The sequence below is a fragment of the Prosthecobacter sp. genome (genome assembly GCF_044232965.1).
In the GTDB taxonomy this organism is placed as follows: Bacteria; Verrucomicrobiota; Verrucomicrobiia; order Verrucomicrobiales; family Verrucomicrobiaceae; genus Prosthecobacter.
Genome location: NZ_JBIIKX010000017.1, coordinates 57,462 through 99,802 on the forward strand (window position 1 = coordinate 57,462; position 42,341 = coordinate 99,802).

Consider the following 42,341-nt stretch of genomic DNA (forward strand, 5'->3'; position numbering starts at 1 on the left):
AGATTTGGTATGAGCCACGGGCGATGCGTTTGCGCTCCGCCAGCGTGTAGCGGTCCCCAAAGGCGCAGCGCAGGTTGTCCAGGGCGGTCTTGCGCCCACGCGTGTCGGCAAGGTAAGCGATGGTGCCAAAGCTGCGTGACAATCCCAGGATGAAACTTCGCGGCAGACGCGGCAGGAGCCATGCGGTGGACTCGATCAGGGCGGTTTCAAAGAAATAGCGGAGCTTCTTCAAGTGGCGTTTGGTGTTTGGGAAAATCGCGTTACGATGGCGCATGGCATCGCCCAACCTCAACAACATTCTCAAGCGACTCCTCAAGCAGCCGACCGCTCCGTTTCATGAATACCATGTCCGTGCCGAGATCGAGGCCCTGCTGAAAGACTGCCGCCATGTGAAGTTGAAGCGCGACAAGTTTGGCAACCTGCTGGCCACCTACAAAAACGGCAAGTCGAAGAGCAAACCCACCTGGGTGCTGGCCGCGCACATGGACCACCCCGCCTTCGTCAAGCCGCCCGGCAGCACGAAGCGTGACGAGTGGGACTTCCTCGGCGGTGTTTCAGCCGAAGTGCTGCAAGCAGGCGTGAAGCGCGGCTTGCGCAAGGCCAAGGGCCAGATCGCGACGTGGAATTTCCCAGTGAACGTCACCAACAGCCGCATCGAGGCCACGGCTTGCGACGATTTGGTCGGCTGCGCCGCCATCGTGATGACTTTCCTCGAACTCGCCAGCCTGAACATTCAAACGACGGTGCATGCGGTCTTCACGCGTGCGGAAGAGGTGGGCTGGCTCGGTGCCTGGCATCTCGCGCAGAACTGGCCCTTTGGCGAAGACAGCGTGTTTCTCTCTCTCGAAACCAGCCGTCCGGTGAATGGCGCGGTCATGGGCGGTGGCCCCATTATTCGTGTGGGGGATCGTCTTTCCATCTTCGACAGCGAAGCCGTGTCCGTTTTGATGACCACGGCGAAGGAGCAGGGCATCCGCGTGCAGCGCTGCCTGCTCGACGCCGGAGCCTGCGAGGCCACGGCCACACAGGCGGCGGGCATTCGCAGCGCAGGCATCTCCATTCCGCTCGGCAACTACCACAACATCAACGACGCCCGCCAGATCGCCCCTGAGTTCGTCATGATGGACGATTTGAAGTCTCTTATTAACCTTCTCAAGGCCCTCGTCGCCACCAAGCACGACGGCATCGGCGAGCGCACCATCCGCGAACGCGTGGAACTGCGCATGGCCGAGCATGCGGAGCATCTGAAGGCGGGAACGAAGCTGTTTAAGTAGGCGTCAAGAAGGTCAAGGAATGGTCAAGAGGTCAAGTGCGTGCCGTCTTGACGATCTTGACCGCGAAGCGAGTCTTGACGGCGAAGCCACCTTGACCGCGCTGCTACCCTCGCCTTCTTCCGCGCCCCTATGTCCAGCGAGCAGCGCAAAGCCTTTCCTTTTTCCGAATTTGAACCGAAGTGGCAGGATGTGTGGGAGGCGAAGAAGGCCTTCCGCACGCCGAACCCCGGTGATGCTGATTTCGATGCCTCGAAGCCGAAGTATTTCGTGCTCGACATGTTTCCGTATCCGAGTGGCGCGGGTTTGCACGTCGGCCATCCCGAGGGCTACACCGCCACGGACATCATCGGCCGCTTCAAGAAGATGTCCGGCTTCAATGTGCTGCACCCGATGGGCTGGGACGCCTTTGGCCTGCCTGCCGAGCAATACGCCATCAAAACCGGCCAGCATCCGCGTGCGACGACGGAAAAGAACATCGAAGGCTTCCGCGGCCAGTTGAAACGCCTTGGCTTCGCCTACGACTGGGATCGCGAGGTGAACACCACCGACCCCGGCTACTTCAAATGGACGCAGTGGATCTTCCTGAAGCTCTACAACTCGTATGTGAACGACGAGGGCAAAGCCCGCCCCATCGCTGAACTCGAAGCGCAGGGACTGAGCCGCGAGGAGATTGATCATCGCCGTCTCGCCTATGTCTCGTCCGCGCCGGTGAACTGGTGCCCGGAACTCGGCACGGTGCTCGCCAATGAAGAAGTCGTGGATGGAAAAAGCGAAGTCGGCGGTTTCCCCGTCGAACGCCGCCCCATGCGTCAGTGGATGCTGCGCATCACCGCCTTTGCGCAGCGTTTGATCGACGAACTCGATGGTCTCGACTGGCCGGAGGGCATCCGCATGCTCCAGCGCAACTGGATTGGCCGCAGCGAAGGTGCTGAGGTGAAATTCAAAGTCGCTGGCATCGACGAGACGATCACTGTCTTCACAACGCGGCCCGACACGCTGTTTGGAGCCACTTACATGGTGCTCGCGCCCGAACATCGCCTCGTCGATGAAATCGTCACCGAGGAACAGCTCGCCGCCGTCGAGGAGTATCGCGAGAAGACCGCCCGCAAGAGCGATCTGGAGCGCACGGAACTCGCCAAGGAGAAATCCGGCGTCTTCACCGGCGCTTTCGCCATCAATCCGGTCAACGAGGAGAAGATCCCGATCTGGATCGCCGACTATGTGCTCCAAGGCTACGGCACCGGAGCCATCATGGCCGTGCCTGCGCATGATGAGCGTGACTTTGAGTTCGCGAAGAAGTTCAATTTGCCGATCAACCAAGTCGTGCAGCCGCCCGAAGGCAAAGACTGGCAAGGCTTCACCGACAACGGCACAGCGATCAACAGCGGCTTCCTTGACGGCTTGACCACTCTTGACGCGAAGCACCGCATCGCTTCCTGGCTCGAAGAAAAAGGCCTCGGCAAAGGCACGGTGAACTTCAAGCTGCGCGACTGGCTTTTCAGCCGCCAACGCTACTGGGGTGAGCCGTTCCCGCTGGTGTGGGAAGATGGCAAGCATCGCAGCATTCCTGAAAGCGAGCTGCCGTTGCTGCCACCGACGCTGGAAGACTTCAAACCGACCGGCACGCCCGAACCACCGCTGTCGAAAGCCACGGATTGGGTGCGCTACTCCGCCACCGCCACGCGTGAACTCAACACGATGCCGCAGTGGGCGGGGTCGTGCTGGTATTACCTGCGTTACTGCGATGCGCAGAACAGCGAGCGCTTTGTCGGTGAGGCAGCGGAGAAATACTGGATGGGCGGCGGCAAGCCCGGCGGCGTCGATTTGTATGTCGGCGGCACCGAACACGCCGTGCTGCATCTGCTTTACGCCCGCTTCTGGCACAAGGTGCTGTTTGATCTCGGCTACGTCAGCACGCCGGAGCCGTTCCAGCGTCTGGTGAACCAGGGGCTGATCATGGGCGAGGACGGCCAGAAGATGTCGAAGTCACGCGGCAACGTGGTGAACCCCGACGACGTCGTGGCCGAGTATGGTGCCGATGCGCTGCGCCTGTATGAGATGTTCATGGGCCCGCTGGAGCAGGTGAAGCCCTGGAGCATGAAGGGCGTCGAGGGCGTGTATCGCTTCCTCGCCCGCGTGTGGCGTCTCGTCATGGAAGTCGATGACGAAGGCGTCTGGAGTGTGTCATCGGCATTGCAAGACGTGCCCGCGAACAAGCAGCTCACCAAAGCGCTGCATGAGACGATCAAGAAGGCTGGGGAAGACATCGAAAAGCTCAGCTTCAACACCGCGATCAGCCAGATGATGGTTTGCACCAACGCCTTCACCGGCGCGGAAGTGAAGCCCGCTGCGGCCATCATTACATTCCTGAAAGTTCTCAGCCCCTTCGCTCCGCATCTCGCAGACGAGTTGAACGCCCGCATCGCCAGCAAGTTCCCCGCCTTGGCCCATCCCGGCCTGCTCAGCGACGCTATCTGGCCGACCTACGATCCCGCCGCGCTCATCGAAGACGAAGTCGAAGTCGTCTTCCAAGTAAACGGAAAGCTCCGCGACAAAGCCCGCGTGCCGATTCAGGCCACGAAGGAGGAAATCGAAAAGATCGCTCTCGCCAGCGCCCGCGTGCAGGAGTTCATGGAAGGCAAGCCGCCGAAGAAGATCATCGTGGTGCCGGGCAAGTTGGTGAACATCGTGGTTTAGGAGCGGCGACGAGTCGTCGCCATTGAAATTCTTTTTGGCGACGAGTCGTCGCCACTCCATGGTGGCGCATGCGCATCGCCATCCTGCACTACTCCAAACCGCCCGTGATCGGCGGCGTGGAGCGGGTCATCGGTGAGCAGGCCACTGCGTTGCGGAGACTGGGCCATGAGGTGAAACTATGGAGTGCCGACGAGTCGTCGGCCTTCCGAAAATGGCTAGGCGACGACTCATCGCCACTCCATGGGCCGTTTCTCCACCCGATGCGGCCTATTGAGAGGCACCGGCACATCCTGCCGCACTGGCAACAGGATGGTGTCTGGTGCTTCATCACCTGGCGGCTGGCGGATTCTCTGCCGCAGGAGTTCATTGAGACATGGAAAAGCGAGCGAGACGATTGGTTGCTGAAGCACCCGAAACCCTGGAATCCAGAAACGGAGGCTCAATACCACAGCCACTTTTCCGATGCCTACCTCGAACATCTCGACATCGGTTTAGGCTCCTGCGTTTTGAAGCAAACCGACTGTGCTGAGGCGGTCGAGCAGGCGCTGTGCTATTTCGACGGCCAGCGCTACACACTCAAATCCTTCGTCGTCATGCCCAATCATGTGCATGTGCTTGTGCGGCTGCATGACGGCTGGCCGCTTGAACGAGTGATCCAAAATTGGAAAGAGCGCTCGGCGAAGGGCATCAATTCAGCGCTCGGCTCAACCGGACAGGTTTGGCAGAAAGGCTATTTCGACCGCCTTATCCGCAGCGCGGAGCACTGGGAGTTCGTGGATGACTACATCCGGCACAACCCAGAGAATGCTAAGTTGAGGAGCGGTTTTCGCATATGGAGCGTCGACGAGTCGTCGGCCTACAAGTTTGGAGAGGCGACGAGTCGTCGCCCCTCCATAGTTATCGTTCACAATGTCTTCACCATGCCCTTCGACCTCGCCTGGACCGAAGAACTCATAGCGCTGACGCAGTCACGGCCTGATATCCGCTGGATCAATTGGGTTCATGACGTGCGCTGGGCTGAACAGGTGCCGCAGGCCGTGCATGTGGCTGTTTCGGAGCATCGGCGGCAAGAATACGCGAAAGTGACGAAGGAGCCGATTCATGTCATTCCTAACGGTGTGGATGCGGCGGCTGTTTTGGGCCTCACGGAGCGTGTTTCGACATTGAAACTCGAAAACACCGGTCTCGTGCTGCTTCAACCGACACGCTTCGTGCGCCGCAAAAACATCGAACTTGGTCTGCGGGTGCTCGCGGAGTTGCTAGAGGCGGTTTACGTCGTCACCGCAGCTCCAGACCCGCATCAGAGCGATGGAACGATCTATTTCGAGGAACTCAGTGTACTCGCGGAATCGCTTGGAGTTCGAGATCGCGTGGTGTTTCTCGGCGAATCGGGCACTTTGAGTGACGATGACGTGCGCAGCCTCTACCAGATGGCGGATGCATTGTTTTTCCCGAGCACGGCGGAGGGTTATGGGCTGCCACTGATCGAGGCGGCGCTGCATGGCTTGCCGGTCTTCTGTTCGGACATCCCGGCGCATCGGGAGGTGGCGGTAAGTGCCACGTTTTTCAATCTGGACGAGCCCGCAGGGCAGATCGCGGCGAAAATTCGTGAGAATACCGCCGTGCAGGCGCGCCAAGGGCGCCGGGGACTCATGCGGCGGCTGTCCTGGGAGAGAATCGTGCGGGAACGGCTGGAACCGTTGCTTTTGGGCGAGAGCACGCCATGAGTGGCCGAGATGACCCGACATTCGAACAAGTCCGAAATCCAGGCCGCCATCCAGGCCCGGCATCAAAACATCTTCGCCTTCCTGGGTGCGCATGAGGTGGGAGGCGGGAAGCAGGTGGTGCGGACCGTGCAGCCCTACGCCGCTGTGGTGGATGTCATCGTGAACGGCCAGCGATACGAGACGCAAAAACTGCACGAAGACGGCTACTATGAAGCGGTGACGCCCACCGGCCTGTATGAGATCGACATCACCGACCACGAGGGGCTGACGCAGCGGATCGTTGATCCGTACTCGTTTGGCCTGCTGCTGGGCGAGCAGGACGTTTATTTCTTCCGTGAAGGCTCGCACCAGCGACTGTGGGAAATGCTTGGGGCGCGGATGAAGACCGTCGATGGTGTGGAAGGCTGTCAGTTCGCCGTCTGGGCACCGAACGCGCAGCGCGTGAGCGTCGTGGGGGACTGGAACCGCTGGGATGGCCGTGTGCATGTGATGCGGAACCGTATCGAGGCCGGCGTTTGGGAGATTTTCATTCCCGGCCTGCTGGAGAACGCACACTACAAGTTTGAGCTGATCGACAAACACGGTCACATGCGGTTGAAGAGCGATCCGATGGCGAATTACGGCCAGCATGGCTCGCAAACGGCCAGCCTGACCTTTGACATGGAGCGCTACGGCTGGGCGGACAACGAATGGATGCAACGCCGTCCCTCGAACGATCTCTACCACGCGCCCATGAGCATCTACGAGGTACATCCCGGCTCATGGAAGCGGAACGCGAACGATGGCGGCCGCTGGCTGACGTATCGCGAGCTGGCGGATGATTTGATCCCGTATGTGAAGGGCCTGGGCTTCACGCACATCGAGCTGATGGGCATCGCCGAGCATCCCTTTGACGGCTCCTGGGGCTATCAGGTGACGGGTTACTACGCCCCTACGAGCCGTTTCGGAAATCCTGACGAGTTTCGTGAGTTTGTGGACCGCTGCCATCAAAACGGCATCGGCGTGATCCTCGACTGGGTGCCCGGCCACTTCCCGAAGGACGATCACGGCCTCGCGAAGTTCGACGGCACCGCCTTGTATGAACACGAGGACCCGCGTCTTGGCGAGCACATGGACTGGGGCACGCTGATCTTCAATTACGGACGCAACGAGGTGAAGAACTTCCTCGTTAGCAACGCGCTTTACTGGCTGGAGCAGTTCCACATCGACGGCCTGCGCGTGGATGCCGTGGCGTCGATGCTGTATCTCGATTACTCGCGCAACGCGGGCGAGTGGGTGCCTAATCACCTCGGCGGGCGCGAAAACCTCGCCGCCATCGCCTTCATGCGGGATCTCAACCAGGTGTGCTACGAGTTGCATCCCGGCACCACCATCATTGCGGAGGAAAGCACGGCCTGGCCGGGCGTGTCACGCCCGGTGAGCAGCGGGGGCCTCGGTTTCGGCTTCAAATGGAACATGGGCTGGATGAATGACAGCCTGCACTACATGTCGGAAGATCCGGTGCATCGGAAGTATCATCACGGCGAGGCCACGTTCTCGATGATTTACGCCTACGACGAGAATTTCATCCTCGTGCTCAGTCACGACGAGGTGGTGCATGGCAAAGGCAGCCTCATCAACAAGATGCCCGGCGACCGCTGGCAGAAGTTTGCGAACCTGCGCATGTTCCTGGCGTGGATGTGGATGCATCCCGGCAAGAAACTGCTCTTCATGGGCTGCGAGTTCGGCCAGTGGAACGAATGGAAGCATGACGCCAGCCTCGACTGGCACCTTTTCCTTGGCGAGGAGCACAGCGGCCTGCAAAAGCTCGTTAAAGACCTCAATCACCTCTACACCACGCGCCCCTCGCTCCACACGAAGGACCACGAGGCCGGCGGCTTCTATTGGCTCGACGCGAACGACGCTGAGAACAGCATCTTCGCCTTTGCCCGCAGCTCACCCGATGGCGACAAGGTCTATGTGCTCGTCAATGCCACGCCCGTGCCGCGCAAAGCCTACCGCGTGGGTGTTTCTGAAGCAGGCAGCTATCGCGAACTGCTCAACAGCGACGCGGCGATCTATGCGGGCACCGGCCTGAGCGCCGGAGCAGGATTCCAGGCGCAGGAGAAGGCCCATCAAGGCCAGCCTTGGAGTGTGGTTGTCGATCTGCCGCCGCTCGGGGTTCTGGTTCTGGGAAGATGAGAGCGCGGGAAGAATCCGAGTGATGGGCAGGCTGGCGCAATAGCGGCAGGGCTGAGAGCGTTCATGCTGTCCCTATGAAATTACTCACCCTCGCTTCCACCCTTCTTGCCGCCGCCGCGCTTTGCGCCGCAGACGCCCCCAAGTCGCTTTATGACATTCCGTTGAAGAACATCGACGGCAAAGACACCTCCCTGAAGGATTACCAGGGCAAGGTGATGCTCATCGTGAACGTGGCCTCGAAATGCGGCAAGACGCCGCAATACACGCAGCTTGAAGCTCTCAATCAGGAGTTCCAGAAGGACGGGTTGGCCGTGCTGGGCTTTCCCTGCAATGACTTCGGCAAGCAGGAGCCAGGAACCAATGAGGAAATCAAAGAATTCTGCTCCGTGAAGTACAAGGTGACCTTCCCGATGTTCGACAAGGTTGTCGTCAAAGGCCCGGAGCAGCATCCGCTCTATCAGGTGCTCAGCGGCCCGCAGTCGCCGTTCCCCGGCGATGTGAAGTGGAACTTCGGCAAGTTCCTCGTCAGCCGTGACGGCAAGATCCTGAAGCGTTTCGAGCCCGGCGTGAAGCCGGACGCGCCTGAAGTGGTGGAGGCAATCAAAGCAGCGCTCGCGGCGAAATAATCGTTCTCTGAAGTTCCAAACAAAGCGGCGATGGCTCTGGGAGTCATCGCCGCTTTTTTGTGCCGAATGGGAATGACTCAGGCCGAGGTGCTGCGTGCCTGGGGACGGGGCTGGGTGGCATCATTGCCGCCTTCGCGCGGCGCAGGGTTTCTGGGCGGGCCTTCGCCGCCAGGGCCGGGACGCACTTCGATGCGGAGGCCGCTTCCAGCGCCGTCCATCAAGCGCAGCTTGTCGCGGAATTCTTCTGGCACGGCTTTGCGTTCTTCGTCCGTGTTCACCGGCCAGCTCTGCTCCTTGCCGTTGGTGGGGCGGACGGTGAAGGTGGTTTTACCGTCCTCGCGCTTGATGGAGTATTCGCCGGCGTCATCGCGGCGGGTCACGTTCATCGCCTCGTGGGACTCGCTGAAGTTGAAGCGCTGAACGTTGCCATCACGCGGGCCGGGGCCGGGCTGGCGCTCTGTGTTTCCCCGGCGCGGCTGGTGGTCAGGCATGTTGAACATCGGTGCCTGGGGCATGGGCGTGCTTTTGTCTCCCTTCATCCAATTTTGCAGACGCTCCTGGTATTCGCGCATCTCGTTTTGGAAGCGCTCCATCTGCTCGCGCTGTTCGCCGCCCATGTCACGCAGGCCGCGCTGCATCTGCTCCATCTCACGCCCACCAAAGGGCATGCCCATCTGCGGCCAGCCGCCGAAGCCGTAAGGCTGGCGGCGTTCGTTTACGGTCACCATGCGCTCACCGAGCGTGATGGGCATCTGCGTTTCCTTGCCGCCGGTGATGACGGTGAGCTGGGCGATCTCGCCTTTCTTCTTGGAGCGCACCAGGGCCATGAGCTGCTCCATGTTCACGAGCCGCTGGTCTTCGAACTTCACCAGGATGTCATGGGTCTTCAATCCGGCGGCCTGGGCCGGTGATTCGGGCATCACTTCATCAACCATGAGGCCGAAGCCTTCCGGCAGGGAGAATTGGGAACGCAGCTCGGCAGGCACCTCACGCGTGAGCACGCCGATATAGGCCACGGGCTTCTTTTCCTCTGCGAGTGAGTTGGGGTTGCGCGTCGGCTGTGGTTTGACCTCGGCAGGAGCCGCCTCGGTGGGTTTGGGCGCGTTTTTTTCCTCCGGCTGCTGCGCTTGCAGCGGTGCCGCGCCCAGGCAGGCAATGAGGAAGCTGTGTTTGAGTTTCATGATCGGGTGGGGTTCAGGTTGGGGGGAAATCATTGGAAGGAAACCGGCAGCACGAGCTTCTGCTGGCGCGGGTATTCCACGGTCATCTGCGCTCCATCGCGTGGGTCGATCCAGGTCTGTCGCTCGCGTGAAATGACGGTCATGTGCTGTTCTGGCAGACGCTCGGCGCTGTAATGAATGCCGTCGTTTTGCACGTCCTCCCACTCGCGGATGGTGGCGACGGGCAGCACAGCGGGAGTCGTGGCCAGCGTGGTGTTCGAGATGGGTTGCGGAAGGAAGCTCATCACCGCCACGGCAGCGGCAGCTCCCATGGCGGCCCAGCTTGCGGAGGCGAACCAGCGCGGCAGGGGGCGAGGCGTGCGGCGGGTACTCAGCCAGCTCATGTCGAGCTTCAGTTCTTCATCGACTCGCTGCGCGAGGGCAGGGGAGGCTGCGGCTGGCGCAAGGCCGCGCAGCAGGTTTTCGAGGTGGGTGTCATTGGGGTCGTGGTTCATGGCAGGGCCTCCTGGGGGGATGAAAAGGGCAGGATGTTGGGAGCGGAGGGGCTGGTTTCGCCGAGCAGATCGGCTTTGAGCGGGGCGAGCTTTCGCTGCATGGCCTGCAAGGCGTAACGGTAGCGGCCGGCGATGGTGTTGATGGATTCGCCGGTCATGGCGGCGATTTCGTTGAAGGTGAGGTCACCCCAAAGCTTAAGCGTCACGACCTCGCGCTGCTCCTGCGGCAGGGCTTGCAGCGCTTGTTGCACGATCTCGGCGATTTCTTGCTGCCCTGGCTGGGGATCAAAGGAAGGGGCGTTTTCACCGGCGACGGCGATGTCGGACTTTGCCTCGCGATTCAAACGGCGGTTGTCCGAGCGGCGCTGGTCGAGGGCGATGGTGCGGACGGCGGCGTAGAGCAGCGGGATGTGGTTGTTGTCGCCTTCAGGAAAACGCCGCCACCAGCGTACGAAGGCCATTTGGACGACATCCTCGGCATCGGACTTCGAATCGACGAGCTGACGCGCATACAGCACGAGCTGCGGGGCGAGCTGCTCAAAGGTTCGTTTCCAGTCAAAAGAGGGTTCCATGCGGTGCTGGTGTTCGACCAGCCTAACGCCTCCGGGTTCGCCTTTTGTGTGCGTTATCGCAAAAATCAGGCTTGCTGTGTCGCTCCCGGTGGCGATTTGCCCCACTTCAGGCCGTAGCCGATGAACAGACCGCCGACGATGAACATGAAGGTGGAGAAGAACTGACCCTTCGTCAGGCCCAGGATCATGGACGATCCGCTGTCCGGCTGCCGCACAAACTCCAGCGCGATGCGGGCGATGGCGTAAAGGATGAAGAACAGCCCCGTGACGATGCCTTGGCGCAACCGCGGGAAGCGGAGGCGGATGAAGATCAAAATCGCGCTGAGGATGAGTCCTTCGCCCAGCGCCTCATAAAGCTGCGAGGGATGACGAGGGTGCAGCACGGCCTCCAGTTCGGCCCGCCCGCCGCGAAATTTCTCAAAGTGGGCGATGATGTCCGGGCTGTGCTGCAAACCCTCGGGAATCAGCCCCGGCTGGCCGCCTTGGCGGTAAAAGTCCTCATGCATCATCTCCGTGGGAAATTTCACCGCCCACGGCACATTCGTCACACGACCAAACAGCTCCCCATTGATGAAATTCGCGATGCGACCCAGGAACACACCCAGCGGTGCGCCGCAGACGATCGAGTCGCCGATGCCCGCCCAGGAAATCTTGTGCTTCCAGGCATACCAGCCGCAAAACAGCGTGGTGCCAGCGATGCCGCCATGACTCGCCATGCCACCTTGGTTGAGCAGGAAGAAAATCCACGGCGCGTGGATGAACTCGTCAAAGTTATACAGCAGCAGGTAGCCAAGCCGCCCGCCGAGCACGAGGCCGAAGATCGACACCATCGTGATGAAGTCTGCCACCGCCTCCTCCTTGATCTCCGACAGCCCCCGCCGCGCCAGGAAGCGCATCACGAGGTAGGTCAGGTAGAAACCCAGCACATACGACAGCCCGTACCAATGCACGGCGATCTTCTCCGTGAATTTGAGCAGGTGCGGGCTGAGATCGTGCAGGTAGTAAGCGAAAATCATGGTCGATGAAGCCGTCATGATGGCGAGTCAGTTCGGTTTCGCGACGGGAAAAGTGTGACGTGCCGCGCCCTTCTCAAGATTGACTTGCGATGGGCTCCGCTCTAATCCAGCGCACCTATGAAACACATGTTTTACCTGATGGTGATCGGTTTGGGACTCGCTTTGACCGCAGGTGCGCATGCCGCTCCGAAGCTCTCTGGCTCGGTCCCGTATCAGTTCGGCGCTGGCAACACCACCGTCACGATTGGCTGCGACGCCATCACCAACAGCAGCAGCGAAAACGCCACCGGCACCATCCAGGTGCAGTTGTGGGCGCTCAAAGAAAAATACGTCAGCAGTCGGATCAGCGGGCATGTCATCGCCAGCTTCAAACTCGACGGGTTGGAGGGCGGCAATCAGTACAAAGGTCTCAAGAAGACCCTGAAGACGACCATGCCAGCCCAGCGGGGCAGTTACTTCCTCTGCCTCACCGTGACTGAGTACCGTGAAGGCGGCTACGTCATCACCGACTTCCGCAATTACACCAACGCCGTCATGCTTGGCCCGCTCAAGACCTTTACCCTGCTCGGTCCCTGGAGCTGGCAGACGAATCCTGAGGCAGGCACGATCAGCATGAAGGTGAAAAAGATCAGCCACACCCGCAGCGGCGGCACCGGTTCCCTCAAGCTCAGCGTCTGGGCCACCACCAAGCCCGGCTTCTCCAACAAAACCGGCGGCACCTACTATGAGATGGGCAGCGTGGTCAAAAAGGCTCTCCAAGCCGGCTACAACTACAGCGACGTGGAAAACACCGCCAAGTACAAGCGCCCGCCCTCCGGCACCTATTACCTCTGGCTCGTGCTCTTGGAGTTCAACGGCAAAGAGTATGTCACCATGGCCACCCTCGGCTCTGAGAAGCCCTACACCTTCAAGTAAGCTCCCGGAAGGCGTGGCAAGCAACGACGTACAGGGGCACCGAGATTGCGAGTGAGAGCTAAGTCTAGGGGGCGTGCCATGTGGCGGCGGTTCGTTGCCACTCCTTGACAGTTCCTCCGATTTCCCTCGTCTCAAGGCGTGCCCAAAACATTGAGGCGTTCCTCATCACTGAGCTTGCGCATCGACGCCACCTCGTGGTGGAAGGCTTCGAGATTGCCATGATGTTGCTTCAGCAGTCGTTCAAAGCCGGGAACGAGCGTGTAGTAGGTGGCGATGGTGTTGAGGCGGGCGTTGTTCCATGAACTCAGTCCGTTTTGGCTCCGCACCTTGGTCTGCGGGCCTTGGGCCCCGGCGCGGCGCAGCATGTTTTCGAACACGCGCTGTTTGGCGAGGCGCTCGGTCTCGATGCTGCGGTAAGTGTAGGAATAGACCTGTTTGAGTTTCTCACGCGTGTCCAGCAGCAAGCGGACGGTCTTGCGGCTGCGCTGCAAGCCGGCCTCGTAGGCGCGCAGGCCGGCGAGGTCATTCTTCGAGCGCAGCCAACGGCGCACACCGTCCTCGGCGTTGGCGGTGGCGAAGGCCTCGTTGAAGTCGGTGTCGCCAGGAATGAAGGCCTTGGCGTGGGTCAGCTCGTGGAAGATGAGCTCGGCCAGCTCGTGGTCACTGCGGTGCAGAAAGGTGTTCAGCACCGGGTCTTTGAAGTAGCCGAGTGTGGAGTAGGCCTCGACACCGCCGACGAAGACATCGAGTCCCTGCTGGCGCAGGCGCTGGCCTTCCTTCCGCGCGTCTTGTTCCGCGAAGAAGCCGCGATACTTCAAATTTCCGACGAAGGGATACCACCAACGCTTCGCCTCGATGGAAAACTCCGGTGCGGCAAAGACCACCCACACGACGTAGGGCCGTTTCAGGTCGCAGTATTTGCCGAAGCTCTTGGTGGGCAGCCGCAGATCACTGGCGGCAAAGGCGCGCAACTCCTCGATGAGCCGCAGTCGCTGCTTCACGCGGTCTGCCACGCTGGCATCGGCCAGGACCTTGGCATTGGGCCGTGATTTGCGCCAGATTTCCATCTGCCCGCCCACAGCCTGGGTGTAGAAGCTGACGGTGCCGCACGAGCACACCAGCAGGGCCGGGAGGAGCGCGAACCAGTTGCGTGCGATCATCATCGCTCCAGTTTAGCGGGCCATTCCCAACCGCAAACCGCAATGTCCTTCATCCACGACGATTTCCTGCTCAGCACCAAGGCCGCCAGCCGCCTTTACCACACCTTTGCCAAAGATGAGCCGATCCTGGACTATCACAATCATCTGCCGCCGAAGGACATCGCGCAGAACCGTCAGTTCAAGAACCTGTTCGAGATCTGGCTTGAGGGCGACCACTACAAATGGCGCGCACTCCGCTGCAACGGTGTGCCGGAGGAGTTCATCACTGGCAAGGCCAGTCCGCGTGACAAGTTCATGGCCTGGGCCAAAACCGTGCCGCACACCCTGCGCAATCCGCTCTACCACTGGACGCACCTCGAGCTGAAGCGCTACTTTGGCATCGACACGCTGCTCAACGAAGAGACCGCTCCTGCGATCTGGGAGCAGACCGAGGCCGCGCTGGCAAAGCCGGAGATGAGCACGCGCGGCATCCTGCGCTCGCAGAAGGTGAAGGCGCTCTGCACCACAGACGATCCCATCGACGATCTCGCGTGGCACAAGAAGTGCGCTGCTGACGGTTTTGAGGTGGGCGTCTATCCGACCTTCCGCCCGGACAAGGCGCTGGCCGTGCATCAGCCCGAGGCCTGGAACGCGTGGTGTGACAGGCTCAGCGCTGCCAGCGGCATCGAGGTGAAGAATTACGATTCGCTGCTCCGTGCCTTGGAAAAACGTCATGATTATTTCCATGAGATCGGTTGTCGGCTTTCGGATCACGGCTTGAACACTGCGCACAGCCGCTTCGTCCCCGAAATCCGTGCGGAAAACATCTTCAGCAAGGCACGGCGTGGCAAGGCTGCCACCGAGCAGGAGCACGACGAGTTTGCCAGCAACCTCATGCTGCATGTTGGACGCCTGAACGCCGCCAAAGGCTGGACCATGCAGCTTCACCTCGGCCCGGTGCGCAACAACAACAGCCGCCTGGCCCGCGAAATCGGCGCGGATGTGGGCTGTGATAGCATCGGCGACTGGCCTCAGGCGGAGCCGCTCTCCCGTTTCCTCGACCGTCTCGACACCGAGAACGCGCTGCCGAAAACCGTGCTCTACAACGTCAACCCGACCGCCAACTACGTCTTCGGCACCATGGCGGGGAATTTTGCCGACGGCACCACGCCGGGGAAGGTGCAGTTTGGCTCGGGCTGGTGGTTCGTCGATCAGAAGGAAGGCATGGAGTGGCAGATCAACGCCTTGAGCAATCTCGGCCTGCTGAGCCGCTTCATCGGCATGCTCACCGACAGCCGTAGCTTCATGAGCTTCCCCCGCCACGAGTACTTCCGCCGCACGCTCTGCAACCTGCTGGGCAGCGACATCGAGGCCGGTCTCATCCCGAACGACGACGCGCTTTTGGGCAGCATGGTGAAGAATATCTGCTACGCGAACGCCAAGGCCTATCTTGGGCTCAAGGTGGCCTGATGCCGACTGGGCATCAGACCTTCGTCTTGCTGAAGCTATATCAAGCCTGCTTGGAAGCCGCTTTCTGCGGCTCCCGGAAGAAGATCATGAACAACACCAGCACCCCCACGGCGATCCAGGCTGGAGTGGCCCAGATGGCGGACCAGTCGTGCGTGATGTCGCCTTTCGGCGTGGCGAGTTTGTGCTGATCCATGAAGTAACCGGCCAGGTAAGTGCCGACGAGTGATCCAAAGCCCCAAAGGATGATGGCGATCAGGCCCTGAGCCGCGCCACGAATACGTTCATTCGCCTCGTCATCGACATAAAGCTGTCCGGCGATGAACAGGAAGTCGTAGCAGATGCCGTGTAGCAGGATGGCACCGAAGATGAGCACGGTGCCGGTGCTGGCGGCGCTGGCGCTGAGCATGAAGTAGCGTGCCGCCCAGGCCAGGATGCCGAGGAAGATGGTTTTCTTGTAGCCGAGCTTCTTGAGCATCAGCGGCAGCAGCACGAGGAAAACGATGTCGGAGACCTGCGCCAGCGTCATCTTCTGCGCCATGTCTGCCCACTTCAATTGGGTGAGGTAGGTGCCCATGTTCACGAAGTAGAAGTACAGCGGGATGCAGATGAGGAACATGCACAGGATGAAGATGGCAAAGGTGGGCTTCTTCAGCAGCGCCAGCGCATCGAGGCCGAGAACCTCGCTCAGCGGCACGTTCTGGCCTTTTTTCTTCGGCGGTGTGTGTGGCAGTGTCAGTGCGAAGAGGCCGAAGACCATCGAGGTGCCGCCTGCGAGGTAGTATTGCAGCGGCGACTGCTCGCCCTTCAACTGGCTGAGCACCACACCGCCCGCGATCCAGCCCACGGCGGAGAAAATCTTTACGAAGGGGAAATCCTTCTTCGCATCGGCCAGATGGGTCATGGAGATCGAGTTCCCCAGCGCGAGCGTTGGCGCGTAGAGCGTGCAGTAGAGGATGAGCGTGGGATAGACGCTGCCGAAGGTCTTCAACTGCGGGATGAAGAGCATCACCAGGCCACCGGCGATGCCGAGCACCGCGATGATTTTCTCCGAGGCAAAGAAGCGATCTGCGATCAAGCCGACGATGAAGGGCGAGAGAATCGCACCCCAGGCGAAGGCGCCATAAGACGCGCCGATTTCAGTGCCGGTGAAGTTCAGCGTGCCGAGATACGCTCCCAGCGTCATGTACCAACTGCTCCAGATGAAGTACTGGAGAAACATGAAAGTCGAGAGCTTGAACTTGAGCTGTGTTTGCATGGCGGCGGTGTTGAGTTGCGGTTTGAAGTCGGGAATCGTGAGGGGATCATTTCATGCCATCGGCGGCACCCCATGGTTCTAAGAGCCGGAGATTACGGGATTTTAAGCCGACGTAGCAATCGGGAAGATCGAAATGCTGCAGCACCTGCGGAAGCATGAAGGCGGTGGGCCACTGCTGGTCATCGTGAACGGCCAGCTCATGAAAGGAGCTGAGCGCATGCTTCAGCGTGACCTGTTTGACCTCGCGGCTGAGCAAGGCGGCAAAAGCGGCGGGCAGAGCGCCCCAGCCTTGACCGGCGATGTGAATCTCCGTGTGACCGGCAGCGGCAAGAAGCTGGATGACACGCAGCACATCGAAAGTGCGCTGGCCGAGCAGCGGGCGGTCGAGCATCTGGCTGTAGGCGGCGTAGAAGTAGTGGCTGCCGTAGCGGCCGTTGAATTGGTTCGCACCGCAGGTGTCGGGCTGCGAGTCGCCGATGCCGCGCACATCGCAGGCAAAGAAGGCCGCGTCAGGCGAGGCGGCGATGAGTTCTTGCACGAACGGATCACCGCGCAGCTCGGCATCGGCAGAGCGATGCGAGATGTAGAGCACGGCTTTGCTCAAGCCGCGTGGCAGGCGCGAGGTGAGCGCTTCATCGCTCAAACGAGTGACCACCGCATGAATCAGCGGCTCCGTTTCGACCGCGTAGGTGCAGTAAGCCTTGGTCGGATATTTGCGCGCACCCACGCTGCGCAGGATGCGGTAGTCAGGCGGTGTGTTCGCCAGCGCTGGCAGTTTCAATGTTTCACGCACTGTTTTCTGCAAGGCTTCAGCGGTGAGGTGTTTGCGTTTGGCCGCCAGATTGTCCGCTTTTTCCCGCGTGAACGACATCAGCGTGCGCGAACCGGCTTCGGCCACCTGACCGCGTGGCGTGCAGAGCAGGTCCGCGTCTTTTTCGACCGTGATCGTGGGCTCGGCGGCTGCGGCGGGAATGCCGGTGACTTTGCCGAAGAAGCGATACATCGCCTCGCGGTTCGACTGCGTGTAGCCGTGCGGATCAGGGCCGATGTGGAGCTGGATGTTCTCCGGCTTGCCGAGCAACGTGTAGAGCTTCTTGAGGCGTTCGTAAGTCTCCGTGGAGCCGCGTGCGTCGAAGTAATCCTTCTCCTGCGCCATGATGATGACCGGTTTCGGAGCCATGGCGGCCAGGAAATCGCAGTGATCAAGATCATGCGCCAAAACACGCGGCGGGCACTGCTCCATGTCCTGCGGCAGTTCGTTTTCGGCATCGCGGCGGAAGGTGGTGATGAAGCAGGACGGTGCCCCCATCGTGAAACGCGGCTCCATGCCGCAGAGCCAGGTCGTTTGCGTGCCACCGCCGGAGTTTCCGGTCACGCCGAGGTGCTTGGGGTCGATTTCTTGGCGCGTGAGCAGGTAATCGAGTGCCCGCATGGCATCCCACACGAACCAAGTGCCAAGAAACTCGCCGATCAGCGCCTGCGGTCCGCCCATCTGATTGTGCTCGGACGTTCCACCGCCGAGACGAGAGCCAAGCTTCTCGTTCAAATACTGAAACCGCTCGCCCTGTCCGGCGGGATCAATGATGAAACAGGCCTGGCCTTGCCGCGCGAGTCCTTGGGCGAAGCTTTGATAAGCCTCCGCTGCCTTGCCATTGAGCGAGTGCCCGCAAACACCGATCACACCGGGGACGGGGCCTTTGCGTTCTGTTGGCAGGTAGAGATTGCCGGTGACGAGAAAGTTCGGACGGCTCTCAAAGACGATGTTTTCGATGCGGTAACCATCGCGCTCCAAGGTCTTCGTTACTTTGGCGTTCAGCGGCGTTTTTTCCGGTAGAGGGCCAAAACACTGACGGATGCGCTCTTGAACCGACTTCACGTAAGCCTCGGCATCGGCTTTTGTTTTCAAAGCGTCGCGCCGGGCATTGCCACGAGCTTCAGCGGCACGGACTTCGGCCACCAGCCATTCCTGCATCATGCGGGGGAAGCGATTCAAGGCTGGAACGGCTGCCGCTGGAGTTGTGGCCGCAGTTTGCGCCAGCGCGGTGCTCGTGCTGGCGAAAAGCGACTGCATCACGGGCCAGCTCAGGAGGCCCAGGCAGGTGGTTTGAAGGAATTCACGACGGCGGGGCAGGGGGGAGGAGTCCATGAGTGAGTGGCGTGAATTCGAGCGTGATCAATATCGGAAACGATCTGCGTTTCTTTCCCATGCACACGCCTGCTTCTCCGAATCGTCGTCAATTTCTTCGCACTGCTGTTCCTTTCATCGTTTCCGCCGCCACTTTGGGACGTGCAGGGGCGGTATCGCCGAATGGAAAAATCCGCATCGCCTGCATCGGTGTGGGTGGCCAGGGCACGAGCAACCTGCGTGCGCTGATGGGCGATGAGCGCGTGCAGATCGTCGCCGTGTGTGATGCGGATGCGCAGCATGCCGAGGCGGCGGCAAAGCTCGCCGGATTGTCGAAGGGCGATGTGTACCGCGATTTTCGCGAGGTGCTGGCCCGTAGCGATGTGGACGCGGTCATGAATGCCACGCCGGACCACTGGCACTCGAATGTGGCCATCGCTGCCGCGAAAGCGGGCAAGGATTTGTATTCGGAGAAGCCGCTGGGCGCGAGCATCGTCGAAGGCCGCGCCATCTGCCGTGCGGTGGAGGAAAACAAGCGCGTGCTGCAATGCGGCACCTGGCGGCGCTCGGGTATGAAGGTGCGCATGGCCTGTGAGCGTGTGCGCAACGGCTACATCGGTGAATTGAAGGAGATCGAGATCGGTGTGCCGGGCAAGTTTGCCATCCGTGGTGGTGTCACCGGCCTGGAGGCGACGCAACCGGTGCCTGCGCACTTCGATTACGCCATGTGGCTTGGCCCGGCGGCGGAGAAGCCTTACACAGCGGCCCGTTGCCATTTCAACTTCCGCTGGATCGAGGAATACGCGCCCGGCTACATCACTGACTGGGGCGCGCACTTCCTCGATGTGGCACAATGGGGCGCGGGCATGGATGAAACGACGCCGACCGAAGTCAGCGCCACCGAGGTGAAGCGCCGCGACACGGGCATCTACGATGCCGCCGAGAGCTTTCGCATCGAATACCGCTACGCCAACGGCGTGCGTGTGGTCATGCTCAGCACGGACGACAAGACGAAGTGGGGCACCAAGTTCATCGGCAGCGAAGGCTGGATCTACACCGAAGCGGAGGTGCTCAAGGCCAGCTCGGACGACATCCTGCGCGTGAAGCTCAAGGACAGTGACGTGAAGCTCTACGAATCGAAGCATCATCACCGCAACTTCATCGACGCCGTGCTTTCTCGTGGCCGCACCGCCGCCACGGCGGAGATCGCCCAGCGTGCCGCCACCACCTGCCACATCGGTGCGATTTCGGCGGTCCTGAACCGTCCGCTGAAGTTTGATCCGAAGGCCGAACGGTTTGAAGGCGACGAGCAGGCCAATCAGATGCTGCTACGGCCCATGCGCGAGGCTTGGAAGATCGCGTGATCGCAGCCACGGCTTGCGTCGCACTTCGGCCTGTTTCATAGACAGGGAGTGAAAGCCCATCTTCCGAATCATCCCACGCAGCTTTATTTCATCCGCCACGGCGAGGTGGAGGAGAAGTATCACAAGGTCTTCGGCGGATCGCGCATCGACATGGCGCTGTCGCCTTTGGGCCAAAGACAGGGCGAGGCGGTGGCGAATTGGTTGAAGGACACGAAGATCGACAAGATCTATGCGAGCCCGATGCTGCGGGTGCAGCAGACGCTGGCACCTTCGGCGAAACAGCGTGGTCTGGAGCCGGAGATGATGCCGGGGCTGCGTGAGATCGACTTTGGCGACTGGACGGGGCACCGCTGGGATGAGGTGCAGTCGAAGTTCGGCGTGAGCGCCTTTGACTGGCTGGAAATCATCGAGAGCAACGGCATTCCGAACGGTGAGAGCGTGGCAGGCATCCGGTCACGCGTGCAGGAGTGCCTGATCCGCATCGTGAACGCGCATCCGCATCAAAAGGTGGCGGTGTTTTGCCATGGTGGGATCATCCGCGTGATGATCGCACTCTTGCTGGAGTGGCCGCTGGCGCGCATGGCGCATTTCAACATCGAATACGGCAGCATCTCGGTGGTGGAGTTGCTGCCGGAACGGAAGCATGCGGTGGAGATCGAACTGCTGAACTTCCAGCCGCCCGTTTAACGAGGCTGGAGCTACTGCGGGTCATCCTCCCGGCTGAACATGCGCTGGAGGAGGTTTTTCTTCTTGGGGGCGGGAGGAGGGGGAATGACGACTGGAACGACTTTCTGGGGAAAGCGCTGGGCGGCTTCGGCTCCGACCTTGGTGCGCATATCCTCGTCCATGGAAGTATTGCGCACGCCCATGTCATCTGTGACGACCTGGGGCTGGATGAAGACGATCAGTTCCTTGCGGACGGTGCTGTCGGTGTCGGTGCGGAAAAGTTTTCCGAGGCCGGGGATTCTGCCGAGGATGGGCAGGCCCTGCTTGTCCTTGGTTTTTTCCTCGGAGATGAGGCCGCCGAGGACGATGGTGTTGCGATCAGGGACGGTTACGGTGGTGACGAGCTGCTCGGTGCCGATGATGGGCACTTCGTTGGGCTGCACGAGCTGGGTGCCGACGACGGTGTCGTTGACCTGAGCGACGGTGAGCGTGACTTCGCCGTCGGAATTGATCAGTGGGACGACTTCGAGCTTCAGCACGACATCGCGATACTCAATGGTCGTGGTGGTGTTGCCCTGAGCGGCACCATTATTGGCAAAGGTGGTCTGCTGAGAAGGGACGGGGATTTGGCGGCCGGAGGTGATGACGGCTTTCTTGTTGTTCAAGGCGAAGACCGAGGGACGGGAGAGAATTTTGAAGTTGTTGTTGGTTTCGAGGGCTGTGACGAAGACCTCCAAGCTGTCGCCGATGGCACCGTAGAGATTCAGGCCGCTGGCGGGGCCGAACGCAGTGGTGATGGAGTTGGTGCGCACGTCACTGATGGCGCGTGTGGTGGCGTTTCCAGTGAGCAGGTCCGTACGGTTGGTGAAGCCGCTGGCGGTGAAGTTGGATGCCTGGCCGTTGCGATTGCGAAGACCGGAGATGTAATCAACGCCAGAGGTCAAGGTGTCACTGAGTGTCAACTGGCCGATGACAGTGGCTAGATAGACCTGCGCAGGCTTGCGGTCGAGCTTGTCGAGAAGGCTAGTGGCCTTGTCGATGGATTCCTTGGGGCCGATGACGAGAATGCAGTTGGCCATGGGATCGGCGATGACACGCGTCTTGCCGACGAGAACTGAAACGGGTGCGTTGTCTTCGCTGGGACCGGAGATGACATCGGCGCGTGAACCAATACCGCTGCTGGCGGTTGTGGTGGCGCTGTCAGAGGAGGCGGCACCAGCGGTGCTGCCGACGGTGCCGCCACGGGTGCCCTGGGTGTTGCGTCCGCCGAGGAGCTGGCTGCTGTTGGTGGCGAGCGCCTGCTGTCGTTGCTGTTGAATGGTGCCACCTCCGGGGAGCTGGGTGGTGCCTGAGGCGGGATCTTGGAGCAGATCGACCACGGCGCTGAGCACGTCGATGGCGGCGGCGTATTTCAACCTGCGTTCGTAAGGCTCCGCGACCTCGACGGGCTTGTCGAACTCGGCAATGAGGCTGGCGATGTAGGTGTAATCCGCCGGGGAGGAAACGACGAGAACCTGGTTGAGACGAGTGTCGGCAACGACTTGGGCGCTGGGCTGAGGTGCCTGGGCGTTGGGATTGACCTGCACGCCATTGATGAAGATGGGCTGCTGGGGCTGCGACGGGCGCTGCTGGCTGCTGTTGTTATTGTTGTCGTTGCCACGGTTTTCGCGGCCGTCACTGGCGGCGCTGCCACGGATGGTGTTCACGCCTTTGGTTTCTTTTTCCTGGGCCTGGGCGGTCAGCGTGGCCTGGATGATCTGCGCGATGGTGGCCGCATCGGCGAATTTGATGGGGATAAATTTGGTGACGAGCGAGGAGCCGGTGTCGCCAACGTCGATGGTGTCGCGGATGCTGATGAGCTGCTTCACGACGGTGGCGCTTTCCGTGATGAGCAGGCCGGGCGGCGTGGTGACAGCGGTGATGCGGCCATAGGCACCGAGGCCGACGTGGCCGGAGAACATGGTGGCCGCGTCCTCGGGCGCGAGGAAATCCAGCTTCATGAAGTAGGACACGATGCTCTCATTGTCCGGGATGTCCTTCGGGCTGGTGTAAAACGTCAGGCCATGGGAGAACTGCACGGCGTTGGCGCTCTGATTGCGTGCAGGGAGGATCTTGGCGCTTTTGCCGCCAGGTTCCTTGACGATGGCGTAGCCGTTGGTGAGGAGCGAGGCCTCGATGAGCTTGATGGCCTCATCCTTGGCCACGGGCTTCGGCGTGACGAGGCTGATCTGCGCGCCTTCGAAGATGTTGGTGTCTTTGATGAGCGTGAGGCCCGTGAGCTTTTCGTAGATAGCGAGGATGTCGGCCACCGGGTTGGCGGCAAACTGCATCATGACCATGTCCCCGGTGATGGTGAAGGTTTCCCCTTCACCAGGAGTCGTGCCCATGCCTCCCGCCTCGCCAAAGCCACGGCGCGTGCCGAAGCCACCGCGTCCGCCGGGCGGGAAGCCGCCACCGGGGCCGAATCCAGTGCCTGGTGCGCCAGGAGCCGGTGCTGCGGCCGGTGTGGTGCCACTTGCCGCAGGAGCAGTCGGAGCGGGGGCTGTCGGTGCTGCTGGCGCGGGAGCATTCTGGCCAGGGGCCAGATGAGGCAGGAAGGAAGCGGTGAGGACGAGGGCAAAAAAGCGGCGATGCATGAACGGGGTCGGGGAAAAGTGACGGGCGAGCGGGATGATGAAGCGTGGCAGGTTAACGCCCGCCCTTGTCTTCCTTCTCAATTCTTTCGAAGACGCTGCGGATGGCGGTGCGGCGGTCTTCTTCGGAGGCATTGCGGAATTTTTCGTCACTGAACTTCTGGCGCAGCTCGTCGCGGAACTTGTCCTTGGCCTTGTCGGAGAGGGACTCGTACTTTTTGCGATCCTCCTCGCTGGGGCCGCGGTTGCTACGGCTAAAACGATCTCCGCTGCCGGGAGGGGGAGGCCCACCAGGCGGACCATCGGGCCTTGGCCCCTTGTCCTTGCGCATGTCATCCTTACTCAGTGAGGTGTGGCGGATGCTGAAGGTTTCACCGGCGATGGCGATCTGGGCCTGCGCGTAGTCGATTTTATCCGAGGGTCTGGCCCCTACGAGCTTCCAGCCTTTGAGGTTCGGCTCGTCGGAGACGACGATGGACTGCTTGGCCACTTTGTCGAAGATGGTCACGACTGGCTTGCCATCGACGTAGGCCATGCCGGTGAGCACGAGCGAGTCGGAGATGCTGACAATCCGCGTGAAGGGCGAGTTTTCGACGACGGCGGCGAGCGTGTTCGGATCAAAGGGCTGCGGCAGATCAGGATCGACCGGCCCGGCTGGCACTGCGGTGGCCGTGGCGGCCGGGAGCGTGGGGTCCAGGTCGTCTCCAGGTAGCGGCACGAGGTCCGCCGTGGTCAGCGGGGCGGCCACCGACGCTTCCTGCGCGGCCAGAGGCGCGAGCATGCAGGTGAAAAATAGAAGCAGCGTCGGTTTCATGGTCAAAGTCCGGTGTCTGGCTTGAACCAGCGGGCCAAGACGAGGTTGCAGAGCACCTGCGGGGTCTTTTCTTTGGCCTTGGAGTCGATCTCGATCTCGAGCTGCTTGATGGCTTGAAATTTTTCCGGGGATTGCAGCGAGGCGAGCCAGCCGAGCACGGTGGGCTGGTCCCCGCGCAGCCGCACCTCAATGGCGGCCTCGCGATACACGGCGGCGTTGTCTTTGCTGTCCTTGGACTCTGGCAGCAGCACGGGCTGCTTTTGAAACTGCAGCTCGTAGTCCAGTGCGACGTTTTGAATCTCTTCCAGCAACTGGGCCTGGGCGGTGCCGAGGCTTTCGGTGGCGGGCATTGTTTCGCGCAGCCAGCGGGCGCGTTTTTCCCAGAACTCGCGATCAGCCAGATAGCCTTCGTTTTCCTGCTTTTCGGCCTCCAGGGCGGAGATCTTCGCCAGCGCGGCGGTGCGGCGGTCGAGGAACTGCTTCAAAACAATGAACGTGGCCATGAGTACCAGCGCGGCGATGCAGGCGCCGAGGAGATTTTTTTCACGTTGGGTGAGGGCGAGGGCCATGAGCGGGGAATGACAAATACAGAATGACGGTCAAAGCAGCTTGCCCTGGGCACGGAAATTGGCGGTGGTGCCTTTGAGTTCGGGGCGCGGCGCGGTCCACTGGTAGCGGCTGAGGATGCGGTTCTTTTTGATGTCCTCGACGAACTGCACGGCGAGCTGCGCGTCCCGTGCCTCGCCACGGAGTTCGATTTCGTCGCCCTTCACTTCGAAGTCACGGATGACGATGCCGCTGCCAGGCATGATGCGGTTGATCTCGGCCAGCAGGAACATGGGGTAGCGTTTCGGCTCGATGGCCGGCGCGAGGGCCTTCCAGCGCTGGGTGGCCTGACGAACGGCGGCGGCGGGCTCCTTGGTGAGCTCGACCTCCTCGGTCAGGCGCGCGGCGCGTTGCTCCTGGTAATGCAGATAGGCGAAGGCCAGAAAGGCCAGCGACACATACAGCATGCCGCCCAGGACGAAGGCACGGGTGATTTTCCCACGGCGCGTGCTGCTGATCTGCGCGTGACGAATGTCGGCGGGGAGCATTTTGCCCCAGTCACGCGTGTCGAGCGCGGTGTTCGGAGCCAGATCGGCCACGATGCGCACCGGCAGTTCAAGGACCGAGCTGAGGCGGGTGCAGATGGCACGCTCAAAATTGGCACCCACCAGCGCCACGCCGGTGATGCTGTCGATGCCGAGTTCAGACTCCAGCGTGAGCCTTGCCAGCGTGATTTCCAAGGCTAGCGCTTCTTCAGTGGCGGGCGTTTGGGCGAAAATGTGGCTGTGATACAGCTTGCCCTGATGGCTGGCGGCCAGAACGAGGTCTCCCTGCTCTTCAATGATGACGAGATGTCCCGTAGGAAGCTGCGCCAGCCGCAGGGCAGCGGTGTAATCACTCGCATGCTGCGCGGCTAGGGCGGTGGGAAACGGATCGGTCAGCAGATCGACGCTGACGATGCACTGGCCGCCCTGGGTGCCCAGCAGATGCCAGCGGTAGTTTTTGCCCGCGCTGTCCTGCTCCAGCTTGAAACCCCGGCGCTCAAGCTGAGTGGCGATGATCTGCTCCAGCAGGTCGCTGTCCGTCTGCGGCAGAATGAGGCCGACGGTACGGCAGGCGGCGGCAGGCAGGCCAATGACGAGCAGTTTGCCCAGATGCGCGGTCTCCGCCGGGCTTTCCACAGCTTCCGTGGAGGTGCTCGCCCGTGGCTTCCACACACGCCAAGCGGCATCAGGGGCGGGGAGGAGCAGAGTGGCGGCAGAAAGGGACATTCGGGTGGTAGAGGCGGTTACAACGTGCGGGAACCAGGGAAGTTGCGACGGGAAATGACGAATGTGGAATGACGAATGACGAGCCGACTGTCGAGCGATTTTTCGTCATTCGCTCATTCGGGAATTCGTCATTCCGCGAATGCGGCTACTCCTCCATGCGCCCCAGGTAAGTCAGCGCCCCGGTTTCCGCGTTGCGGCGGGTGACGACGATGATTTTGGCGCGTTTGGTGCCCACCCAGCCGATGCTGGTGATGCGACGCAGGCTGGTGTCATCGTCATTCACGATGCCACGGATGGCGTTTAACTTGTCGCCGCTGAGGCCGAGGAGCTGGTAGGCCTCCTCATCGCGGATGCGGCGATCATCCTCGGTACCGGGGATGCCGTCCGCGCCATCGCGTTCGGTGATGAAGCGGTTCACATCGCTTTCAGAGGCACCGGTCACGGCCAGCAGCACGTCTTTGAAGACCGTGCGCAGGTCGATCTGCCCTTCACCGTAGATGCTGAAATACTCGCGCCAGTCCGGCTTCCGGCGGTCCACGGCCTCCATGCCGCGCACCAGCAGCATCTCGTCCACGCGCACAAAGCCCTGGTTACGCGGCGCGTCGTAAATGCCGAGCTGCTGGTAGTAGTCGGCCTCCGCGCCGTTCGCGCGTGGAGATTTGTCATTGTCGATCCAATCGGCCAGCGAGTCGGCGGCGATGGCGGCGGACTCGGCGTCGAGCTGCCAAAAAATGAAGAGATTGTAGATCGCCTCGCGCAGGCGCTCATCCGTGGCGTAATTGATCGGAATGCGGGCGCCTTCGTAATTAATCACGACATCAAAACCGCTTTCCGGCCCGATTTGCTGCTTCAGGACCAAGTCGCCGCGTCGTGTGTTCGGGTGCATGCCCACCGCGAGGCCGCTTTCCGCCAGATGCAGGGCGCGAAACTCATACGCCGCCAGTTTGGCCTCCTCCGCGCTGGAGCGGACATATTCCACCACGCCCATGACGGTGATGGACATGAGCAGCACGGCCCAGATCATGAGCATGAGGGCTGAACCGCGTTTCCGGCGCGATTGGCTGAGATTCGCTGAATTGGATGAGTGCGCTTTCATTGCTGGGGTCTGCCTCCTCCTTGTGGTGCGTCACCACCTCCGCCGGGGGCACCGCCACCACCTTGTCCACCGCGCCCGCCTCCATCACCACCACGTCCGCCGCCATCGCCGCCGCGACCTCCTCCTCCGCCCCCTCCTGCGGGTGCTCCACCGCCACCACCACCGCCTGTTGGCTGGGTGACCGTGGATGATGTTGATGTGCTGCTGGTGGTGGAGGAAGACGAAGGACTCGGTGTCCTGCCGGGTGAGAGTGCGATCACCGGAGCGGTGTACACCATGCGGATCGGCAGCGTGCGGTTTTTGAGCACCAACAAGCCTTCGATCAAATCAGGCCAGGCGGATTTGCTCCACTCCTCATACCACGTCTGCTCTTTCTCGACATAAAACCGCCACTTGAAAGACACCACGTCAGGCAGCAGCGGCATCCAGTAGCGTCCTTCTTCGTCGGGCGCGTACAAACCAGTCGTCTCCTGCCGGATGCCGGTCTGTCTTTCGTCCGTCTGCGGGATCAAATCCTCGCGTGAGATGCTCAGGTAGTGAAGGGGCATATTGTTGTCGTCCACCAAGCCGTCAGGATGCGGGCGCAACCTCAGAATGGTGTCTTTTAACGTGATGGGGTTCATCCCAAAGGGGAAACAATCGGGTGAACCGGCCACCGTCAGTTCCTGAATGATCGGTTCGGTGTTCTGCACCAGTTTCAGACTCAGCGTGGCCGTGGCAGGCAGCGAGGAGAAGGTTTTGCGGCTGAGTTCGATGAAACGGTTCACCGAGTCGCTCTCCCGTTGCAGTTGCTCGATCTCCGAGGCACCGCGCATCGAGCCACGGATGATGGCGAACAGCGTCGCCGTGATCATCGAGAGCAGCGTGATGCCGATCACGACCTCGATCAGGGTGAAGGCGGCGCGCCGTCTATTGCTGGGCGGGCTTGTAAACATAGACACTCAGGGTGGCCTCCTCCGGCACGTCGTTGAAGCTCGACGTGGCTTTGATGGTCAGGTTGTAGATGTCAGTCAGATTGCTGCCGCTGGTGGTGCGAAGTGTCACCGGCTCCGTGCTGCTGGTGTAGGTGACGCCGTAGGTCGTATCCATCGAGGTGGTGCTCATGTCCGCCAGCGGCTTGCGCCGGATCTCCTCCAAAAAATTGCGCATGCCGATGCGGATGATCTGATCACGCTTCAACAAATTCGCCGTCTCCAGCGCCTGGTTCAGCGATTTCGCCAGCCCGAGCACCGCGATGGCGAAAATTCCCAGCGCGAGCACGAGCTCGAACAGGATGTAGCCGGGGCGGCGATGGCGACGGGATGTTTTCATCGCAGATCGACGCTCTCTTTCACGATGTCCGCTGTGAGGGCCGCGAATTCGACATCGAACGTCGCGGATTCGCGCTCGACGTGGACTTTAAGCGGCTGGCAGATGCCGCTGGGCTGAAAGACCCACAGTTTCACCAGATCGCCCTCAAGAAAGACCGGTTCCGTGTCGTACCAAAACTGGAGCGCATACTGCATGTCCTCCGGCATCTCGTACTTCTCAGCCCAGTGCTCGTCATACTTCGGCGCGGGTGGTGCCATGGGCAGGTCCGTGGTCTTGGTGAGCTTGCCGCCGTTGTCGAGGTCGTTCGTTTCGAAGGGTTTTTCTTCTGCGGGCGGATTTTCCGCCGTGGCGATGAATTCCTCCAGTTCGGCGAGCTGGAGGTAGGGATTGAAGTAACGCGAAGCCGTGAAGCCCTTGCTGTGAAAAGCCACCTGATACGGACGCTTCTCCGTCATGGCCCGCATGCGCACCTCACGCGCCAATTGTACCAACTTTGCCACTGGCTCGCGTGCTTGCCGCTCGTCCTGAAATCCCTTCAGCATCGGCACCGCCGCCGCCGCCAGCACGGCGACGATGGTCAGGGCGATGATGATCTCGATCAGCGTGAACGCCGGCATGAACAACGAATGACGATGGTGAAGTCGATCACCCGTGTCATGGCTGTCATTCGTGCTTCGGCATTCGAGTTTCATGGATTCTTACTTTGCCGCTGTCGGCTTCCAGTTTCCGATGTCGTCTTCCGTGCCGTCTTGGCCGTCGGCTCCCACGGTCCACACATCGTAGTCGTCTTTCGATTTCTGGGGTGGGATGCGATACTTGTATTCCTGGCCCCAGGGGTCTTTCGGCACTTCCTTCATGAAGGAACGATAGTTTTCGGGAATCGGCTCCATGGTCGGTTTTTCCACCAGAGCCTTCAAGCCCTGCTCGGTCGTCGGCTTGCGCAGGGCGCGTGACTCGTAGGATTGCAGCGCGAGGCCGATGGCTTGGAGGTCACTGCCAACGCGCGTGTCCTTGGCGGAGTCGATCTGGCCTTTGAGCAGGTAAATCGAGCCGGAGGCTAGAATGGCGATGATGGTCAGTGTGATCACGATTTCGATGAGCGTGAAGGCGGCGGTGCGGCGGATGCGGGCTTTCGGAGTGCGGTGTTTCATGGTGGAGGGATTGAACAGGGAAGGGAACGTGATGAACAGGAAGAAATAGCCTTGGTTTCGCCGCATCAGCCGCCGCCACGGATGCCGGTGACGCTCTGCGCGATGGCGGCGACGATGGAATAGGCCACAGTGCCGACCATGACGGCCATGATGACAAGGATGATCGGTGTGATCATGGCGGTCATGCGCTTGATGCGCTTGTCCAGCTCCTTGTCGTAGCGTGCGGCGCACTTTTCCATCGACTTTCCGAGCTGGCCGGTCTGCTCGCCCACTGCGATCATGTCCGCCAGCAGGAGCGGGAAGCTGCCGGCCTTGCGCAGGGCCGTGGAAAGCGGCGCACCTTCGGAAACCATGGCAGTGACCTTGGCCAGCAGGTTTTGAATGAACACGTTGGCCGAGATCTTCGACACCAGCCGGATGCTGTTCAGCAGCGGCACGCCGTTGGTGACCAGATTGCCCAGCGAATGAGCGAACTGCGCGTAGAAGCGCATACTCATAATCGCGCCAAACAACGGCAGCTTCAGCCGCGTCTCATCCCACCAGAGGCGGCCCTTGGGACTGGAAATGTAGCCGCGAAAGGTCAGAAAGACGGCGGTGATGGTGATGAGGATGGCCCACCACCACTGGCCCATGAAGTTGTTGAAGCTAATGAGCAACTGAGTGGCCGCCGGGAGCTGCTGGCCGTTTTTTCCCATCAAATCCATGATCTGCGGCACCATGAAGGTCATGAACACGACCATGAGCACCACACACGCGCCGAGCAGGAAGGCGGGATAAATCATCGCCTGCGTCACCTTGGCCTGAAGGTCGGCCATCACGGCGAGGTTCGTGGCCAGACGCCGCAAAATGCTCGGCAGCGAGCCGCTGACCTCACCTGCGGCGGCCAGATTGCAGTACAACTCGTCAAAACTCGGTGACGCTTTCTTTAGCGCCTTCGCCACCGTGGAACCTTCGCGCAACTCGTTGCGCATCGTCGTCGCGACGCGTCGCATCACCTCGGCCTCCTGCCGTTCCTGCATCACACGGAACGCTTGGTCGATTTGCAGGCCGCCATCGAGCAAATCCGCCACTTCTTCCGTGAAGTGAATCAACTGCGCTCGTTTCAACTTCACCGGGCCTTCCGCCGCATCCGCCTTGGCCTGCGCCGCAGCAGATTTCTCCTCCTGCGTGACCTTCACCGGTGTGAGAGCCTGCGCCTCGATCTTCCGAAACGCCTCCGCCCGCGATCCAACGGTGACAGAGCCAGTGACGGTCTGTCCGGTGGCAGTGAGAGCGGTATAGGCAAAGGCGGGCATGGCGCGTTATTAATTCAGCGAGGCTCGATTGCAATCTCACTCACTGGCCGCCGTGACTGTCATGACTTCCTCAAGCGTGGTGACGCCCTCGGTGGCTTTACGGAAGCCATACTGGCGCATTGGCACCATGCCGTCTTTGAGCGCCTGGGCTTTGAGCTCCATGGTGTTGGCGCGGTTGTTGATCTTGTCCTGCAGCGCCTCGGTCATGAGGCAGATTTCCATGATGGCGAGGCGGCCGGTGAAGCCGGTGTTGCGGCAGGAACGGCAGCCGCCAGGCTTGAAAAGTTTGCCTTTCCATTCCATCGGGAAACCGATGGTGCGAAGGTGGCTGTCCTCATGATGCGCGGGTTGTTTGCAGATGCCGCAGAGTGTGCGGACAAGGCGCTGGGCCTGGAAGGCACGAACAGACGATGAAATCATGAAGGGTTCGATGCCCATGTCGAGCAGACGGGAGATGCCGCCGACGGCGTCGTTCGTGTGCAGTGTGGAAAACACCAAGTGACCGGTCAACGCACCACGGATGGCGATCTCGACGGTTTCCTGGTCGCGCATTTCACCGACCATGATCACATTCGGATCGCCACGCAGAATGCTGCGCAGGCCGGCGGCGAAGGTGAGGTCGATCTCCGGCTTCACGGCGATCTGAATGATGCCGTCGAGCTTGTTTTCAACCGGGTCTTCGATGGTGACGATGCGGCGTTCTTTGGTGTTCAACTCCTTGAGGAAGGTGTAAAGCGTGGACGACTTGCCGGAGCCGGTCGGGCCGGTGACGAGAATGATGCCATTCGGCGCAGCGAGCAGCTTGCGGATGGTGGCCTCGGTCTTGTCGTCGAGTCCGAGCATCGAGATGTCGAATTTTTTGCGTGTGAGCAGACGGAGGGCAACGGATTCGCCGTTCACGCTCGGGATCGTCGCCACGCGGACGTCGATCGGTTCCCCATCGAGCTCCAGATTGATGCGGCCGTCCTGCGGCATGCGGCGCTCGGCGATGTCGAGGTGCGCCATGATTTTCAGGCGCGAGATCAACGATGCCTGGAGCAGGCGCATGTTCGGCGGCACGGGGACTTCGAGCAGCTTGCCATCGACGCGGTAGCGGATGCGCAGATCGCGCTCCAACGGCTCGACGTGGATATCCGTCGCGCGTTCCTTGAGTCCCTCGCGGAAGACCTGGTTCACGAAATTCATCACCGTGGCCTCCTCGTCGGCCTCGTCGAGCACAGTGGTCTCCTGCTTCATGTCGTCATTGTCGTCACCTGCCTCGCGGCCTTCGAGCAACTCCTCAAAATTCTCCGCGCCGACGCCGTAGCCTTGATGCAGCGCTTCCAAAATGCGGTGGCGTGGCGCGATCTGCCAGTGGACACGTTTGTGCAGCTCCTGGCCCACGGCTTGACGGGCACTGAGATCAAAGGGGTTGTAGGTGAGGATGGTCACCTCGCCATTCGCCACCTGCGCCGGGCAGATGCGGTGCCGCAGCGCCAATTTGGCCGGGAAACGGTTGTGCAACCCCTCCGCGGCATCAGCAATGCCGTTTTCCGCGAACGGCATGCCGAGGCCGGTGGCCAGTTGGGCGAAAAAGCGGTCCTCATCGACCATGTTCGCATCCACGAGCGCCTCGATCAGCGGCTGATGCTTGTCAGAGGCGAGTTCGAGGGTGTGTCGCAGGCGGGTGGGCTCCTCGCATCCGGCGCTGGCAGCGGTGCGGACGAGAACGTCGATCAGGGTGGGGGCGGGCATGAGTGTCGATACAACGCGGAGCCGTGGGCAAAGTTTCGCCGTGTGTCAACGTGGCTCGCAGCAAGAAAAACCGGTGGAGCGTGGGCGAAGTCGTGCTAATGGCAGCCCTCGCATGAAGACCATCACCCACGTTCTCCGTTGTTCTGTCAAATTACTCGCCCTCACCGGACTCGCCCTCGCCATGAGCCAGTGCGCTGCTGTGAAGAAAAGAGGCAGTTATTCCGTGCATTTTGACCCGCCTGCCAAAGCGGTGAAAAACCCTTCTAACGTGAAGGTGAAGCTCAGCACTGGTGCCCAGCGCGTGTATGTGATGGAAGGCAATGAAGTCCTGCTCGCCACGCCCTGCTCTGTGGGCACCGCCAGCACTCCGACCCCCCATGGCACCTTCAGCATTTACAGCAAGGTGGCCAACCGCCGCCGTGTGAGCAGCCCTGGTGCTGGTTATCCGATGACCTTCTGGATGGAGTTCAAGTCCGCCTATGGCATGCACTGGGGCTGGGTGAAGCCTTATCCCTGCACCCATGGTTGTGTGCGTCTGCCGATCAAGTCGGCCCAGAAAATCTTCAGCATGGTCAGAAGCGGCACGCCGCTCATCATCGCCAGTTCGCATCCTGAGGACGCCACCATTGGCAAGACATTGCCTGTTCTCGACGACAGCACCCTCGCCGACCCGCCAGACTCCTACATGCTGAGCAACAAGGTCTTCGAAGACGCCGCCAAGGGCAAAATGTACTATTGATCGGCTGTTTCGTTGCCCAGCCCCAGAATTTTTTCGATGTCTGCTCCAGCTCCCTCTCCTGCCTCCCGCCGTGTGAATGTACGCACCCCGGAGGTCATGGAGCGTGTGCAGGCGGAGGTGGAGACCCACTACCGCAGCATCATCGTTGAAAAAATTCGCGCCCAGGGAAGCGTGCTGACCGTGGGCAACACCACGGTTCGGCTCGCTCGTGATTTTGGCTTCTGCTATGGCGTGGAGCGTGCCATCGACCTGGCCTATGCAGCGCGAAAGGTCTTTGCTGACCGCAAAGTCTATCTTCTGGGCGAGATCATTCACAACCAGGAGGTCAACCGGCAGCTCACTGAAATGGGAGTCATCAGCATTCCTATCTCGGAGCACGAGTCCGCGATTTCGACACTCAACCCAGAAGACGTCGTCATTGTGCCGGCTTTTGGCGCGGAAACGCGGTTGATGAAACTCATTTCCGAACGTGGCTGCCTCGTGGTCGATACGACCTGCGGGGACGTGATGAGCGTGTGGAAGCGGGTGCGCCAGTATGCGAAGACCGGTTTTACTTCGATCATTCATGGCAAGGCATCGCACGAGGAAACTCGTGCCACCTCCTCACGAGCCATGGGCGATGACGGCATGGGCAATTATCTCGTCGTGCTCACGCTGGCGGATGTGGATTACGTCTGTGATTACATCCGCCACGGTGGCGACAAAGAAGCCTTTCTGAAGCGCTTTCCACCCGGAGCGCATTCGTTCGGTTTCGATCCCGACCTGCACCTCACGCGTGTCGGTGTCGCGAATCAGACCACGATGCTCAAATCGGAGACGGAGGAAGTTCAGCGCCGTTTGAAGCAAGCGGTGCTCGACCGTCATGGGCCTGTGGCAGGTGAGCAGAACTTCCAGGTCTTTGACACGATCTGTGGCGCCACCCAGGAGCGGCAGGACTCCTTGTTCGGCCTGCTGCGGCAGCCGTTGGATGTGCTGCTCGTTGTCGGCGGCTACAACAGCTCCAACACGACGCATCTGGTGGAAATTGGAGAACAGCAGCTCCCCACATTTTTCATCCGCACCGCAGATTGCCTCAAATCTCTGGAGCAAATCGTGCATTTTGACCTCCATTTGAAGGCGGAGAAGGAGAGTTATTCCACCAAGCTCGCCAGCGATGAGCCGGTGATCGTGGGCATCACCGCTGGAGCTTCCTGCCCGAGCAACCTCATCGAAGACACCGTGCTGCGTGTCTTCCAACTGCGCGGTGTCGATGAGGCAGCCGTGCGGACCGTCTTGAACTGAGTCATGCACACGCCGACCATCGAAACCCGCGAAGAAGTGATGTTTTTCGACACCGACTGCGGGGGTGTCGTCCACAACATCGCCTATCTGCGCATGATTGAGACCGCGCGCACTCGCCTCGCGGCTTTGATGGGCATGAAACTGCGCGAGATGGCGCAGACGCATCTTTATCCCGTCGTGGTGCGCACCGAGATTGACTACAAGAAGCCTGCGAAGCTTGGGGATGAGTTGGTCATCCACGGAAGGCTCGAAAGCGTCGAGCGTGTGCGCTTCTGGTGCGCCTTTGAGATGCGGCGTGCCGAGGACAACGCCCTGCTCATCACCTGCCGCCAGTCATTGGCGCTCGTGCAGATGCCGGAGGGCAAGCCATCACGCCTTCCTGAGGTGTGGAAGGTGAAGTACAAGCATCTGATCAAAGTGAAGCAGGAGGCGGTTTAACCCCGCCCACGGACGCCCGCTGGTTTCTTGGGCTTCTTTTCCGCCTTGGGCTTCGCTTCACGCGGCGGGAATTCCCAGCTCATAATGCGTTTTTCGCCGGGCGTGCAGACCAGGAAGGTGCTGAACGGACGGCCGCGTTTGGAGATCATGCCGGTGATGAGCGAGGTTTTGCCGTCGGCGAAGAACTCACGCGCGTTTTCGGGCGTGATGTCTTTTTGGCAGAGCTTCTTCGGCATACGGGCGTTGCACTTCGTGGACTCGGTGGCGGCGATCTTGCACTGGTAGCCGTCGGGCGTGTCGTAAATCTTCTGCCCGGCACGGCCTTTCTTGGCACAGACCGGGCAGTCGGTGATCACCGGGCATTCGTCCCAGTTGATGGCGTCGGGATCGTTGCCCTCGAAGACAAAGGCGATCTTCATGTCGTCCTTGATCTGGAGCGCGGCGGTGAAGTCCTTGCCCTTCTTGCTGCGGAAACCTTCGAGCGGGCCGATGAAGCGTTTTTCAATGAGCGTGCGCAGCTCGTCTTCGGACATCGTGCGACCGGCCACGGCTTTGTACACGCGCACCTTGCACTTGGGGTTTTTGCAGCCGTAGAACTCCTCGGTCTGCTTGTAGCCTTCCTTGCTGCCGCAAACGCCGCAGGTGGCCTTGAATTCGGGATAAACCTTGTCCTTCGCCTCCTTGGAGTAGGCTTTGGTCTTTTCCACGACCTGGCTGGTGACCTTGCGGATCTCGCTCATGAAGCTGTCACGGTCGAGTTCGCGGTGCTCCATCTGCCGGAGCTTGTATTCCCACTGGCCGGTCATTTCAGGCGAGCTGAGCGCCTCAATGCCGATGGCGCTGATTTGATCAATGAGCGCGAGTCCTTTCGCGGTCACATGCATATCACGCTGAACACGCTCGATGTAGCGGTCCATGATGAGGCCTTCAATGATCGCCGCACGCGTGGCGGGAGTGCCGAGACCGCGTTCGCTCATCGCTTCGGCGATTTCCTCGTCTTCCACAAACTTGCCGGCAGTTTCCATTGTGCCCAGCAGCGTGGCTTCCGTGTAGCGTGGTGGCGGCTTGGTCTGGTGCTCGTTGACCTCGACATCCAGCGTCTTCGCGATGTCACCACTGTTTGCGGCCACCAGCAGCTTGGCTGCGTCCTCACCGCTCTCGGCGGTTTCTTCAGCGGCCTTTTTTCCGTAAACCGAGAGCCAGCCTGCTTCCTTGAGCACTTTGCCGTCGCTCTTGAATGCATCCTGACCCACGCGGGTGATGCGGGTGGTCACTTCAAACTCTGCGGCGGGGAAGAACACGGCTACGAAGCGGCGCGCGACCATGTCGAACAGCTTCTGCTCGGCCTCTGGCAGTTCCTTCGGCGGAATCTGGCCGGTGGGGATGATGGCGAAGTGGTCGCTGACCTTGCTGCTGTCAAAGATGCGCTTGTTGAGCTTCACCCACTTGTTGTCCAGCGCGGTGGCGGCATGCGTGCCCAGCTCATGCGGCAGCGCGTCCTGCTTGCGGCTGTCGTGGCTGGCGAATGTTTTGAGCGTGTCGGTGACGGTGCTGAGATAATCTTCCGGCAGATGGCGGGAGTCCGTACGCGGATAGGTGAGGACTTTAAACTTCTCATACAGCGCCTGCGCGATTTGCAGGGTGCGGCGGGCGGAGAAACCGAAGCGGTTGCTGGCCTCGCGTTGCAGGCTGGTCAAATCGTAGAGCAGGGGGGCCGCCTGGCGGGCGGGCTTGGTGGTCTGCTCGATGACGCCCGGCTTGCCGTTGCAACGATCCGCGATGGCCTGGGCCGATCCTTCATCCCAAAGGCGCTCGGCCTTCTTGTGCTCGTCGTTCTCGTCCTTTTTATGGCCTTCATTGATCCAGCGGCCTTGGTAACGGCCCGCAGGCACTTCAAACAGCGCGATGGCCTCAAAGTAGGTGCGCGGCACAAACGCGGCGATCTCACGCTCGCGCCGGGCCAGGATCGAGAGCGTGGGGGTCTGCACGCGCCCCACCGGGGTGAGGCGGAAGCCGCCGTGGCGTGAATTCAGCGCGGTGAGGGCGCGCGTGCCATTGATGCCGACCAGCCAGTCGCTCTCGCTGCGGCATTTCGCGGCATCCGCCAGCGGCATCATCTCCTCGTCACTACGCAGATGCTTGTACGCGTCGAGAATGGAGCCCTGGGTCATGGACTGCATCCACAGGCGCTTGATCGGCTTCTTCGTGCCCGTGGCATCCACAATATAACGGAAAATCAGTTCCCCCTCGCGGCCGGCATCGCAGGCATTGATGACGCTGTCGATGTCCTTGCGCTTGAGCAGCTTGGCCAGGAGCTTGTAGCGGTCGGCGCTTTGCTCAATGGGGTTCAGCTCAAACTGCTCCGGCATGATCGGCAGGCTGGTGAAGCCCCAGCCGACCTTTTTGCCGTTCACCATGGGCATGCCCAGCTCCAGCAGATGGCCGACGGCCGAGGAGATCACATGTGTGTCGTTCTCATACCAGTCCTTTTCCTTCACAAAAGGCTTCATGCCGGGGGCTTTGGCGAGCGCACGAGCTAAATCGGCGGCGACACTGGGCTTTTCGGCAATGATCAGGGCTTTGGGCATGTGCGTGTGAACAGGGTTGGTCGGAAAAAAGAGGCTACTTAGGGCATGCTTTCGCCCTGGATGTCAAGGCGGGTGCTCTTCAGGCAGCAAAACCGGCGGATTGTTCAATGAATACGTGCAGCAAGGCAAGGGGCCGCCGCCATGTCCCAACCCCGAGTGATGGACGCCCTCGTCCGCAGTCGTCCCCCACATCCATTGAGGCAGCGGGGAGTGTTCCCGGCCATCAAGGGGTTTTCTTGAAGGGGGGGGCGGGCGGGAGGAGGCTCATCGGCACTGGCAACGCCGAGCGGACCTCCACAGTGGGCGGTGCTGCAACGGCACGGGGAAGCTCCACGCTTGGCGGCATGGGGCTCCGTTCCCTGCTCTGAGAGATGGGGGAAGGTGACAGCAGCACTCCCGCCTGACCCGTGAGCGTCTGAGCTCCCGCTGGGGTCTGCGAAGTTGGCAGCACCGTGCCATCGGGCGCACGATCCAGCACAAAACCGCTGAAGTCTGAAGGCAGCGGCACGCTTCGGCCGTCCGCCATGAGCACCTGTCCCTTCGGCACCAGCCCCGCATCCACCCGCATCATGCGGCCGTTGCGGATCAGATAGGCCTGTCCGCGCACGGCGAAGAGCCCCTCGCGCACCGACGGGGTGGCATCATTGACGAAATCGGTCGGCAGGGTCACGAGTCGCCCTTCGGAGGTCAGCACCCGGCCCTCCGGCACCAGGATGGCATCCACTAGCACCGCACGGCTGTTGCGAATGAGGTAGGTCTGACCGCGATGGAACACGATGCCGTCATGCACCACGCTCGTCACCCGCTCCGTGGGCTGAAATTCCAGGGCGCGGGGGATGCCGGACTGGGCGGCGGCAGAGCCATGGCAGGCCAGCACCGCGGCGAGGAGGATCAATGGATGAAATTTCATAGGATGGGTCGATGGTCAGGCTCACACTGCCTTCAGCACATCCCTAGCCCGCCACCGTCTCCCACACCATGGGGTGTCCAACCCAAACTCTGGCTCCGGCGGGCCTGCACGACATGCAGCGCGGTCAGTCGCCTACCATCCTCGGGCCTTACACCGGAGACGAGTTGTCCGTGGGCCCTGCTTGCCGCATGGCAAAGGAGATGCTGATTTAATGAGTCTTCTTCGCTTATGCGGGCAGCCCGTATCGTCCGCTCACTCCAGGGGCACTGTGCCCACGAAGAGATGTCTCTGCCAACCATCGCAAACGACTGCAAACGATGGCAAGCCTCCTGATCGAGGACGAGTAGGATTTCCAACAACGGCAAACCTGCCTGATCATGAGGCGACTCAGACGTGCAGGAGGGAAACGGCGACGTTGCCACTGAAACAGGCTTCCACATCGGATCCTGGATCACGCGGGCGGGAGGCATAGGACGCGCTGTAGGCGTAGCCGTGCTCGTTTGACGTGTAGGCGACGTTGAGCGGGGAATGCGCGGGCCGGCAGAGGATGCGCGGGGGCAGGGGATCGGCGCCTGGGGGCAGGTGCGGAAGGTTGATGTTCCAGAAGGCACGCTGCGGCTGCTCCTGGACGAGTGTTTCGCGCAGGATTTCAGCGATCCAGGTAGAGGCGCGGCTCCAGTCAACGTGCAGGTCACGGATCAGGTAGTGCGAGAGGGACAGAGAGCGCACACCGTGATACGCGGCCTCGCGGGCAGCTGCGACGGTGCCGGAGATGACGATGTCCTGGCCCATGTTGCCACCGGCATTGATGCCGGAGAGCACGAGATCTGGTCTGGCATCGAGCGCGAACAACGCCAGACGCACGCAGTCGGCTGGTGTGCCGTGGACGGCGTGCCGGTTTTCTCCTTGGGCTTCGACCTTGAGCGGCTGATGCGTGGTGACACGATGGCCGCACTGGCTTTGCTCAAAGGCCGGAGCCACAACCACTGACTGCCAGCCGAGCTGCCGCACGGCCTCTTCCAAGGCCTGCAAGCCGGGGGCGTGGATGCCATCGTCGTTGGTGAGAAGCACACGCATCAGGGGCACGCGAGGTCGAGGATGACTTTGCCGTGGCGGGAGCCTTCCTGCGCTCGGGTGATGGCCTGTTTGAAATCGGCCAGCGGCACGATTTGATCCACGGCGGTGACGAGATCGCCTTTTTCGATGAGGGCGGTCAAGGGGTCGAGCACATCACGCAGTTCCGGCGTGCTGGCGTTTTCGAACCACTTGGTGATCCACAGGCCGTGAAGCTGGAGGTTTTTGAAGATGAGGAATTTGTTCGGCACTTTCAAGCTGCGTCGGCTCATGGCTCCGTAGGTGACCAGGATGCCTTCGCTGCTGAGAACATCCATGAGGTGGATGGCGCTGTCTCCGCCGACGGCGTTGGTGGCGAGTTTTACCGGTTCGTTGCCGATGATTTTTTTGGCTTCGACGACGCCTTCGTCATTGTCGAGCACCACAGCGTCTGCTCCGAGCGTCTTGAGCTCGTCGATCAGCTCAGGACGGCGCACGAAATTGAGCGTGCGCAGGCCGAAGTGGTGAGCGAGCTGGATCAAGGCGCGGCCCACTCCGGAATTGGCGGCATTTTGCGCCACCCAGGAGCCGGGTTCGAGGTCGGTGTAATGCTTGAGCAAGGCCCAGGCAGTGACCGGGTTGATGCGCAGCATGCTGGCCTGCACTCGGTCGATTTGCGGCGGGAGTTTGGCGAAATGATGTTCCGGGGCGGTGAGGTGCTGCGTCCAGCAGCCGGTGCCGAGCAGTGGGATGACAACATCGCCTTTGGCCAGCGAGACGACGGCTTCGCCGACCTCCTCGACCTCGCCGCAGCCTTCGTGGCCGGGGATGCAGGGCGGGTGCGCGGCTCGTCCATAGGTGCCCTCGATGAAGTTTAGGTCTGCCGGGTTTACGGGCGCGTACCGCATGCGCACGCGGACTTCGTGACCGGAGAGTGGTGTCAGCACTCGTTCACGAAGCTGCAGCACCTCGGCAGGATTGCCCGTCTGGTCGAATTGAAGAAAGCTGGATGACATGGGGACGGATGCGTCGGCCAGAACGCCCCGCAGGTCAAGGTGGTCAGTCCTTGACCTTCATCCTGGCATCCGTGACGAGTTTCATGAACAAGTCGCGCTGCTCAGCCAGAGCTTTGACGCGGTCCTCCGGCTTGGTGCGAGCCTCCAGGCAGACAAAGCCCTCGTAGTCAGTTTCAACGAGCAGTTTGGCGAGCTTGTCATAAGGGTAGTCGCCTTCATTGACCTCACGGATGTGGACCGTCTGGCCGAGGAATTCCTTCACTTTGGCAAAGTTGGCCTCAATGCCCTCGCCTGCGAGATCGTCGGGGTTGGAATTCCAACAGACGCGCACATTGTCGCGCGCGGCGGCTTCCATGATGGTGCGGTTGTGGCCGAGGTCGGAGGTTTCCTTGCCATGAACCTCAAGACGGATATGCTGTCCGAAACCCAGCGCGTAATCACCGAGTTCGGCGAGCGCCTTGCCGATCTGAACGAGAGTTTTTTCGACCGGAACGTCCTTGGGTAATGCGTTGGGCTTCACCTTCACGCCCGTGCCACCGATGTCGTGGCTGAGCTTGATGTATTCCTTGGCTCCGACGATGTTTTTCTTCAGTTCGGCCTCATCGGGGGAGTGAAACTCGAAATTGGTGCCCATGCCGAGCAGCTTGACCTGAGAGTCCGCAAATCGCCCGCGCACCTCCTTGCGCTGTTCCGGGGTGAGGGAGACATCGACTTTGTGCGCGTGCTCGACTCGCAGCTCAACACCCATCACCCTGGCGGTTTCACAATTCTTGATCAAGGTGCGCAGATCCCAGTCCGCGCCCCACATGTAGGTGACGAGTCCGAACTGAATGTTCTCGCCTTTGTAGGAGAGATTGGATGCGGCGGCGAGGGCGGATGCGGCACCGGTTCCGAGAACGGTGTGAAGAAAGTGGCGGCGAGTACTCATGGGCCGAGCATAACGCCAAAACCTCGCCGCACATTGCTTTCTTGTGTCACTCGCCTGCCTGTGCGGCTTTTTCCGCCGCGATGTCCTTGCGGCGGAAGCCCTGGACGCGGCTGTTGCCTTTGTAGAGATAAACTTTTTTCACATCCTCAAGGCGCATGATGACCCATGGGGAGAGGATGTTGCGGCCGTTTTTGGTAAAGACAATGTTGTCGGCCAGATGCACGCAGGAGTGAAAGGCGTCACCGGTGGTGTTATAAAGGAAGAACAAGACATCGGCATACTGGTAAGGCGGCTCTACCGGAATGAAATTTTCCAAGACCTGGCTGGTGGCGAGGCGGGCATCGAGCAGGTATTCATGCGGCTCGTAATTGAAAAAGTTGAGCGAGGTCCAGTGACAGTCCGGCATGACACCGTGCTTGGCCATGTCGAGCCCCGGATAGGTGTACAGCAGTTTGCGTGCGAGGGCGGGCAGCAAGTGGGAAATGCCAAGATCATCAACGCCATCCAGCTCGATGATGGATTGAATCAGGGGTTCCAAGTCCTTGCGGCGGATACCGACACCGAACGACCAGTACTTGATGATTTCATCCGCATGGGAGGTTTTATCCAGCATGAGGCGAACCATCAGATTGCGGGTGCGGGTGCAAGCCTTGAAAATGGTTCGTGCTTCGGAGTCGGATTGGGCGTAGTTGAGCAGTGCAGGGATGTCGCTGAAGGCGATGGTCTCGCCGCGCATGTAGCTGAGTTGCTTGATTTTTTGGATGAGTTCGGGACGCAGTTTGCTGCCTCGGTACCACTCATCCACTGATGTGCCGATGATGAGCACGGGATCGAC

The 42,341-nt window shown here is 60.8% G+C and carries 37 protein-coding genes (1 of these 37 only partly in view); 12 read left to right on the forward strand and 25 right to left on the reverse strand.

Annotated features, from left to right (window positions below):
• Positions 1 to 274, reverse strand: the 5' end (the start) of a protein-coding gene (locus tag ACILSI_RS09640; protein WP_395721662.1) for a lysophospholipid acyltransferase family protein. The gene continues 776 nt to the left of window position 1, outside the view; the window shows 274 of its 1,050 coding nt (coding positions 1-274); its start codon is at positions 272 to 274; its stop codon lies beyond the left edge, outside the window.
• On the opposite strand from ACILSI_RS09640, the gene ACILSI_RS09645 reads away from it, so the two are divergent.
• The 5 genes from ACILSI_RS09645 (at position 273) to ACILSI_RS09665 (ending at position 8,505) form a co-directional block, all read left to right on the forward strand.
• The gene (locus tag ACILSI_RS09645; RefSeq protein ID WP_395721663.1) at positions 273 to 1,274 is read left to right on the forward strand and encodes a M20/M25/M40 family metallo-hydrolase; all 1,002 of its coding nucleotides are present in this window, start codon (positions 273 to 275) and stop codon (positions 1,272 to 1,274) included. The genes ACILSI_RS09640 and ACILSI_RS09645 overlap by 2 nt on opposite strands.
• 129 nt (positions 1,275 to 1,403) lie before the next feature.
• Positions 1,404 to 3,971: a leucine--tRNA ligase gene (gene leuS / locus ACILSI_RS09650; RefSeq protein ID WP_395721664.1), complete on the forward strand. Its 2,568-nt coding sequence runs from the start codon at positions 1,404 to 1,406 to the stop codon at positions 3,969 to 3,971.
• Positions 3,972 to 4,039: 68 nt separating this feature from the next.
• Positions 4,040 to 5,698, forward strand: a complete 1,659-nt coding sequence (locus ACILSI_RS09655; protein WP_395721665.1) for a glycosyltransferase — start codon at positions 4,040 to 4,042, stop codon at positions 5,696 to 5,698.
• 9 nt (positions 5,699 to 5,707) lie between these two features.
• Positions 5,708 to 7,879 (forward strand): 1,4-alpha-glucan branching protein GlgB, encoded by a 2,172-nt coding sequence (gene glgB / locus ACILSI_RS09660; RefSeq protein ID WP_395721666.1) that lies wholly within the window; start codon positions 5,708 to 5,710, stop codon positions 7,877 to 7,879.
• Positions 7,880 to 7,953: 74 nt separating this feature from the next.
• Entirely contained in the window at positions 7,954 to 8,505 is a 552-nt protein-coding gene (locus tag ACILSI_RS09665) for a glutathione peroxidase (protein WP_395721667.1), read from the forward strand.
• Between the two features lie 77 nt (positions 8,506 to 8,582).
• On the opposite strand, the gene ACILSI_RS09670 is transcribed toward ACILSI_RS09665, so the two are convergent.
• The 4 genes from ACILSI_RS09670 to lgt all read right to left on the reverse strand — a co-directional run bounded on the left by ACILSI_RS09670 (position 8,583) and on the right by lgt (position 11,768).
• Entirely contained in the window at positions 8,583 to 9,686 is a 1,104-nt protein-coding gene (locus ACILSI_RS09670; RefSeq protein WP_395721668.1) for a PDZ domain-containing protein, read from the reverse strand.
• A 29-nt stretch (positions 9,687 to 9,715) separates the two neighbouring features.
• On the reverse strand, positions 9,716 to 10,180 hold the full coding sequence (locus tag ACILSI_RS09675; RefSeq protein ID WP_395721669.1) for a hypothetical protein: 465 nt from the start codon (positions 10,178 to 10,180) through the stop codon (positions 9,716 to 9,718).
• Positions 10,177 to 10,752, reverse strand: a complete 576-nt coding sequence (locus ACILSI_RS09680; protein ID WP_395721670.1) for an RNA polymerase sigma factor — start codon at positions 10,750 to 10,752, stop codon at positions 10,177 to 10,179. Before ACILSI_RS09680 ends, ACILSI_RS09675 begins: the two co-directional genes overlap by 4 nt.
• 65 nt (positions 10,753 to 10,817) lie before the next feature.
• Positions 10,818 to 11,768, reverse strand: a complete 951-nt coding sequence (gene lgt, locus ACILSI_RS09685) for a prolipoprotein diacylglyceryl transferase (protein ID WP_395721671.1) — start codon at positions 11,766 to 11,768, stop codon at positions 10,818 to 10,820.
• Between the two features lie 117 nt (positions 11,769 to 11,885).
• Here lgt and ACILSI_RS09690 point away from each other — a divergent pair, with 117 nt between their 5' ends.
• Positions 11,886 to 12,683 carry a hypothetical protein gene (locus tag ACILSI_RS09690; protein WP_395721672.1) on the forward strand — a complete coding sequence of 266 codons (798 nt, stop codon included), beginning with the start codon at positions 11,886 to 11,888 and terminating at the stop codon, positions 12,681 to 12,683.
• 131 nt (positions 12,684 to 12,814) lie between these two features.
• Here the strand turns inward: ACILSI_RS09690 and ACILSI_RS09695 are convergent, their stop codons facing one another.
• Positions 12,815 to 13,846: an aminopeptidase gene (locus ACILSI_RS09695; RefSeq protein WP_395721673.1), complete on the reverse strand. Its 1,032-nt coding sequence runs from the start codon at positions 13,844 to 13,846 to the stop codon at positions 12,815 to 12,817.
• A gap of 39 nt (positions 13,847 to 13,885) precedes the next feature.
• On the opposite strand from ACILSI_RS09695, the gene uxaC reads away from it, so the two are divergent.
• Positions 13,886 to 15,292 (forward strand): glucuronate isomerase, encoded by a 1,407-nt coding sequence (gene uxaC, locus ACILSI_RS09700; protein ID WP_395721674.1) that lies wholly within the window; start codon positions 13,886 to 13,888, stop codon positions 15,290 to 15,292.
• Positions 15,293 to 15,332: 40 nt separating this feature from the next.
• Here the strand turns inward: uxaC and ACILSI_RS09705 are convergent, their stop codons facing one another.
• Together ACILSI_RS09705 and ACILSI_RS09710 are read right to left on the reverse strand one after the other, a co-directional pair.
• Positions 15,333 to 16,547 carry an MFS transporter gene (locus ACILSI_RS09705; RefSeq protein ID WP_395721675.1) on the reverse strand — a complete coding sequence of 405 codons (1,215 nt, stop codon included), beginning with the start codon at positions 16,545 to 16,547 and terminating at the stop codon, positions 15,333 to 15,335.
• Positions 16,548 to 16,593: 46 nt separating this feature from the next.
• A complete protein-coding gene (locus ACILSI_RS09710) occupies positions 16,594 to 18,693 on the reverse strand; it encodes an alpha/beta hydrolase family protein (RefSeq protein ID WP_395721676.1) in 2,100 nt (699 codons plus the stop codon).
• A gap of 23 nt (positions 18,694 to 18,716) precedes the next feature.
• Between ACILSI_RS09710 and ACILSI_RS09715 the strand changes: the two genes are divergently transcribed.
• Together ACILSI_RS09715 and ACILSI_RS09720 are read left to right on the forward strand one after the other, a co-directional pair.
• Entirely contained in the window at positions 18,717 to 20,036 is a 1,320-nt protein-coding gene (locus ACILSI_RS09715) for a Gfo/Idh/MocA family protein (RefSeq protein WP_395721677.1), read from the forward strand.
• Between the two features lie 48 nt (positions 20,037 to 20,084).
• Positions 20,085 to 20,723, forward strand: coding sequence for a histidine phosphatase family protein (locus tag ACILSI_RS09720; RefSeq protein WP_395721678.1), 639 nt, complete (start codon positions 20,085 to 20,087; stop codon positions 20,721 to 20,723).
• 11 nt (positions 20,724 to 20,734) lie between these two features.
• Here ACILSI_RS09720 and ACILSI_RS09725 read toward each other — a convergent pair whose 3' ends face one another.
• The 11 genes from ACILSI_RS09725 to ACILSI_RS09775 form a co-directional block, all read right to left on the reverse strand.
• Complete coding sequence (locus ACILSI_RS09725) at positions 20,735 to 23,338, reverse strand: secretin N-terminal domain-containing protein (RefSeq protein WP_395721679.1); 2,604 nt, start codon at positions 23,336 to 23,338, stop codon at positions 20,735 to 20,737.
• Positions 23,339 to 23,390: 52 nt separating this feature from the next.
• Positions 23,391 to 24,149: a hypothetical protein gene (locus ACILSI_RS09730; RefSeq protein WP_395721680.1), complete on the reverse strand. Its 759-nt coding sequence runs from the start codon at positions 24,147 to 24,149 to the stop codon at positions 23,391 to 23,393.
• A gap of 2 nt (positions 24,150 to 24,151) precedes the next feature.
• A complete protein-coding gene (locus ACILSI_RS09735; protein ID WP_395721681.1) occupies positions 24,152 to 24,718 on the reverse strand; it encodes a hypothetical protein in 567 nt (188 codons plus the stop codon).
• A 30-nt stretch (positions 24,719 to 24,748) separates the two neighbouring features.
• The gene (locus ACILSI_RS09740; protein ID WP_395721682.1) at positions 24,749 to 25,966 is read right to left on the reverse strand and encodes a PilN domain-containing protein; all 1,218 of its coding nucleotides are present in this window, start codon (positions 25,964 to 25,966) and stop codon (positions 24,749 to 24,751) included.
• A 145-nt stretch (positions 25,967 to 26,111) separates the two neighbouring features.
• Entirely contained in the window at positions 26,112 to 26,996 is an 885-nt protein-coding gene (locus ACILSI_RS09745; RefSeq protein ID WP_395721683.1) for a general secretion pathway protein GspK, read from the reverse strand.
• 62 nt (positions 26,997 to 27,058) lie between these two features.
• Entirely contained in the window at positions 27,059 to 27,997 is a 939-nt protein-coding gene (locus ACILSI_RS09750; RefSeq protein WP_395721684.1) for a type II secretion system protein, read from the reverse strand.
• Entirely contained in the window at positions 27,972 to 28,373 is a 402-nt protein-coding gene (locus ACILSI_RS09755; RefSeq protein ID WP_395721685.1) for a hypothetical protein, read from the reverse strand. Before ACILSI_RS09755 ends, ACILSI_RS09750 begins: the two co-directional genes overlap by 26 nt.
• A complete protein-coding gene (locus ACILSI_RS09760) occupies positions 28,370 to 29,065 on the reverse strand; it encodes a Tfp pilus assembly protein FimT/FimU (RefSeq protein ID WP_395721686.1) in 696 nt (231 codons plus the stop codon). The genes ACILSI_RS09755 and ACILSI_RS09760 overlap by 4 nt, the downstream gene beginning before the upstream one ends.
• 6 nt (positions 29,066 to 29,071) lie before the next feature.
• Complete coding sequence (gene gspG, locus ACILSI_RS09765) at positions 29,072 to 29,524, reverse strand: type II secretion system major pseudopilin GspG (protein WP_395721687.1); 453 nt, start codon at positions 29,522 to 29,524, stop codon at positions 29,072 to 29,074.
• A gap of 65 nt (positions 29,525 to 29,589) precedes the next feature.
• A complete protein-coding gene (locus ACILSI_RS09770; protein ID WP_395721688.1) occupies positions 29,590 to 30,819 on the reverse strand; it encodes a type II secretion system F family protein in 1,230 nt (409 codons plus the stop codon).
• A 36-nt stretch (positions 30,820 to 30,855) separates the two neighbouring features.
• Positions 30,856 to 32,553, reverse strand: a complete 1,698-nt coding sequence (locus ACILSI_RS09775; RefSeq protein WP_395721689.1) for a GspE/PulE family protein — start codon at positions 32,551 to 32,553, stop codon at positions 30,856 to 30,858.
• Between the two features lie 112 nt (positions 32,554 to 32,665).
• On the opposite strand from ACILSI_RS09775, the gene ACILSI_RS09780 reads away from it, so the two are divergent.
• Genes ACILSI_RS09780 through ACILSI_RS09790 form a run of 3 tightly spaced genes read left to right on the forward strand, consistent with a single transcriptional unit; the run spans position 32,666 to position 35,011 of the window.
• The gene (locus ACILSI_RS09780) at positions 32,666 to 33,292 is read left to right on the forward strand and encodes a L,D-transpeptidase (RefSeq protein WP_395721690.1); all 627 of its coding nucleotides are present in this window, start codon (positions 32,666 to 32,668) and stop codon (positions 33,290 to 33,292) included.
• Between the two features lie 36 nt (positions 33,293 to 33,328).
• Positions 33,329 to 34,573 carry a 4-hydroxy-3-methylbut-2-enyl diphosphate reductase gene (locus tag ACILSI_RS09785; protein ID WP_395721691.1) on the forward strand — a complete coding sequence of 415 codons (1,245 nt, stop codon included), beginning with the start codon at positions 33,329 to 33,331 and terminating at the stop codon, positions 34,571 to 34,573.
• A gap of 3 nt (positions 34,574 to 34,576) precedes the next feature.
• On the forward strand, positions 34,577 to 35,011 hold the full coding sequence (locus tag ACILSI_RS09790) for an acyl-CoA thioesterase (protein ID WP_395721692.1): 435 nt from the start codon (positions 34,577 to 34,579) through the stop codon (positions 35,009 to 35,011).
• Here the strand turns inward: ACILSI_RS09790 and ACILSI_RS09795 are convergent.
• The 6 genes from ACILSI_RS09795 to ACILSI_RS09820 form a co-directional block, all read right to left on the reverse strand.
• Positions 35,008 to 37,599: a DNA topoisomerase III gene (locus ACILSI_RS09795; protein ID WP_395721693.1), complete on the reverse strand. Its 2,592-nt coding sequence runs from the start codon at positions 37,597 to 37,599 to the stop codon at positions 35,008 to 35,010. The genes ACILSI_RS09790 and ACILSI_RS09795 overlap by 4 nt on opposite strands.
• Before the next feature lie 223 nt (positions 37,600 to 37,822).
• Positions 37,823 to 38,509: a hypothetical protein gene (locus ACILSI_RS09800; RefSeq protein WP_395721694.1), complete on the reverse strand. Its 687-nt coding sequence runs from the start codon at positions 38,507 to 38,509 to the stop codon at positions 37,823 to 37,825.
• A 387-nt stretch (positions 38,510 to 38,896) separates the two neighbouring features.
• Positions 38,897 to 39,586, reverse strand: a complete 690-nt coding sequence (surE, locus tag ACILSI_RS09805; protein WP_395721695.1) for a 5'/3'-nucleotidase SurE — start codon at positions 39,584 to 39,586, stop codon at positions 38,897 to 38,899.
• Positions 39,586 to 40,578 carry an MDR family NADPH-dependent oxidoreductase gene (locus ACILSI_RS09810; RefSeq protein ID WP_395721696.1) on the reverse strand — a complete coding sequence of 331 codons (993 nt, stop codon included), beginning with the start codon at positions 40,576 to 40,578 and terminating at the stop codon, positions 39,586 to 39,588. The genes surE and ACILSI_RS09810 overlap by 1 nt, the downstream gene beginning before the upstream one ends.
• Before the next feature lie 43 nt (positions 40,579 to 40,621).
• A complete protein-coding gene (locus ACILSI_RS09815; RefSeq protein ID WP_395721697.1) occupies positions 40,622 to 41,506 on the reverse strand; it encodes a sugar phosphate isomerase/epimerase family protein in 885 nt (294 codons plus the stop codon).
• 46 nt (positions 41,507 to 41,552) lie between these two features.
• Positions 41,553 to 42,341 (reverse strand): hypothetical protein (locus ACILSI_RS09820; RefSeq protein WP_395721698.1); only part of this gene is annotated, 789 nt, incomplete at its 5' end.

Bases quoted from the DNA above. Each gene is read 5' to 3' on its own strand.
- ACILSI_RS09645 (WP_395721663.1), top strand. From the start codon at position 273: ATGGCATCGCCCAACCTCAACAACATTCTCAAGCGACTCCTCAAGCAG.
- leuS (WP_395721664.1), top strand. From the start codon at position 1,404: ATGTCCAGCGAGCAGCGCAAAGCCTTTCCTTTTTCCGAATTTGAACCG.
- ACILSI_RS09655 (WP_395721665.1), top strand. From the start codon at position 4,040: ATGCGCATCGCCATCCTGCACTACTCCAAACCGCCCGTGATCGGCGGC.
- glgB (WP_395721666.1), top strand. From the start codon at position 5,708: ATGACCCGACATTCGAACAAGTCCGAAATCCAGGCCGCCATCCAGGCC.
- ACILSI_RS09665 (WP_395721667.1), top strand. From the start codon at position 7,954: ATGAAATTACTCACCCTCGCTTCCACCCTTCTTGCCGCCGCCGCGCTT.
- ACILSI_RS09670 (WP_395721668.1), bottom strand. From the start codon at position 9,686: ATGAAACTCAAACACAGCTTCCTCATTGCCTGCCTGGGCGCGGCACCG.
- ACILSI_RS09675 (WP_395721669.1), bottom strand. From the start codon at position 10,180: ATGAACCACGACCCCAATGACACCCACCTCGAAAACCTGCTGCGCGGC.
- ACILSI_RS09680 (WP_395721670.1), bottom strand. From the start codon at position 10,752: ATGGAACCCTCTTTTGACTGGAAACGAACCTTTGAGCAGCTCGCCCCG.
- lgt (WP_395721671.1), bottom strand. From the start codon at position 11,768: ATGATTTTCGCTTACTACCTGCACGATCTCAGCCCGCACCTGCTCAAA.
- ACILSI_RS09690 (WP_395721672.1), top strand. From the start codon at position 11,886: ATGAAACACATGTTTTACCTGATGGTGATCGGTTTGGGACTCGCTTTG.
- ACILSI_RS09695 (WP_395721673.1), bottom strand. From the start codon at position 13,846: ATGATGATCGCACGCAACTGGTTCGCGCTCCTCCCGGCCCTGCTGGTG.
- uxaC (WP_395721674.1), top strand. From the start codon at position 13,886: ATGTCCTTCATCCACGACGATTTCCTGCTCAGCACCAAGGCCGCCAGC.
- ACILSI_RS09705 (WP_395721675.1), bottom strand. From the start codon at position 16,547: ATGCAAACACAGCTCAAGTTCAAGCTCTCGACTTTCATGTTTCTCCAG.
- ACILSI_RS09710 (WP_395721676.1), bottom strand. From the start codon at position 18,693: ATGGACTCCTCCCCCCTGCCCCGCCGTCGTGAATTCCTTCAAACCACC.
- ACILSI_RS09725 (WP_395721679.1), bottom strand. From the start codon at position 23,338: ATGCATCGCCGCTTTTTTGCCCTCGTCCTCACCGCTTCCTTCCTGCCT.
- ACILSI_RS09730 (WP_395721680.1), bottom strand. From the start codon at position 24,149: ATGAAACCGACGCTGCTTCTATTTTTCACCTGCATGCTCGCGCCTCTG.
- ACILSI_RS09735 (WP_395721681.1), bottom strand. From the start codon at position 24,718: ATGGCCCTCGCCCTCACCCAACGTGAAAAAAATCTCCTCGGCGCCTGC.
- ACILSI_RS09740 (WP_395721682.1), bottom strand. From the start codon at position 25,966: ATGTCCCTTTCTGCCGCCACTCTGCTCCTCCCCGCCCCTGATGCCGCT.
- ACILSI_RS09745 (WP_395721683.1), bottom strand. From the start codon at position 26,996: ATGCTCATGATCTGGGCCGTGCTGCTCATGTCCATCACCGTCATGGGC.
- ACILSI_RS09750 (WP_395721684.1), bottom strand. From the start codon at position 27,997: ATGTTTACAAGCCCGCCCAGCAATAGACGGCGCGCCGCCTTCACCCTG.
- ACILSI_RS09755 (WP_395721685.1), bottom strand. From the start codon at position 28,373: ATGAAAACATCCCGTCGCCATCGCCGCCCCGGCTACATCCTGTTCGAG.
- ACILSI_RS09760 (WP_395721686.1), bottom strand. From the start codon at position 29,065: ATGAAACTCGAATGCCGAAGCACGAATGACAGCCATGACACGGGTGAT.
- gspG (WP_395721687.1), bottom strand. From the start codon at position 29,524: ATGAAACACCGCACTCCGAAAGCCCGCATCCGCCGCACCGCCGCCTTC.
- ACILSI_RS09770 (WP_395721688.1), bottom strand. From the start codon at position 30,819: ATGCCCGCCTTTGCCTATACCGCTCTCACTGCCACCGGACAGACCGTC.
- ACILSI_RS09775 (WP_395721689.1), bottom strand. From the start codon at position 32,553: ATGCCCGCCCCCACCCTGATCGACGTTCTCGTCCGCACCGCTGCCAGC.
- ACILSI_RS09780 (WP_395721690.1), top strand. From the start codon at position 32,666: ATGAAGACCATCACCCACGTTCTCCGTTGTTCTGTCAAATTACTCGCC.
- ACILSI_RS09785 (WP_395721691.1), top strand. From the start codon at position 33,329: ATGTCTGCTCCAGCTCCCTCTCCTGCCTCCCGCCGTGTGAATGTACGC.
- ACILSI_RS09790 (WP_395721692.1), top strand. From the start codon at position 34,577: ATGCACACGCCGACCATCGAAACCCGCGAAGAAGTGATGTTTTTCGAC.
- ACILSI_RS09795 (WP_395721693.1), bottom strand. From the start codon at position 37,599: ATGCCCAAAGCCCTGATCATTGCCGAAAAGCCCAGTGTCGCCGCCGAT.
- ACILSI_RS09800 (WP_395721694.1), bottom strand. From the start codon at position 38,509: ATGAAATTTCATCCATTGATCCTCCTCGCCGCGGTGCTGGCCTGCCAT.
- surE (WP_395721695.1), bottom strand. From the start codon at position 39,586: ATGCGTGTGCTTCTCACCAACGACGATGGCATCCACGCCCCCGGCTTG.
- ACILSI_RS09810 (WP_395721696.1), bottom strand. From the start codon at position 40,578: ATGTCATCCAGCTTTCTTCAATTCGACCAGACGGGCAATCCTGCCGAG.
- ACILSI_RS09815 (WP_395721697.1), bottom strand. From the start codon at position 41,506: ATGAGTACTCGCCGCCACTTTCTTCACACCGTTCTCGGAACCGGTGCC.